Here is a 57671-nt window from a genome sequence, read left to right as displayed (position 1 = left end):
GGCAAACGCCGGCTCGGGCAAGACCCATGTGCTGGCCCAGCGCGTCATCCGGCTGCTGCTGCGCGGCACCGAGCCGTCGAAAATCCTGTGCCTGACCTACACGCGCGCGGCTGCCGCCAACATGTCGAACCGCGTCTTTTCCACGCTGTCGGAATGGACGGCGCTGGACGAGGCCGAGCTTGCGAAGCGGATCGAGGCCATGGACGGGCGGCGGCCCGATGCCGAGACCTTGCAGCGCGCGCGCCGCCTGTTCGCCGAGGCGCTGGAAACGCCGGGCGGGCTGAAGATCCAGACCATCCACGCCTTCTGCGAGGCGGTGCTGCACCAGTTCCCGCTCGAGGCGAACATCGTCGCCCATTTCCAGATGCTGGACACCCAGATGGAACAGGCGCTGGTGGCCGCGGCGCGGCGCGACATGATCGCCGGGGCGGTCGGAGGCGCGGGCGCGGAACTGACCGAAGCCTTCGCCACCGTGCTTGCGCGCGGCGGCGAGACGGGGCTCGACGCGCTGCTTTCCGAGATCGTGGGAAAACGCGAGCCACTTCGTGAATTTCTCGGCAAGATCGGCGGGACGGCGACCGGGTTCGAGCCGCTTTTCGAGGAATTCGGCTTCGGCCCCGATGACAGCGAGGCCGATATTGCCGGCTTTGTGTGGCCGTTGCCGGGATTCGGGCCAGACTACATGGCAAGGCTCGACGCGCTTTCCCTGCAACTGGGAGCCAACCGCGCGCGGGGCTCCCTCGTGGACGATGCGCTGATCGCCTTCGCGGAGCCCGACCCCATGCCGCGCCTTGCGGCCTTGCAGAAATCCTTCCTGAGCGGCAAGGGCGAAGCCTACAAGCCGGACTGGCTGTTTTCAAAGGCGCTGCTCGCCGCCATGCCGGATCTGGCGGAACGCTATCTTGCCGCCACCGAGGCCATCGCCGCCGCCTGCGACCGGCTGGCGCTCTACCGCATGGTGAAGGGCACCACCTCGGCGCTCACGATCGCCGACTGGCTGATCCGCCGCTACGAGGAACTGAAGCGGGCGCGCGGGCTGCTCGACTTCAACGACCTCATCACCCGTACCGTCAACCTGCTCAAGCGCCCGGAAGCCGGCGCGTGGGTGCAGTACAAGCTCGATCAGGGCATCGACCACATCCTGCTCGACGAGGCGCAGGACACCAGCCCCGAGCAATGGGACGTGGTGAAGAAGCTGGCCGAGGAGTTCTTCTCCGGCGAGAGCGCCCGCGACAATATCCTGCGCACCATCTTCGCCGTCGGTGACGAAAAACAGTCTATCTACTCCTTCCAGGGGGCCGCGCCGGACTCCTTCGCCGAAAGCAAGGTCGAGTTCGCCGGGCGCGTGCGCGCCGCCAGCCGTGAGTTCGCCGACCTCAAGCTGACCTTCTCCTTCCGCTCCAGCGAGGATGTGCTGCGCGCGGTGGACCGTGTCTTCGCCAACGCAGAGGTAAGGCGCGGCATCAGCCACGATCCCGAGCCGCTCGACCACAAGGCGATCCGCAACGACGCGCCGGGCTATGTCGAGGTCTGGCCGACGCTGGGCGCGGATCAGGTGGAAGAGCCGGACGACTGGACGCTGCCGGTCAACCACGCCAGCGCGCCCGCCGTGCGGGTGGCCGAGCATGTCGCCGCCACCATCAAGAACTGGCTGGACAGCGGCGAAATCCTCGAGGGCAAGGGCCGGCCGCTGCGTGCCGGCGACGTGCTGGTGCTGGTGCGCAAGCGCGACCGCTTCATCCATGCGCTGTCGAAGAGCCTGAAGGAAAAGGGCGTGCCGGTGGCCGGCGCGGACCGGCTGAGCCTGCCCGGCCACATCGCCGTGAAGGACCTTGCAGCACTTGGCCGCTTCCTCGTCCAGCCGCAGGACGACCTGTCGCTCGCCGCCGTGCTGCGCTCGCCGGTCTTCGACCTGCCCGAAGAACGCCTGTTCGACCTCGCGGCGGGGCGCGAGCGCAGCCAGCCGCTGATCCAGTCGCTGCGCCGCCACGCGGAAACGGACACGCAACTGGCCGGCATCGCCGACACGCTCGAACGCTGGGCGAGCGAGGCGGCCTTCAGGCCGGTGTTCGAGTTCTATGCCGCCCTTCTGGCGCGCGACGGCGTGCGCCGGAAGATGATCGCGCGGCTGGGGCCGGAAGCCGGCGACATACTGGACGAGTTCCTGAACTTCTGCCTCGCCGAGGAACGCACCGGCCTGCCCGGCCTCGATTCCTTCCTCTCCACGCTTGAAAATGCCGGCCCGGAGGTGAAGCGGGAGATGGACCAGACCCGGGACGAGGTGCGCATCATGACGGTGCATGCCTCCAAGGGTCTCGAAGCGCCGGTTGTGTTCCTTGTCGATGGCGGCACGCGCGCCTTCAGCGACCAGCACCTGCCGCGCCTGATGCCGTTCGAAAGCTCCGGCCAGCACTGGCGCGGCCGCGGCTATCTGTGGCGTTCCGATGCCGAAGTGGCCAACGCCGTCTCGCGCGGGGCAGCGGAAAAGGCCCGCGAACTGGCCGACGACGAATATCGCCGCCTGCTCTATGTCGCCATGACGCGCGCCGAGGACCGGCTGATCGTGGCCGGCTATCACGGCAAGCGCGAACCCGGCGACGGCACCTGGCACCGCATCGTCAGCCGCGCGCTGGCCGCCGCGCCGGAAACGCGGGAACTCGTGCATCCCGTCAGCGGCGAGACGGTGCATCGCTTCCACGCCACCGGCCTGCCGCCGCTGACATCCGCGCAGGCCGGCGCGGAACCCGTCAGCGACGATTTCGCGCCGCTGCCCGCCATGCTGTTCGACAGGCTGGACGAGGACGAGGAGCTGCCGCGCCCGCTTTCGCCCTCCGGCGCATCGGCGCTGATCGAGGAGGACAGCATGGAGCCGGCTGTCGACCCGCGCTCCCCGGTGCTGGAAGCGGAGGAGGAGCCCTCGCTGGCGATTGCGCGCGGGCTCGCCACCCACAAGCTGTTGCAGATGCTGCCGGGAATGGCCGCCGAAGACAGGCTTGCGGCGGCCCGGCGCTATCTGGCGCGCGCCGGCGCGGGCTGGAACGAGCGCGAGCGCGATCACGTGCTGTCCGCGGTCATGGGCGTGCTCGACGACCGGCGCTTCGCTCCCATCTTTGCGGCGGGTTCACGCGCCGAAGTGGCACTCATGGGCAGCCTGAAGGTGAAGGGAAAGCAACGCTCCGTCTCGGGCAAGATCGACCGGCTGGCAGTCACCCCGGACAGGGTGCTGATCGTCGACTACAAGACCAACCGCCCGCCGCCGGCCACGCTGGCGCAGGTTCCCGATGCCTATGTGTTGCAGCTTGGGCTTTACCGGGAATTGCTGAAGCCGCTCTATCCCGGCCGCGGGATCGTGGCGGCGCTGCTGTTCACCGAAGCCCCGCGCCTGATCGAGCTGACGGCAGAAGCGATGGACGCCGCCCTTGCCCGACTCACCCTGTCGTGACACAAGACCTGCTTGAATTTGGCCGGTCCTACCGCCACATATTGTTGAGCTGAACAACCGAAAGGGCTTTCGCATGGCAACCGTCAAGGTCGACAAGGACAATTTCCAGTCCGACGTGCTCGACGCAAAGGAACCGGTCGTGGTGGATTTCTGGGCCGAATGGTGCGGCCCCTGCAAGATGATCGGCCCGTCGCTGGAAGAGATTTCCAACGAGCTTGGCAGCAAGGTCAAGATCGCGAAGCTGAACATCGACGAGAACCCCGAGCTGGCCGCCCAGTTCGGCGTGCGTTCCATTCCCACGCTGATGGTCTTCAAGGACGGACAGGTGGCCGACACCAAGGTGGGCGCGGCTCCCAAGACCGCGCTGTCGCAGTGGATCAACGGCGCGCTCGCCTGATCGGGAGTGCATTTCCAAAAACGAAAGCCCGGCCATCGTGCCGGGCTTTTTGCTGCCTGAAGCGTGTCGCTAGATCATTTCATCGTTTCTCCGAATCGATGAAATGATCTAACTATTTGTTTATACTGCATTTGTGCGACGCCAAATGTTTCCATTTGGCTGCAAAATGCTCTATCTTTCAGGTTCGTTCCTTACGCCTCAGGTTCCTGTTCTTGCGCATGTCGCCCTGTCAGGTGGGCGGCGTGCCGTTCTCCGCAAGAACCGCCCCGGCCAGATAGAGCGAGCCGCCGATCAGGATGCGCGGCGGGACCTCGGCATCCTGCCATGTGTCGCGCAACAGCATCAACGCACTGGCAACCGAACTGACCGGCTCCGCCGACAGTCCGGCGGCTTCGGCGCGGGCCGCCAGCTCGTCATTGCCGACGCTGGCATCGCTGAAATCGACCGGCACGGTGTAGACGTGCTTCACCAGACCGTTGAAGGCATTGAAATAGCCGCCCTGATCCTTGGTGTTGATCATGCCCGCAATCAGGAAAAGAGGGCGCGGGTCCCTGTGCTCCAGCTCGGCCAGCGCTTCCGCGATGACCACCCCGGCGCCGGGATTGTGGCCGCCGTCGAGCCAGATGTCGGCGCCGGGCGGCGCAAGTTCCACCAGCCTGCCATGGGGCAGCTTCTGCATGCGACCCGGCCACACCGCCGTGACCATGGCGCGGTCCACGGCATGTTCGCGCGGCTCGAAGCCGGCGGCCTTGACCGTCGCGATGGCGGCTGCGGCATTGGCGATCTGGTGGCGGCCCGGCAGACGCGGCAGCGGCAGATCCATCAGCCCGCCCTGGTCCTGATAGACCATGCGGCCATGTTCCTCGAAGGCGAGGAAATCCTGCCCGTACACATAAGTCGGACAGCCGAGGCGGGTGGCCGTGTCGACCAGCACGTCGAGCGCGGATTCATAGGGCTGCGATCCGATCACCACCGGGCAGCCCGGCTTGATGATACCGGCCTTCTCGACGGCGATCAGTTCGACGCGGTCGCCGAGATAAGCCTCATGATCGAGCGAAACCGGCATGATGACCGAGGCCGCCGGGCGGGCGACGACGTTGGTGGCGTCGAAGCGTCCTCCAAGGCCCACTTCCATGACCACCACGTCGGCGGGATGCTCCGCAAAAAGCACGAAGCCGACAGCGGTGAGAATCTCGAACACCGTGATCTGCTGGCCGTCGTTGGCCCTGGCCACGCGCGCTATCGCCTCGGCCAGCGTGGCATCGTCGACCAGCCGGCCGCCGCCGTCCGCGGCAAGGCGATAGCGCTCGTGCCAGTTGACCAGATGCGGCGAGGTGTGGGTGTGAACCAGAAGGCCCTGCGCCTCCAGAATGGCGCGGCAGAAGGCGGCGCAGGAGCCCTTGCCATTGGTGCCGGCGATGTGGATCACCGGCGGCATCAGGTCCTGCGGATTGCCGAGCTTTTCGAGCAGACGCGACACGCGCTCCAGCGAAAGGTCGAAACCCTTCGGATGCAGCGTCATCAGGTGTTCGATTTCACGGTCGGCGGAGAGCGTGGTCATGCCGGGCTGCGATCAGGCCTGTGGCCGGGCTTCCGGCGCGGCGGCGACCGGCGGCGGCAAGACCTCCGCCTCCGGCTCCTCCTGCACTTCCGGCACCTTCAGCAGCAGCCTGAGCAGACGCGAAATCGTCTGCTTCATCTCCAGCCGCGACACGACCATGTCGACCATGCCGTGCTCCATAAGGTATTCGGCGCGCTGGAAGCCCTCGGGGAGCTTCTCGCGGATGGTCTGCTCGATGACGCGCGGGCCGGCGAAGCCGATCAGGGCTCCCGGCTCGGCGATGTGCACGTCGCCCAGCATCGCATAGGAAGCGGTGACGCCGCCGGTGGTCGGGTTGGTCAGCACCACGATATAGGGCAGCCCCGCCTCCTTGAGGCGGTCGACCGCGACAGTGGTGCGGGCAAGCTGCATGAGCGACAGGATGCCTTCCTGCATGCGCGCGCCGCCGGAGGCCGCGAACAGCACCAGCGGCTGGCGGCGCTGGCGCGCCGTGTCGAAAGCGGTGATGATCGCCTCGCCTGCGGCAAGGCCGAGCGAGCCGCCCATGAAGGCGAAGTCCTGCACGGTGGCGACGACGGGCAGACCGTCGACCTCGCCGGCGGCATTGACGATGGCGTCGTCCATGCCGGTTTTCGCGCGGGCGTCCTTGAGACGGTCCACATAGCGCTTCTCGTCGCGGAATTTCAGCGGGTCCTGTACCACTTTCGGGTTTTCCAGAACCTCGTACCTGCCGCCGTCGAAGAAGAACCTCAGACGCTCCTTCGCGGCGATCTTCATGTGATAGCCGGAGGACGGGATGACGAACTGGTTCTCTTCCAGATCCTTGTGGAAGACCATCTCGCCCGTCTCCGGATCCTTGATCCAGAGGTTCTCGGGCATCTCGCGCCGGCCGAGCATGGAATTGATCTTCGGGCGGACGTAGTTGGTGATCCAGTTCATCGTTCGGCTCCTGACCGCGACTTGATTCGGTTTGGGTTAGGGCAACTATTCGGCGGCAGCAAGGCGAGCCTGACGCACACCCTGCGCAAGACCGGAGACCAGCGTGGCGACGGCCTCGGCCGGATCGGCCGTGCGCCTGCCATCGGGCCCCAGCACATTGGCCACCGCGTTGACGATTGCCGTGCCGACCACCACGCCGTCGGCAGACGCGCCGATGGTGCGGGCCTGTTCGGCCGTCTTTACGCCGAAGCCGACGCAGACCGGCAGGTCGGTGTGCTGCTTGATGCGCCGGACCGCCTCGGCCACCTTGCCCGTATCCGCCAGCGCCGAGCCGGTGATGCCCGTCATCGACACGTAGTAGACGAAGCCCGAGGTGTTTTGCAGCACCTTGGGCAGGCGCTTGTCGTCGGTCGTCGGCGTGGCGAGGCGGATGAAGTTGATGCCCGCCCTGAGCGCCGGCACGCACAGTTCCTCGTCCATTTCCGGCGGCAGGTCGACAACGATCAGCCCGTCGATGCCGGACGCCTTCGCATCAGTGAGGAAGCGCTCGACGCCATAGATGTAGATGGGGTTATAGTAACCCATCAGAACGATGGGGGTCTCGTCGTCATCCTTGCGGAAGTCGGCCGCCATCTGCAACGTGCGCACGAGCGTCTGGCCGCCTTTCAGCGAGCGCAGGCCAGCCGCCTGGATGGCCGGGCCATCGGCCATCGGATCGGAAAACGGCATGCCGAGCTCGATGATGTCGGCCCCGGAGCGGCCAAGCGCCTTCATGATCGACAAGGAGGTGTCGTAGTCCGGGTCGCCGCCCATGAAATAGGTGACGAGCGCCGGGCGGCCCTCTGCCTTCAGCTTCCCCATGCGGCGGTCGATGCGGGTCTCGGTCATTTCAGATCTCCATACCCATCATGGAGGCCACGGTGTGCACGTCCTTGTCGCCGCGGCCGGACAGGTTGACGATTATGACCTCGTCCTTGCCCATCGACGGCGCGATCTTGACCGCATGGGCGATGGCATGGGCCGATTCGAGCGCCGGGATGATGCCTTCGGTGCGCGTGCAGAGCTGGAAAGCCTCCAGCGCCTCGTCGTCAAGGACCGGCACATAGTCGACGCGGCCGGTGTCGCGCAGCCATGAATGCTCCGGCCCGACGCCGGGATAGTCGAGACCGGCGGAGATCGAATGGCCATCGAGGATCTGGCCGTCCTCGTTCTGCAACAGGTAGGTGCGGTTGCCGTGCAGCACGCCCGGACGGCCGGCATTCATGGAAGCGCAATGCTCGATGCCGTCGAGGCCCCGACCGCCGGCCTCGATACCGACGATCCTGACGTCCTTGTCATCGAGGAAGGGGTGGAACAGGCCGATGGCGTTGGAGCCGCCACCGACGGCGGCGATGATGACATCCGGCAGGCGGCCTTCCTGTTCAAGAATCTGGGCGCGCGCCTCGGTGCCGATGGGCGACTGGAACTCGCGCACCATTTCCGGATAGGGGTGCGGGCCGGCGGCGGTGCCGATCAGGTAGTAGGTATCCTCGACATTGGTGACCCAGTCGCGGAGCGCTTCGTTCATGGCATCCTTGAGCGTGCCGTGACCGGCGCTCACCGGCTTCACCTCCGCGCCCAGCAGCTTCATGCGGAACACGTTCGGGCTTTGGCGCGCCACGTCGGTCGCCCCCATGTAGACCACGCAGGGCAGGCCGAAGCGCGCCGCCACGGTGGCGGAAGCGACACCGTGCTGGCCGGCGCCCGTTTCCGCGATGATGCGCGTCTTGCCCATGCGCTTGGCGAGCAGGATCTGGCCGAGGCAGTTGTTGATCTTGTGCGAGCCGGTGTGGTTCAGGTCCTCGCGCTTGAAGTAGATTTTCGCGCCGCCGAGATGCCTTGTCAGCCCTTCGGCGAAATAGAGCTTGGAGGGGCGGCCGGCATAGAAGGTGGAGAGCGCCTGAAGCTCCGCCCTGAAAGCCGGATCGGTTTTGGCCTCGTTCCACTTCTCCTCCAGATCGAGGATCAGCGGCATCAGCGTCTCGGCGACGAAGCGGCCGCCGAAAATGCCGAACATCCCCTGCTCGTCGGGGCCGGTGCGGAAGGAATTTGGCATGGCCGGCTTGTTCATCGCCGATCTCCTCGGGCAAGGGGCTGCGGTTCAGGCTGCACGGTCGTTGCGCGCGGCTGCAACCGCCTTGAAAAAAGCTTCGATGAGCGCAGCGTCCTTGACGCCCGGCGCGCTCTCGACCCCGGACGATATGTCGATGCCCGGCGGGTTCGCAAGCCGCAGCGCATCGCCGATATTGGCGGCGTCGAGCCCGCCCGAAAGCATGTAATCGACGCCAGCGTCAAGCCCGGCGAGAATGGTCCAGTCGAAACGCACGCCGTTTCCGCCGGGAAGCTCCGAACCGGCCGGCGGCCTTGCGTCGAAAAGAAAGCGGTCGGCGATGCCGCGATAAGGCGCGATGCGGGCAAGGTCCGCCGCTTCGTGGACTGCGAACGCCTTCATCACCGGCAGCGCATAGCGGGCCTTGACCTGCGCCACACGCTGGGGGCTTTCCGAACCGTGAAGCTGGAGCATGTCGGGCTGCATCGTGTGCACGATGGCATCCAGAAAAGTGTCGTCGGCATCGACGGTGACGGCGACACCCTTCGCCCTGCCATGGGCCTGTTCGCGCAGGGTCGCCGCTTGCTCCGGCGTCACGTTGCGCGGGCTTTTGGGAAAGAAGATGAAGCCGACATGGCTGGCCCCGCCTTCGATGGCGGCCGTCAGCGCTTCGGCGGTCTTCAGCCCGCATATCTTGATGTCGAGTGCCATGGCGCGGACTTGGCACGAAAAGCCGGCGGAGTCGAGACAAAGCCGCCCCGCACTGGCTGTTGACAAGGCAGGGGTCGCGCGATGCGCGGCCCGAACCCGGTCAGAGGCGCCCCGCCTCGATGATCTGTTTCAGGAAGGCGCGGGTGCGCTCTTCCTTCGGCTCGCCAAAAATCTGCTCCGGCGGCCCCTTCTCCAGGAGCTTGCCCTGTTCGAGGAACACCACCACGTCGGAGACCTCGCGGGCGAACTGCATCTCGTGCGTGGCGAGGATCATGGTCATGCCGTCGCGGGCCAGATCGCGAACGATGTTGAGCACCTCGGCCACCAGCTCGGGATCGAGGGCCGAGGTGATCTCGTCCAGAAGCAGCGCTTCCGGACGCATGGCGATGGCGCGCACGATGGCGACGCGCTGCTGCTGGCCGCCGGAAAGCTGGTCCGGATAGTAGCGGGCGCGATGGGCGAGATTGACCCTCTCCAGCAATTCGCGCGCACGCCTGAGCGCCGCATCCGGGTCCTCGCCCAGAAGGCGTACGGGACCGACGGCGATGTTGTCCTCGACCGTCATGTGCGGAAACAGGTTGAACGACTGGAAGACCATGCCGACCTTGCGGCGCAGCCGGTCCAGGTCGACGCCCGGTCCGGACACCACGTCGCCATCGACGGAAACGGTGCCGCTGTCGATAGTTTCCAGCGCGTTGATGCAGCGCAGCAGCGTCGATTTTCCCGAGCCGGAAGCGCCGATCAGCGTTACGACCTGATGCTTTTCCACATCGAGGTCGATGCCCTTCAGCACATGATGGTTCGAATAGCTCTTCTCTATGCCGGACAGTTCGATGAAAGCCATGGTCAAGCTCCCTTGCGGCGGTTCGCACCGCGCTCGAGCATCCAGTCGACGAAGCGCGTCTGGGGAATGGTGATGATGACGAACAGGATGGCCACCACCGTCACCGACGACAGGTTGAAGGTGCTGGAGGCGTAGAACTTCGCCTGGTTGAACGCGTCGAGCGTGCCGATGACGTTGACCAGCGAGGTATCCTTTTGCAGAGCGATGAATGTGCTCAGCATCGGCGGGATGACGAGGCGCATGGCCTGCGGCAGGATGAAGAAGCGCAGCGTCTGCAAATAGGAGAAGCCGAGCGAGCGGCTGGCCGCCCATTGCGAGGGATGGATCGAGGCGATGCCCGAACGGTACACCTCGGCCACATAGGCGCTGTAGGTCAGCGACAGGGCAAGGATGGCGAACCACTCCGCATTGAGCCCGCTCAAGACGGGCAGGTTGGTGAGCGGCAGGCCGAAGCCGATCAGATAGAGCACGATGATCGCCGGCACGGCGCGCATGAGATCGATATAGGCGACGGCCAGAAAGCGGACCGGTGCGCCGGCCTTGCCGGGGATCATGCGGGCGATGGCCAGAACGAGCCCGAACACCAGAACGATGACGCCCGAGATGAGGGCCAGCCTGATGTTGACGATGAAGGCACGGGCGATGTCGAGCGCGCTGCCCGCCATCAGGTCGCCGCGCAGGAATGTGCGCTGGATGTTGCCGTCATTGATGAGAACGAGCTGGACCAGCGCAAAACCGATCAGCACGGCGAAGGCGAGGCCGAAGGTGATGAAGCTGTGCTGGCGCGACTGGGCGGCGCTGGCGCGAGACGCCAGAATTTCATTCGCAGCGGCCTCGCGTCCGCTCTGGAACGAGCAGCGCAGACCATTGACCGCCGTCCACAGCGTCACGCCGCCCAGCGCCAGCCCGGCGGCCATGACCCAGGCGCCGAAGGCGGACAATTGCGGGCTGGTGATGCCGGCGCGAACGGCTTCGCCGACGACCGCGACGGCGACCAGCAAGGCTATAGCGAGCAGCGTGGCGAACACCGCCAGACCGCGGCTGCGCGGCGCAGGGCTCAGCGTGGTCATGCCATCTCCAATTTTCGTTTCGGGTTTTTCACGAACTGACGCTGCCGGGGCCCGGATCCGGCCTCGGGCAGCGTCGCAAGATCTCCCCTCGCCCGTGTGGCGAGGGAAGAGACGATCACTTCAGGGTCCAGACCGGAACGGATGCCGGATCGACCCCGAAGAGAGGCGCCAGATATCTGGCCGACAGGTCGGCCAGCGTGCCGTCTTCCCTGAACGCGGCAACCGCCTGATCGACAACGGCGGCATTGGCCGAGCCCTTCGGCAGAACGATGCCGTAGCCCTGATCCAGTTCGAACTGGCCGATGACTTCGATCATGCCATTGGTGCCGTTGGTGGCCGAGAGCACCAGCGTGGTGTCGGAAACGATGGCGTCCACCTGGCCGGCAATGAGCGCGGTGACCATGTCGGGCTGCGACTGGTAGAGCGACGGCTGCTGGTCGGGCTTCAGCGTGCCGATGACCCAGTCCGATCCCATGTTGCCCTGCAGGACGCCGATGCGCTTCGAACGGATGTTTTCCGCGCTCACGTCGGCGCCCTTCTTCACGGCGACGCCGAGATTGGACGAGAAATAGGGCTGGCTGAAATCGAAGACCTGCTTGCGGGCTTCGGTGATGGTGGTGCCGGCGATGCCGATGTCATAGTTGGAGGCGGTGCCGGAGATGTACTGGTCCCAGGCCATGTTGACGAGGCGCACCTTGTCCAGCCCGGCGCGGTGGGCGATCTCGGCCCCCATGCAATATTCGAAGCCGTCCTCGATCTTCTCGGGCGAGATGCCATTGTACCAGCCGGGATTCGGCAGCACCGTCGCCACGGTCAGCGTATCGGCGGCGATGGTTTCAAGGCTGATGCTGCCGCGCTCGCCCTTCGGCTCGCACTTGCCATATTCGGCCGCCTGAGCGCCCGCCGTCGCGGCCAGAGTGGACAGGAGGCCGGCGACGGCCAGCAATGCAAATGACTTCATGGAACGATTCTCCCTGATGTTGATTGTGCTGCGGTTATGCGCGCCTGCACTGGGCGAGGAATGCGCCCAGCAGCCGGTCGAAATCCTCACGGGACGCCCTGGGGTCCTCCGGGTGCCACTGGACGCCGACCGCCCAGTCGTCGCCGGCGCCTTCCAGCGCCTCGACGATGCCGTCGGCGGCCCTTGCCGCGACCTTCAGCCCCGCGCCCACCTTCGAAACCGCCTGATGGTGGCCGGAGCGCACAACGATCTCGATCGCTCCGTAAATCTCTTCCAGGCGCGTATCGGGCAGTATTTCGACCGGATGGGCGGTCATGACCGAATTGTCGGCCGTCAGATAATGCATCGTGCCGCCGCCGATCTCCTGCGTGAGATCGCCGCCCGCCGCGATGTTGAGAAGCTGCATGCCCCGGCAGATGCCGAGGAAAGGAAGATGCCTTTCCCGAGCGAGGCGCAGAAGCTCCAGCTCATAATCGTCTGCCGCGCGATGGACGCCATAGACCGTGTCGGAGGCAATGGACTGGCCATAGGTTTGCGGATCGGCATCGGCCCCGCCCAGCATCAGAAGCCCGTCCACGCCCTCCAGAGCCTCGCGCTGGGTCAGCACCGGCGCGGAAGCCTCGACAAAAGTCACGTCGACGCCCGCATCGCGCAGCCCCGCGAAGGCGGAATCGGAGAACTCCCGCAGGGTGCAGGCCAGATAGTCGCTTGCATAAGGCGAGGCGAGAGAGCCGGAAACAAGGATGCGAGGCTTTGCCGGCTTGTGTTCGGATACGGTTTGAGGCATTGCATTCCAACTGTTAATCACATAACATTTAACATCTATAGTTTATTGGTCAAATGAAATTTCTGACGCCCCTCTCTGCCGAAGGCAACAGCGCGCCGGACATGGTGTTCCGCCGGCTGCGGGAGGCCATCACCATGGGCGATCTGAGCCCCGGCGAACAGCTTCCGCCCGAGAACGAGCTGGCGAGAATGCTGGGGGTGGCCCCGATGACCGCGCGCATCGCGCTCGGCGCCATGCGCGACATGGGACTGCTGACCACGGTGCGCGGCCGCAATGGCGGCAACTTCGTCGCCACCGACGTTGGCGAGCGGCTGGCGGATGCCGCACGGCGTCTGAGGCTTACACGGGAGGAATTGCGGGATCTTACCGATTGGCGGCGCGCGATCTCCGGCGAGGCCTGCTACCTCGCGGCCGAACGCGGGAGCCCCGCCGATTTTGAACGTATCGTGCAGGCCGCAAGGGATTACGACGATCTGCTGCCGCGCTTTCCGGACATGCGTTTCGCCGATGCCCGTTTCCACACGATCATCGCCGAGGTTTCCGGCTCGGCGCGGCTGCTGAAGCAGGAAACCGAAATACAGGTCGAGGTGACGAACTTCATCCTTTCGGCCGTGAAGCCGGCGGCCGCCAAGAACCTGACGCCCTACAATCACGACCCCATCGTCAAGGCCATCCGCAACCGCCAGCCGGAGGCGGCGCGCAAGGCGATGCTGGAGCATGCCGAACAGACCTTCGCGTGGATAACGGTGGTGCTTTGACGGCACCGCAATCCATCGCCACGCAAACGAAAGAGCCGGAAGGCTGTGCTTTCCGGCCCTTCCGGTTGCAGGCCCGATCAGGCTACTTGGTGTAGATCGGCTCCGGCGGCAGCTCGTAGGCTACCGTCTCCGGCTGATAGCAGTGGTTTGCACCGCCCCCGAAATTGTAGCGCAGGCCGGCGCGCACTTCGTGCGTGTTGAAACCCTTGTCGAAGCCGGGGCCGGCACCGTTGCGCTCGAACATGCGACCGCCCTCGATGCGGCTGAACCGGTAGCCGGCATCCAGCATCAGCTTGTCGGTCAGGCAGTAGGAGGCGCCGGCCATCAGGGCGTAGGCAAAGCGCCAGCTCTTGCTGCCCTTGTGCGTGGCAAAGCCGACATTGGCGTCGTTCTCCAGATCTTCCCACCTGATGTGCGCGCCGCCGATACCGGCGCCGACATAAGGCGTCAGGCCGTTCCATGTGCCGAGATCGACATAGGCATTGGCAAGCAGCACAAGCGCCGACATCTTGGAACGGTCGACAGACTGGCAGGGAATGGTGGGGCTGCCGCAACCAGAGTTGCCGTCATCGGACGTGCTGCCCTTGAACTTGGTCCTGAACCAGTAGTCGAGGGTCAGGTCCGTACGAAAATGCCGGTTGAGCTGATAGCCGACGCCGGCGCCGATCGAGAACGCGCTCTTGAGCTCGGTGGTGTCGAAGCTCTTGGTGCCGCCGACGCCGGTCCAGACGTCAGGGTCGCCACAGCCGACAGGGCACGGCTCCGCGCCATAGGTGATGTATTCGGCGCCGCGGATCTTCGATTTGTGATAATCCAGATCTCCGCGGATATACCAGCCGCCAAAATCGCCGACTTCTTCGTAAGGCTGCTGGATGACGGGCGGCTCCTCGATCACGATCGGCCGCTCGGCGAGGTCCGCAGCAAGCACCGGGGAAGCACCGCCGGCAACGACAGCGGCCAGAGCCGCTTTCCTGAACAGGTTGGACATAGTTCACCCCTAATCCGGTCGCCGCGGCGCACCGGCACACATAAACCGCGACATGAATAATGAATGGCAAACGTTAAAACGGGCTTAACCCTGTCGATTAACCAAGACGGCCCGGAATGTGCCGGAAACCGGCCGCTTCAGGCGGATGGTGGTCGTCTGTCGTTCCGGGTCCGGGCAATTCGCCCCGCCTGTCGTTCGATCTGCGGGCCGCTCTCGACAACGTGTCGTGCTTTCAGACACGCCTGGCGTTAGACTATTCTTTAGACCGTGTGGCTAGGTTCCGCACAAAGCTAGCAGATTTCGAGCGGAGCCCGCCAATGCGATCGATCCCGACTCTGAAGCGGGTTCATGGAACGGGGGATATGGAACTATTGCCGGACTGCTCTGGCGGCCCTGCGCAGCCGGCGGTGCCAGCCGGCCGGCGCGCCATCCGTTTCGATATCCGATCCTACAGTTCGCCAGCCCAGATCGAACGTGAATGGCGCCATCTCGAAGCCATCGGGACCGGAACGGTTTTCCAAAGATACGACTGGATAGAGCCCTATACACGCCATGTGCTGCCGTTCAGGAATGCGCGGGCCGCGATCTTGCTCGGGCGCCTGAACGATCATCCTGCCTTCATTCTTCCGCTCGCCATAGTCAGGGTGGGGCCTGCAAGGGTCGCAACATGGATCGGCGGAAAGCACGCGGCCTACAATTTCGGTCTCTGGAGCCCTGAAGCGATAGCCCGCATGAAGACAGTGCCACGCGACGGGATCGTGCGGATGCTGGGAACCGCACTGCAGGATGTCGACTGCGCGGTTCTTGAGCGAATGCCGCCAGTCCATGACGGCGTCGCCCAGCCCCTCGCCGCGCTTGCAGGCGGCCCGTCCTCGGGGGAAGGCTATCCATTCGACCTGACGGGCGGCTTCGATGCCGTTCTGGCGCGAAGGAAAGGCAGCACGCGCAAAAAGCGCGTCCGTTCCAAGGAGCGGCGCATGAGCGAAGTCGGCGAGCTCAACTACAAAATGGTGCAGGGCATTGCCGAAGAACAAGAGGCGCTGGAGTTTTTCTTCGAGCAGAAGGCCCTGAGGCTGAGCGAGCAGGGCAAGCCCAACGGGTTCGACCGTCCGGGCGTGAAGGACTTCTACCGTGACCTTCTCGAACGCTCGCATGGCATGAGCGAGCCAGTGCTCGAAATTGCATCGCTTGCGGTTGGTGGCAAGATCAGGGCCGTCACCGGGTCGGGAATCCGTCGCGGCCGTGTCAACAGCTATTTCACGGCTTTTGCCCTCGATGATCTTGCGCAGCACAGCCCCGGCAACATATTGACCTTTCGCCATATCGAGGATTGCTGCAAACGGGGCATGGCGGCCTACGACCTCGGTATCGGTCACGAAGACTACAAGACGCACTGGTGCCAGGAAATCCTTCCCCTCGACGACCGCTATGCCGCCTTCACGCCGCTCGGAACGGCCATCGTGGCTTTGACGCGGATACGCGAAAGCGCGAAGAACCGCATCCGCCGCAACAGGACGCTGTGGAACCAGCTGAAGGCAGCGCGCTCCTATGTGTGCCGCCGGCTGTTCGCATGAGATGGAAATGAACGAGCTGTCGCTGGCGGCTGCCGGCACGGAAAGCAAAGCCGAACCCGCCAGCGAAACGCTGGACGGGGTTCGTATGCTATTCGTCGCCCCGGACGATTACCCGGCTTTCCGGGTCGACCTCGTCGAACTGTTTTCCAACCATCTGGTTGCCCGCGGCCTCGCCATCGACTGGAACCTGCGTCCGTGTGAGGACATGCCGGCGCAGATCGTGGAGCATGGCCGCGAGCGCTTCCACATCGCGCGGCGCGCCGCGTCCGAAAAATTCGGCGGGCTGCGCTACAAGCTGGCCGAAAGCTGGCTGCGGCTGAAGCTGGCCTGGCGTGCGGCGCGCGGCGATTTCGACCTCGTGCAGGTGCGCGACCAGCCCCTGTGGGTCATCACGTTTGCGCTGGCCAGCAAGATGTCCCGCACACCCTGCGTGTTCTGGATGAGCTACCCCGTGCTTGAGGGGCGGCTGCGTATCGCCGTGGAGAACCTCGTCCCGATGAGCCGCCCTGCCCGGCTGTTGCGCATCGTCTACGCGCTGCTCGGCAGCTTCCTGTTCTATCGTGCCGGCCTGCCGCTCTGCGACCACATCATGGTGCAATCCGGACGGATGCGCGAACGTGTCGGTTTTCGCGGCATACCGCTGGAAAAGATGACCCCCGTACCGATGGGAGTTTCGACCGGACGCTACAATTCCGCCTCTGTGGCCACGGTCGACGACCCAAGGCTCACAGGTAAAAAGAGCATGGCGTATATGAGCGCGGACGTCATGAGCCTGACCACGCACCTGACATTCGAGGCGCTCGCCGAACTTCTCGACCAGGGCTACGACGCCGTCCTCGTCATCATCGGCGCGGTTCCCGACTTCGAGTGGGATACGCTCAGCGGCAAGCTGCAAGAACTCGGCATTGCCGACCGCGTCATCTTCACCGGACGGCTGCCGCTGGCCGAGGCGCTGGGCTGGGTCAGGAGGGTGGATGTGTGCCTGTCGCCGTTCATGATGGACCCGGCCCATCAGGTCGCAACCCCGACCAAGCTGGTGGAGTATCTGGCCATGGGGCGCCCGGTGGTGGGAACCGTCCACTACGACCAGAACGAGGTGATCCTGGGAAGCGGCGCCGGCATCGTCACGGCCTTTTCCGGCAAGGCGATGGGCGAAGGCGTCGCCCGGTTGTTCGACGACCGGCAGAAGGCCGAGGCCATGGGCGCCAGGGGTTCGGAATGGATCAGGGCCAATCGCGACTACGCACATCTGGCCGATACGGTGGAGAAGGTCTATCTCGACCTTCTGGCGAGGCGGGGAAAGGCGCGCCGGCCGGCATAGCCCGCTTCGGAAACGCCCGTTCAGCCGGACATGGCCAGGGCCGAAACCAGTTCCCGGTCGAGTTGTTCCTCGTTCCCGTCGCGGTAGATTCCCATCTGATAGCTGTTGAGGTCCCATATCGACCAGCCGAAGCCGAGGGATGCCGCCACATGCGTCACATCCGACATCCAGCGCCGGCGATAGACCTCCGCGGCACCCACAAGCCTGTCGGAACGCCGTGTCACGCCGAACTCGCCCATGACGATGCGCTCACGGGCAATGTCATGGCGGTCCGCCCATTTCGCGACGATGGCGAAGTCGTCTTCCACGCGCCCGCGATTCCAGCCATCGGCAAGAAAGCGCCCGAGTATGGATTGCGCGTGTTCCCTTGCCGCCGCTTTGGCCGCCGCATCGAGCGGCGCGGCGGCGATGCGCGCTTCCAGAGCGGTCTCGATCTCCTCCGCCGGAATGGCGTCATAGGGATAGGGAAGATCCGATACATAAGGCGAGGTCGGCGCATCCGGGGTGCCGAAATCCACCCCCTGATGCGTGAAGCTGAGCGGCATGTAATAGTGATAGGAATACAGAACGTTGCTGTCGGCATAGGGCGACGGATCGAGATCGTTCAGGCCGCTGATGCCGCCATAATGCGCGCCCGTGAGCATGAGCGGCAGGTCGGGCGCGGCCCGCCTTGCCGCATCGTGCAGGGACAGCTGCGCCGCACCCCATACCATAACCTGCGTGCGATGAGCGGCGTTGTTCATGAGCGGCTCGTTCATCAGTTCCAGCACCACGCGCCCGGTCCGCACATTGGAAAGCATGGCGGCCAGCCTGACGATCATCGCCCTGTACTCGCCAAACAGCGGGCTCTCCAGATCCTCGAGGATGGACTGGGGCGAATAGAGCGGCACCTGCTCCACCGGATGGCAATCGACAAGCACGTCGAGGCCGAGCCCATGCAGCCGCCCTATATTGGCGAGCAGCTTCTGTTCCAGCGCGGTGCGGTCGGAGCCCTGCAACTGCATGAACGGCCCCACGTCCAGCGAGAGGCGGATGAAATCGAAGCCCGCCGCAGCGAATTCGCGCGCAAGAGCTTCGGGAAAGGCATTGCGCGGCGTCTCGAACGGGCGTGGAACATAACGGGTGGCGCTTCCCTCCTGAAGGATGCCCCAGTTCATCATGTTGTGGATTCCCGCACCGCGATGGAGGAGCCGTCTGGTCGTCTGCGCAGCGGCGTCACGAGGCAGGACGGCAAGAGCGCCGGCGGACAGGGACAGGAACTGGCGGCGGTTCAGGCTCATGGGGCAAGCCTCCGATGCTTACGCGACGATGCACGCAAGGGTAGAACAGGAAGCGCGTGAAGGCGAGCCCCGCGCTTTGCGACATTGCCGACAAGGTTGGCGCCCGAAATGGAGGCAGCGACATTAATCGTAATGCAACCGCCGCCTGCTAAGGCTTTCGCATGTTGAGACGGCTGGGATGGTATGCGCGGCGCCTCGCCGTCATGGAACGCGGCGAGATCCGCCATCGGATTCACGAACAGATAGCAAGACGTGCCGCACGGCGCGAAAACGGCGGCTGGGTGCAATTTGCGATGCCCGGTGCGCGGCCTGTGCCGCTGCCGCTTTTCGCCCCCCTGCTCACGGGCGATCTTTCCGCTCCGGTCGCAGCGCAGCTCGCCATCGCGGCCGAGGCGTTCCGTTCGGGCAAACTCAGGCTGCTGAACCGCGACTGGCCGCAGACCATCCTCGACGGAGCAGGCAGCGTTGCACCGGAAGTCTGGACCCTCGACCCGGTCAGCGGCACGAGTTGGCCCGGTGCGGACGTATCGGCCTTCGATATCGATTTCCGCTTCGAGGGCGGCCATCGCGACGTCAAATATGTCGCGGAAGCCAACCGTCTGCATTTCCTGGCCGCCCCGGCAATTCATGCCCGCCACACGGAGGATGCGACGCTGGCGCATGCCGTGCTCGGCTCCCTGTTCTCATGGATGCGGGCCAATCCACCGGGGCGGGGCGTCAACTGGTATTCCGGCATAGAGGCCGGCTACAGACTTGCCTCGCTCGCCTCCATCGTCACGGCGCTCGATCCGTGGATCGACGGCGCTGCCGGCGAGAAACTGGCGTCTTTCGTCGCCGCGCACGGCACATGGCTGGCGCGGTTTCCTTCGCTCTTTTCTTCCGCGAACAACCATCTCGTCGCCGAGGCAATGGGGCTGGTGCTGGCCGCGCGCCTGCTGCCCGACCACCCGCACGCGACGGGCTGGCTGACGCAGGGCCGGGGCCATCTCGATGGCAGGACATGCGCCCTGTTTCATGAGGACGGCGTGGGACAGGAGCAGTCGCCTGCCTATGCCGCCTTCACGCTGGAGATGTTGCTGATCGGCTTCGCGGCCATCGGTGCAGACGCGCCCTCCCCGGCTGCGCGGGAGCGGCTGGGCAAGGCAGCCGCAGCGCTGAACGCCTTCCTCGACGACGAGGGCCATGTCCCCCTGATCGGCGACGACGACCAGAGCCGCGTGCTTCTGGCCCATGGCAGCGCGGAACCGCGTTATGCAGCCTCCATTTGCGCCGCGACTGCCGGATTTCTCCAGCGCCCGGAACTTGCCCCCGCCATTCGCGACCCGCATTGGCGCGACATCGTATTCGCCGCGCCGCCACCCGGCCCGGCACCTTCCGACGGCACGACGACCTTTCCGCAGGGCGGCTACACGATCCGGCGTGGCGACATCGCCGGCCGCCGGGTCCATTTCACCTTCGATCACGGACCGCTGGGGTTCGGCGCCCTGGCCGCGCACGGCCACGCCGATGCGCTTTCGGTATGGCTGTCGCTGGACGGCCGCCCGGTCCTCGTCGATGCCGGCACCTATCTCTATCATTCCGAAGGCGAGAACCGCCGCCGCTTCCGCGTGACCGCGGTCCACAACACGCTGACCATCTCCGGCGCCAGCCAGAGCGAACCTTCCGGCCCCTTCAACTGGATGCCGCGCCGGGCGCGGGCCAGGCTGGAAAAGGGGGCGGACAGCGTGCCGCTCGACGTGTCGGGCTCGCATGACGGCTATCGGAAGCGCTTCGGCGTCATCCATCGCCGCGACATCGCAGAGACCGCATACGGCTTCGACATCACCGACAGGCTTACCGGCGCAACGCCTGACGGCGAGGTGGAAATCGTTTTCCTGCTGGCTCCCGATCTCGTCGTGACGGCCCATGACGGGCGCGTGACGGCACGCCGGGACGGACGGGCCGAAATCACGCTCGCCGCCCCCGAAGGGGCCTGCGTCGAAATCATACGCGGGGACGACATATCGGGCCGCGGCTTCCACTCACCGGGCTTCGGCGTGCTGGAGGAGGCGGCGACGGTGCTGTTCAGGGCGCCTGCAAATGCCATGCGCTGGCGCAGTTCGATCGTGCTCAACCCCGTAACGTGACCTTTACCTGTCGGGGGTTAGACCGGTTCGGGCAGGGATCGGACGGATTACCGCCGGCGTAACGACAACAAGGCAAAGCGGTCAGACAACCATGAAAATATCCATTTTCGGACTGGGATATGTGGGCACCGTATGCGCGGCCTGCATGGCCGAGCGCGGCCATGAGGTGATCGGCTGCGATGTCAGCGAATCCAAGGTCGCCCTCATCAATGCCGGCCAGAGCCCGATCATCGAAAAGGACATCGGCGAGCTGGTCGCGGCCAAGGTCGCCGCCGGCAGCCTGCGCGCGACGGCCTCGACCGAAGAGGCGATCATGGGCAGCGACCTGTCGCTGCTTTGCGTCGGCACGCCGTCGCGGCCCAACGGCTCGCTCGACCTGTCGGCCGTCGAGGCGGTGGCGCGGCAGATCGGCGCGGTGCTCGCCACCAAGGACAGCTACCATTCCGTCGTCATCCGCTCCACAGTCCTGCCGGGAACGCTGGCCGACCTCGTGGTGCCGGCGCTGGAAGAAGCTTCCGGCAAGAAGCTCGGCGTCGCCTTCGGCGTTGCCTCCAACCCCGAGTTCATGCGCGAAGGCTCGGCCGTCGCCGACTTCAACAATCCCGCCAAGACCGTGATCGGCGCCGAGGACGAGACCACCCGCAAACGGCTGCTCGAGCTCTATGACGGCCTGCCGGGACAGACCATCGTGACCGAGCCGCGGCTGGCGGAGCTGGTGAAGTACACCGACAACACCTGGCACGCGCTGAAAGTGGCCTTCGGCAACGAGATCGGCAATGTGTGCAAGGCAGCCGGCGTCGACAGCCACGAGCTGATGAAGGTGTTCTTCGCGGACACCAAGCTCAACATCTCCAGCGCCTATCTGCTGCCGGGATTCGCCTTCGGCGGCTCCTGCCTGCCCAAGGACGTGCGGGCCATCAACGCCTATGCGGTCCAGCATGACGTGGAAGCGCCGCTGCTGAAATCGCTGATGCCTTCCAACAAGCAGCAGATCGAACGCGCCCTGCAATGGGTTCTCGGCCACGGCAAGCGCAATGTCGGCTTCCTCGGCTTCTCCTTCAAGGCCGGCACGGACGACCTGCGCGAAAGCCCGTATCTGGAACTGATCGAGCGCCTGCTCGGCAAGGGCTGCGACATCCGCATATTCGACCAGAACGTGTCGCTGGCGAAACTGGTCGGCGCCAACAGGGCCTATCTGATGAACGCCATCCCCCATGTCACCCAGCTGATGGTGCCGTCGGTCGATGACGTGGTGAAGCACGCCGACATTCTGGTGGCGACAAGCCGCTCGCCCGAATATGAGGCGGTGGTGGAAAAGATGCGGCCCGATCAGGTGCTGCTGGACATGGCGCGCCTTCCCAACATCGAGCGCGTTGCGGGGACCTATGACGGCATCAACTGGTAGGCGCGTCCTCATCATCGTCGAGAACCTGCCGGTGCCTTTCGACCGGCGCGTCTGGTCGGAGGCCACCACGCTGGTCAGGGCCGGCTATCAGGTTTCGGTGATCTGCCCGAAAGGCAAAGGCTCGACCGCTTCCTGCGAGGTGATCGACGGCGTGCATATCTACCGCCATTCGCTGCCGCTCGATGCCGAGGGCGTGCTGGGCTATGCGCTGGAATACAGCGCCGCCCTGTTCTGGGAATTCCTGCTTTCGCTCAAGGTGGCGTGGCAGCGGGGCTTCGACGTCATCCATGCCTGCAACCCCCCGGACACCATCTTCCTGATCGGCGGCTTCTACCGGCTGTTCGGCAAGAAATTCCTGTTCGACCACCACGACATCAATCCCGAGCTCTACGAGGCAAAGTTCGGCCGCCGCGATTTCGGCTGGAAGCTGATGGTGTGGCTGGAACGCCTGTCGTTCCGCACCGCCAGCCGCTCGCTTGCCACCAACGAAAGCTATCGGGAAATCGCCATCACGCGCGGCGGCATGGACCCGGACAAGGTGCATATCGTGCGCTCCGGCCCCAATCTCGATCGCGTGCGCGAGGTGGAACCCGACCCGAAATGGCGCAACGGCCGCCGCTTCGTCGTCGGTTATGTCGGCGTCATCGGCAAGCAGGAAGGGCTCGATCTTCTGCTGGAATCGGTCAGCCATCTGGTCAATGTGCGCAAGCGCGACGATATCCAGTTCGTCATCTGCGGCGGCGGACCCGAACTGGAAGCGATCAGGGCCGAAAGCGCGGCAATGGGGCTTGGCGACTATGTGACCTTCACGGGACGCTGCCCGGACGAGACGCTGTTCTCGGCGCTCTCCACCTCCGACGTCTGCGTCAACCCCGACCGGCCGACGGCGATGAACGACAAGTCGACCATGAACAAGATCATGGAGTACATGGCGCTCGGAAAACCGATCGTGCAATATGACCTGCGCGAAGGCCGGTTCTCCGCGCAGGAAGCCTCGCTCTACGCCACATGCACCGATCCGGCCGATTTCGGCGACAAGATCGCCGAGTTGCTGGACGATCCCGAACGCCGCGCGGCCATGGGGGATTTCGGACGCGAGCGCGTGCGCAACGAGCTGGCATGGAACTACGAGGCGCCGAAGCTGCTGGCCGCCTATGAGGCGCTGTTCACGGCACGCGGAAAATAGGGGCGACGGCTCATGTGCGGCATCTTCGGATTTCATGCCAGGGCGCGCCTGTCGCTCGATGCCGAACTGGACGCAGCCACGGATCTTCTGGCCCATCGCGGGCCGGACGGGCGCGGCACCTTTGCCGCGCGCAGCCCGGATGGCGAATGGCAGGTCGGGCTTGGTCACCGCCGCCTGTCGATCCTCGACATCGAGGGCAGCCCGCAGCCGATGCACGCGCACGATGGCCGCTACACCATCGTCTACAATGGCGAGATCTATAACTATATCGAGCTGCGCGCCGAGCTTGCGGAACGCGGCCACCGCTTCGCCACGCAGGGCGATACCGAAGTGCTGATCGAGGCGTGGCGGGCCTGGGGAGAGGATTGCCTCCCCCGCTTCAACGGCATGTTCGCCTTCCTTTTGTGGGACAACCGGACCGGCCGCCTGATCGCGGCGCGCGATCCGTTCGGCAAGAAGCCGCTGTTCGTCGCAAGGGCGGAAGGCGCGCATGTCTTCGCTTCGGAAATCGAGCCGCTGCGCAAATTTCCGGGTGTCGACGACCGGCTGGACCAGGATTCGCTGCGGGAATATCTGAGCTACCGCTACGTGCCGGGACCGGCGACCTTCTTCAGGGGCATCGCCAAGGTGCCGCCCGGCACCTTCTTGGCGCTGGACGGCGACACGGTTTCCCAGACCCGCTATTTCACGACGCCGTTCTCGCGAACCACACCCGACATCGACGATTTCGACGAGGCGCTGCGCCTGTTCTCGGACCGGCTCGACGCGGCGGTGCAATTGCGGCTGCGCTCCGACGCGCCGTTTGGCGCCTATCTGTCGGGCGGGCTCGATTCCTCGATGATCGTGGCCCTGATGAGCCGGCACATGGACAAGCCGGTCTCGACCTTCTCGGTCGGGTTCGACGTGCCCGGCTCCTCCGAGCTGCCCTATGCGAAGCAGGTCGCCGATGCCTTCGGCACCGACCACCATGAGCTTGCCGTGGGCATGAACGAGTTCACCTCCGTTTGGGAGGAGGCGGTGCTGCGGCGCGGCGCGCCGGTGGCCGAGCCCTCCGACCTGCCGGTGCTGCTGCTGTCGAAAATGGCCAGCCGCAGTGTCAAGATGGTGCTGACCGGGGAAGGCGCCGACGAGCTGCTGGGCGGTTATCCCAAGCACCGCGCCGAACCGTGGGTTGCGCTCTACCAGCGGCTGGTGCCGGGCGTCCTGCACGACACCGTCATCGCTCCCGGCGCGCGCGCCCTGCCCTATGCGCTGCGCCGCGTGAAGACCGTTGCGGGGGTCGCCGGCATTCGCGGCCATCAGGCCCGCATGGCCGCCTGGTTCGGTGGCGGCGATGCCGAACTGGCCGAGGCGCTCTATGCGGGCACGCCCGCTTCACGCGAACTCGACCCCCTGCCCTTCGCGGCTGACGGAGCCGCCAGCGCCCTGAAGCGCATGCTGCATTTCGACCAGACCTCGTGGCTGCCCGACAACCTGCTGGAACGCGGCGACCGCATGATGATGGCCGGCTCCATCGAGGGGCGCATGCCGTTCATGGATGTGGGACTTGCCGAACTCGTCGCCCGCTTCCCGGACGCCTTCCTGACCGGCGCGCCGAAGGGAAAGCGCGTGCTGCGCACGCTGGCCGCCCGCATGCTGCCGGAGGCCATCGTAAAGCGAAGGAAAGTCGGCTTCCGGGTGCCGGTGGAGCAATGGTTCAGGACCGGCATGGCCGACCAGACGCGCGACCTCCTGCAATCGGGCGATGCAACGGTCAGGCAGGTCTGCAACGCCGGCGAGATCGACCGGCTGATGAGCGAGCATCTGGGCGGCAGGCACAACCACGAAAAGCTGCTGTGGGCGCTTGCCAATCTTGAGCAGTTCTTCCGCATTTTCCGCCCGGCGACGGGCTAGATCGCCGTGCGTCCACCCGGACGCACAAAGGACGATCCGGATTGTTGATGGAGCATTGGCATCACCAAAACCCGAATCGCTTCCGTAACGATCCCTGATCGCCAACGCGATCAGGCAAGGCTTCATGCCTGCCGGCAGGATGCCTCGCCATCACACGGCCGATTCGGAGCTGCAACGTCCGCCCACCTGCGTGGCAATGCAGCGAAAGCTCACTGCCTGACGGCAAGCGCCTTGCGGTAGACTTTCGCCAGCCCGCCGACCATCGATTCGAGCCCGAAATGACCCTTGTAAATCCGGCGTGAGGCGGCGCGGAAGGTTTCCAGAAGGGCCTTGTCGCCGATCACCCTGCCCAGCGCCCGCGCAATCCCCTCCGGGTCATCGGGCCCGATGAACAGGCCGTTCTCGCCCTCGCGCAGCACGTCCGGCACGGAGCCAACAGGTGTTGCAACAAGCGCCGCGCCCGCGCAGGCGCCTTCCAGCAGACAGACCGGCAACACCTCGTTGCGCGAGGGCAGCACGACGATGTCGGCCTGTCGGTACAGCGGCAGGATGGCGTCGCGCGCGATCCAGCCGGTGAACTCCACGCGTCCCGAAAGGCCGAGCGTTTCGGCGCGCTCGCGAAAGCCGGCCACATCGCCTGTACCCGCGAATGTCATGCGCCAGCCGGGCAGGTCGTCCGGCAAAAGGGCGAGCGCCTGCAGCAATGCAGCGGCCCCTTTCGCATCGGTCAGATTGCCGGCGAACAGCAGGCGCACCGGCGTACCATCTTCGCGCGGCCGGGGCGCGTCGGGCGCGAAATCGGCAACCCCGTTGGCGACGACATCGAAGCGCCCGGCCGGCATGGCGTAGAAGCCGGCGACAAACCCGCGCCAGTAATCGCCCAGAACGATGATGGCCGAGGCCCGCTCCAGAACGCGCCTCAGCACGGGCACCCAGCCCGGCTGCCTCTCACCCGGTTTCGGGAACGCAGAGCCGTGGAAATGCACGACCGTTGCCACGCCGAACAGGCGCGCGACGCCCTGCATCATCCATTTGCGCCACGCCGATGCATTGGTGGCCGCGTTCAGATGGACGATGTCGTAGCGCTGCGTCGCCACCATCCAGACATAGGACAGGAAGGCGAGCGGAAAATGGAGGACCCATCCTGCCCCCGACGCATCGCCCCGCGAGGCGAGGAAGTCCATTTCCAGACCGAGCTCGGGATGCGCGTGCAGTTCCTCATCGACATGGGAAAAGAGCGTCTCGATACCGCCACGCCCTTTCAGGCCACGCGGCACGATACACAGCACGCGCAAGGGGCGAGGTGCCGTCATCGGGCCCGGCGTCCCTTGCCGCGCCGCACGGGAACGATGCAGTCGAGCGCCTCAAGCTGCCCTGTGGCGGTGAGGGTATGCACTTTCGGATAGGTCGATTTTTCCGGCGACAGGATTGGAACCGGCGTTGTCAGGCGCACCGTCGTCTCGTTCAGTTCGACGAGATCGGCCAGGCCGAGCGCGCCGCCATATCCGTTCGTACCGTCCTGCAAGGGCAGCACGATACGATCGCCCACACGGACGAAATGCCCGCCCGGCCTTGCCGACGTCCGGTCGACCGTCACCGGGTTGGCGGGATGAGGCACCCACGGTCCCTGCAGATCGGGCGCATGGAAAACCACGAGCGTGTCGGAGGCGCTGCCATAGCCGTAGCGTTCGGTGGCGAACAGCCACAGGCGGCCTTCATGTTCCAGCAAGGTCGCATCGAAAAGCTCCCGGTCCGGGATCAGAACCGCATGCCGGACCCAGCGCCCGGGGAAGGATTCCGCGCGGTAGAGGATCAGATTGCCCCCCGAACCGCCTTCCGGCAGCATCCAGATTTCGCCGTCATGTGCAAACACCTGCGGATAGGACAGATGGTGCGGTTCATCCAGAACGCAGCGCGGCACTGTCGCCGTTCCGTTGGCGAACACTTCGGCAACGGAAATCACCGCCTTGTCGGAATCGTAGGGACAATCCTCCACGAAGATGAAATGCCTGCCCTCCCATTCGAAGGGAAACGGATCGGCATAGAAGCGCCTGCCGTCGTCGGGCAAGGCGATCCAGGGCTCGCCGGCAAGCAGGCCGGTATCGACAACCCTCGCGCCCTTATGGAACCGGTAGCTCACGTCCCAGCGGTGGACGCGGCAGACAAGGCGCTGGATCGTGCCCTTGATCTGGCGCGGGACCATTGACAGCAGCCAGGCGCCAGTCAGCTGCCCGCCGGTCGGGCGCTCCAGCGCGCCAGCCGCAGCACGGCGCGCGGGCGCCCCGCCATCTGGATAGCGATGAGCCGCGGCGACCATCAGCGTCACCATGCCGGCCAAAACATCGTCCATGCCGCGCAGCAGCGAAAGACGGCTGTCGACCATGGGCTTTCCATGGGCCACGGAATGCTGACCGTCGAGGACAATGTCGACATCCGGCAATTGCCCGCGCAGCAGCAGCAACGCCGCCCCCGCAGGCGAGGAAAAGCCCGAGAAGACAGGCTTCAGAACCGGGGAGGCAACGGCCGCATCGCCGCCAGCCAGATCGAGCCGCAACGCCACGTCCTTCCGCGCAGGCGACAGCTGTGCCCCTGGCACCAGGTCGAGGAGGCCATTGATGCGAATCCGGAGAGCCTTGCGCTCGAAGCGAAGCAGCCGGTCCAGCGCCAGCCATCCCGCGTCCTGTGCGCCGGCACCCACCAGCGCGACATCGTGACCGAGTGCCCGCAACCGGTCGGCCACGACGACGTGCATGCGACGCACCGCGTTTTCGGGGACCAGAACATCGATCACGCTCATGGAAAAACCATCACAAACTGCCTGCATGACGTGACGGCCCCGGAGCGGCTGGCCGGAGACGCGCCTGACCACAGTAATGGTCACGAAATGCTAAGTTCGGCTTAAGGCGGCCGCAGGCGGGCGCAGCCTCTCGCGATCTGCCAGGCGGCCGATCGGACGATCAGGACGGTGTCTGCGCGGGAACCGATGAGGCGTCCTTCCCTTGCCCGCCTGAAGCCGGAGACCTATGGCGTCGGCGGAAATACGGATCGACCCACCTGTCGATCAACACCGCATAGAAAACAGAGACGACGAAAGAGAAGAAAAACAGGATGAGCGGCTTGTCCGATACGGCGCTCCATTGAGTGGCCACCAGCCTTATGACGATGAGGTGGATAAGGTAGATGGAGTAGGACCAGACGCCAATTCTGCCGATCCACGTCCAGTTCAATGGCCGGAACACGACATTGTCGTGAAAACGGACCGCGTAATAGAACAGCGGATAAAGAGCCACGCCCTGGAGCGAGTAGCGGAACGTCTCCCTGAAATTCTCGTTTCGATACACGAAGGTAAAGGCCACGAGACACAGGGCCCCCGCAACAAGCATCCATTGCCTCACCGACATGCGGCCGCGCTCGGCAAGCCCGTCCATCGGGTTGCTCCAGAGGGCCAGCAGAGCACCATAGAGGATGGAGTCTATGCGCGTATCCGTGCCGAAATAGGTGCGCGCCGGATGGAAGCCGGGCTGGTGGGAAAGATATATCCGCCAAAGAAGAACAGCGACGCATACAAATGCAAAGACATATCCGATCTCCCGGCGGCGCAGGCCGAAGCCCGTAAGAGCCAGCAGGACAACCGGATAGAATATATAGAAGTGCTCCTCGACGGCGAGAGACCACAGTATGACTGTCCCGTCGGGAATCTTGCCGCCGAAATCAACAAATATCGCGTAGTAATTCGCAAAGTAGAAAATCTGCGAAAGCACCCCGTACAGCGTGATTCCACCCGGCAGAACATTGATGAAAACCAGAAGATAGGCGATCGCCAATGTGAGAAAAAGCGGCGGGAAAAGCCGGAAGAACCGCCGTATGTAGAAATTCCCGATGCCGATCGAGCCCGTATGCTCATACTCGTTGAGCAGCAGGCTCGTGATCAGGTAGCCGCTGAGGAAAAAGAACACCGTGACGCCGAAGCCGCCCGGAATGATTTCTCCGTAACCGGCATGAGCCAGCATCACGATCAGCACCGATACGGCGCGAATCCCATTCAGGGATGGAATCGTCTGAAAAGGGAGGGTCATCTGCGGGCTCATGGCGGGAACTTTCCTGAAAGCGCGGATAAACGAGACCACGTCATGATTGACATTGCGGCGGAAGCCGGACGCCGCCCGCTCCCGCAACTGGCGGACCGCGGCCGATGCGGGACAGCACATCGTTGACGCCGGCGGTCCCGCGGCCCGAAGAAACGGCTTGCCTGCCCTTGCCGATAAGCGCCAGTATAATGACGGCGGGAACGCTCATCATGTTGGTCTTGCCGCTGATACCGACGGTGGTGGAAAGAATGAGGAAGATATAGGCAAGGGGCAGGATAACACCGCGCCCGGCCGCGCGCAGCATGTCGACGAACCAGCCGGCTATGCCGAACCACAGCATGGCCGTCATCACCACCCCATAGCGCAATGCATGACCGGCCCAGGAATTCTCGATGCCTTCGACAAGACCGCCGAGCCTCGTCTGCGTTTCAAGGCTGATGAGGCGATAACCCAGCAGCAGGTTGCGCAAGCTGATGTCCTCAAACAGCTTGAAAAGTTCAAGCCGGCTTCGCGCACTCCCCTTGTCGTTGATGAAACGATTGAGGAAATTGTCGAAGACACCCAACTCATAGAGGGTGAACAAGGCCAGGAAAGCAAGCGGCAACAGCAGCAACACCACGACCAGCATCCGTGTGCTGATTGCGTCACCCCTGAGAAACATCAGGAATTGCAGCCCCACGACCGTCGCCACCGTCGCATAAACTATCAGGAACGAAACACGGGAGCCGATGAAGGGCATGGCCGCCATGCATAGCAGAATGACCGGCACCCGCCAGCGGGTTCCAAGGCCGCGCACATCCCTGACGGTCGTCAGGACGATGGTGTAGACGCCGGTCGCCAGAGCTCCTCCGAGCGGATGCCCCAGCAATGCGGTTGCCCGATATTCCCATTCCTGTTCCGTGTCATTCAGGACGAAGGGAAAAAGGCGCCAGCCGGACAGCCCCTCGACCAGCGACAGGCAGCAATTGACGACCATCAGGATGTGAACGGTGCGCGCGATATTAAGGCGGGAATGGTCCCCGACATCGGCGAACAGCATGTAAATTATGGCCGCGACCATGATGGCGTCGATCAGAAACGAGGCCGGCTGGTCCCCCTTGAAGCGGGAGATGAATATCCACAGCAGGATGCAGGCAACGAGCAGGAAGGTGGACCCGAGGCAACGCGCCATCAGATCGAACATGTACGCAACAGGGTTGGGGTTGGCGATCACCGCCAGTCCCAGCGCCATGACAAACAGATAGGTTGCGGGATGGATCTTCGTAACGATCGAGCCGCCGGGCGAATTGTAGGGTATGCCGAAAAATTCCAGAGCGAAGCCGGACAGCGAAAACATCGCCACAACGCCGAGGAAAAGGAGCAGGTCCACGAGCCCGCGCCCTTGGGGATGCGCAACTCCCGATGCCGAATGATCCGGCAAGCTGCCGCCTGGTGCCAGTTTCGCCCTCATCCCCGTTCCGCCTGTGGAGCGTCCACCTTAAAGGTTGTCTGATTTAGTACCTTGGACCTTTCGAAACCATGAAGCGTGTCAGGCTCTGCCGCGAAACCGGCATGCCGGCCCGCGCATGGAACTCGCCGGCAGGGCAGGAAGGCCGGCGCCGGGACGGCGCGTTCACAGCCGGGCGCGGATTCAACCCCTGGTCACTATCCCCGACAGAAGGCTCTTTTAGCGAACTGTAAGAAATTTTCATGAAATTGCAGCCTGGATTTAAGGGATTGCGTGTATTGAAATGGCAGGATTGGCATTTCAATACCATCCGCAGCACCGACAACGATATTCGGGACGGCGTCAACAGCCTGCAACCGGGCGGAGGGAAAACGTGAAGAAACTCTATTCGGTCCAGTATCTTCGCGCCTGCGCCGCGTTGCTGGTTCTGTTCGCGCACGCCTTTTCCTATCAGATAGGCGCGGATGCCCCCGTTATCGTGACCGCGGGCCGGCTGGGGGTGATCCTCTTCTTCGTCATCAGCGGCTTCATAATGGTCTACATTTCAGGGAACGGACCTTTTTCCGCTCCAGCATTTCTGAAACGCAGGGCGATCCGGATCATCCCTCTCTACTGGATATTCACAAGCCTGGCGGCGCTTCTGGCTGCCCTCCTGCCCAGCCTCTTCCAGACGACCGTCTTCACATGGCCCCATTACCTCCAGTCGCTCGCTTTCATCGTTCATGAGGCACCCGGCGGAGGCGGAGGCAGCCCGCTTCTCTCTCTTGGATGGACCCTCAACTACGAGGTCTATTTCTATATCGTGTTCGCGGCGCTTGCGTTCCTCTCCGTGACATCGCGCGTGTCTGTGCTGACTGCATTTTTCGTTGCAATGTGGCTGGCAGGTCTGATCGCCGCCCCCGCCAACCCGGTTGCCGAATTCTATCTGGGCGCTTCTCCGCTGGCCTTCGTTATTGGCACATGGATAGGCCGGCGCCATCTCGATAATGGCTTCGCATACGACACCAGCAAAACTGCGCTGCTCTGCCTGATGGCAGGCGCGGGCGCAGCGATTGCATTCGTGGATGACGGCACGCGGTTCATGGGGCAGATCAGCTTCGCCGGACAGGTCATGTGGGCAGCCAGCCTGCTTGTGCTTGGTCTGGTTCTGGAGCCCAGACTCAAGCACTGGAACCTTCTCGAGCAGCTCGGCGACGCCTCCTACGCGCTTTACCTGTCGCATATCTTTGTGATCGGCGCAGTCGCCTATCTCGCCAGGCGCATCGTCGGCTATGAGCATCCTGCAACGGTGCTGCTTGTATCCGTTGTCAGCATCGTGGCTGCCTGCATCGCCAGTCTGGTGATTCACAAGCTCATCGAAAAGCCGCTCCTGCGCATCCTGAACGGCAAGAAAAAGCTCAAATACAGCCCGGTTCCTTATGCCGCAGGCGGCAAGTGAGAAAACGCCGGGCCATTACGCTTTCCAATCGACGAAGCGCCGCCTAGCGGCTGCCTCATAAATTGCTGCTACTGGCCTGTGAGGGGCGGCTGACAGGCGGACAAGAGGATTCATGCGGCCACTGAAGAAACTGCTCAACCGGTCGGCCGATATCCGGACATTCGGCTTCGGGCTCATCTGGTCGACGCTCGGCACTGTGGCCGTGCGGCTGACGCCGCTGATCACCACGGTGCTGATCTCGCACTGGTTCGGCATCGAATCCGTCGGCAAGTTCGCCGTCACCTACGGGACGCTGATGTCGGCCAGCATGCTGGCGGCCACCGGCGTCAGCCTCATGGCCACCCGCAACATCGCCGCCTTCGCCCACAGCGAGCCGGAAACTGCCGGGCGTCTTGCCGGCATGGCCGTGCTGCTTGCCGGCGGCACGGGTATAGCGCTGGCGCTTGCCATATATCTGTTCTCGAACGAGATCGCGGGACGCATCCTGAAGCAGCCCGAGCTTGCCTTCTATCTGCGTGTGATTTCGCCGGTCATCGTCGTCAGCGCCCTCAACAGCGTGCAGACGGCCATACTGAGCGGCGTGCAGGAATTCAGAACCATCGCGCGCCTCAACATGATCATGGGCGTGCTGATGATCGCCTCGGTTCCGGCCGGCCTCCATCTTTACGGGCTGACGGGCGGCTTTGCGGCGCTCGGCCTTGCCTATCTTGCAGGTTGCATGATCACCACACCCGCGATGCTGCGCGCATTGCGCTCACGCGGCATCCGCTTCTCCTTCAGCGGCTCGCTGTCGCAATGGCCGATGATCACCCGCTACGCCATACCGGCGCTGCTCGCCAGCCTCCTCTACGAGCCGGTGAACTGGATCTGCACGACGATCATCGTCAACAGGCCCGACGGGCTCGAGCAGGTCGGCCTCTACTTCATCGCCATGCAGCTGGAGACGCTGCTTTTGTTCGCACCGCAGATCGTTGTGCAGGTGCTTATCCCGATGCTCTCTTCCGGCTTCGGCGAAAAGGACAGCCGCCGCGTGCGCAACATGCTGGCGATGGGCATCGGCACCAACCTTGCCATCGCCATCGGCTTCGTTGCCGTGATGATGCTGTTCGGCGACTGGTTCCTGCTCCTGTTCAAGCTCGACCCGTCACGCGACTGGCCGATCTTCATGATCGTGGTCCTTGCCGCGGCCATGATCGCCTGCGCCCTGCCGCTCGGGCAGGTTCCCGTCTCCTCCGGCCATATGTGGACCGGGCTTTCGATCACAGGCGGCTGGGCGATGACGTTCATCATCGGCACATGGCTGCTTCAGGATCAGGGCGCGAAAGGCATCGTCATCGCCCGTGTCACGGCCTGGCTTTTTTCGTTCATTGCTTACATTGCGTTCACTGCGTTTGCCATTGGCAAGCTGAGGAACAGGACAAGCTGATACGACAGGGGCAAAAAGGCGACTGCGCGTATGAATTTTGTAAAGACAAGCCACTATGAGTGTCGAAGGCTTGGAAGCGAACAAACCCGTAAGGCAGGGGGGACCGGCTTTTGAAACGTGATCTTGTATTCGATTTCGGACTGCACAAGGGCGAGGATACGGCCTTCTATCTGGAGAAGGGTTTCCGGGTCGTCGCCTTCGAAGCAAATCCGGAACTGGCGCAGGCATGCCGCGCCCGGTTCGCCGCCGAGATCGCGACAGGAAAGCTCACCATCATGGAAGGCGCCGTGGCCCCTGCCTCCGCAGGCGATACGGTGACATTCTTCATCAATGAACGCTCGGTATGGGGCACGATCGACAAGGATTGGGTCGAACGCAACGAAAAGATCGGCGCCGCCTCGAAGAAGATCACGGCGCAACGCATCGATGTGGAGGAGGTTATCCGCAACTTCGGCATGCCCTTATACATGAAGATCGATATCGAGGGCGCCGATCAGCATGTGCTGGAGGTGCTGGCCAGCTTTCCGGACAAGCCGAAATACATCTCGATCGAATCCTCGAAAGACGACTTCGGCGACGTGGTCGGTGAATGCGACCGGTTGCGCGCGCTGGGCTACAGCCGTTTCAAGGCTGTCCAGCAGGAATACATCCCCGGCATGCAGGGGCGGTTCCACCGCGTGAACGGCGAACCTTTCCCGTACACATTCCCCGCAGATTCTTCCGGCCCGTTCGGAGATGAGATCAGACAGCCATGGCTCGGCTACGAAGAGGTTCTGGACGAATATCGCGCCATCTTCCGGAAGTACCGCCTGATGGGCAGCGGATCGGTCCTGCTTCGCATCCCCGGTGTACACCGGCTGCTCTGGCACTTTGGAAGACTGACCAACGCCGGCCTGCCGGGATGGTATGATACCCATGCCGCTCTTGACGGAGAATGAGGATTCGATGAGGCGTACACTTTCCCAGTAAATTCACGCTCGGTTGCAGGCAGACAATTTCTGGACCAACAAATATATGTCGATCCATATTAATTATGGTGCCCATCATCAGCGCGCCGGGAAATTCATCCATTGCGCCGAGCGTCGCTTCTGACCAGCAAGTCACGTATGATGCACCGCTCACGGCAGCGCGGTCAGTAACCCTTCCCGCGCTGGGGCGCAAAGGAGATTGCGTCAGAGTTACCCGCCTGGCAGATGCGACATGGGCCTTCATTGTTTCCATAAACTATGGAACGGGAGGTAGCCTGACAGCAACGCTCTCGACACCAACAAGCGTCGCCAGCGCATGGCGAATTGCCCAAGTTCACGCCACCTTGTCGAAATGGTTGTCCTGTCCGGCCGCGACGAGCGAGACGGCCACCGCTCCGTCGTTGGACAGCGCCTGCGCCATGCGCTGTTCCTGCGGGTCGGCCTTGCCGCCGCGAACGACGAGCGCCGCCTTGCGCGTCATTTCGGCGGCGATGCGGGCAGCGAGGCCATGCTCGGTTTCCAGTTCGCCGATGTTGACGACGACATCGTCATATTCGGCCGCAACCGCCTCCAGCACGTTGCACACGGCGTCCCGCGAGAGCCTCGACTGCGCAGGCGAGCGGCCGGCGTTGAGCCTGTGCAGGCCGCTGTCATGATCCGCCTTCACCGCACCGAAGGCCGACACCTCGCCCAGCGCGATCTCGGCCAGCCCCGGATCGTTTTCCGGCGCATCGGCGGCAAGGTCGACGAATATGGCGCTGCGGCCGCGCGAAATGGAGCCGTGCACAAGGTCGAGAGCGCCCCGCCTCGCCATTTCGGGCCTGCCGAGTGTCGTTACCAGCATCAGGCCGTCAACGACCGTGTCGGCCCCCCGGTGCGGCACCAGCGGCGCGGCCTGAGGACCGCGCCCCAGAAGGCCGGTAAAGAAATCGCGCAGGATCGCAGCGAGAATGCCGATGAAAAGGCCCATCACCACGGATGCGATCAGCATCGGGATCTTTGGAGGGAAGGAAGGGGCAACCGGCACAGCCGCTTCGGCAATGACGCGCGCCGTGCGCGCGGTGATGCCTTCCTGCTGGGCCGTCTCCTGCGCCCGCACGAGGAAGGACTCATAGACCAGCCGGATCGACTGCGCCTCGCGCTCCAGTTCGCGCAGCCGGATCAGGTTCTCGTTGGTGGTGAAGGAATCCTCGCGCGCCGCCTGCAAGGCGGCATTGATGCTGTTCAGCGCATCGATGGCGATCCTGTTGTCGTCGCGCGCGGCTGCCACAAGCCGCTCGCTTTCCTCGCGTATCGCGGTCTCGGCCTGCGCCACCTCCTGCAAGGCGGCGCTAACGCGCGGATGACGCGGGCCCAGCACATTCTGCAGATCGGCCAGCCGCTGGCGGGCATCGGCCAGGCGCGTGCGCAAGGCCCCCATCGCGCTGCCGGCATCGGCCGTCGTGGCGCCGACATAGCCGCGGGTGCGCAGCCCTTCTTCGAGAACCTGCAACCGGGCGGTGGTTTCATTGACGCGGGCCAGCGCCTCGGACTGGCGCGCGCTGAGATCGGTCAGCCTGCGGTCGCCAAGAAGCTGTCCCTCCGTCTGCGATATGTTGTGCTCGCGCTTGAAGGTCTCGACCTTCTCTTCCGCCTCGTTGAGCTGCGCCTGCAATTCGGAAAGGCGGCTGCGGATGGCAGCGCTGACATCGCGGGCGGAATTGGCCGAGGACGCGATCTGGTCTGCGACATAGGCCTGCGCGATCGCATTGGCGAGCCGCGCCGACTTGGCAGCCTCCTGCGCGGTGGCGCTGATCTCGATGACATAGGTGTTTTCGCGGCGGGAAACCTCGATGGCCTGCGCGAGGCTCCCCAGCGCCGTATCGAAAGCAAGGCGCGGGTCGCTCTGGTCTCCGGCAAATTCGGGATCGGCGGCCAGATCGAGATCGCGGACGACACGCCCCAGCACCGTCTCGGATGCGATGACCTCGATCTGGCTGTCGACCAGCGCCATGTCGCCACCGAGGCCCTGCTGGACGATTTCATTCTGCACGATGCGCTGCTCGCGCGGATCGATGAGGATGCGGGAGGTCGCGCTGTAGCGCGGAACGATCGTCGACAGCGCGAACCAGGCAATTGCCGGCAAGGCGACAAGGCAGACGAGAATCGTCCACCGGCGCCGCCACAGCGTCTGGCCGAGGCCATAGAGATCGATCGTGGAATCGATCCGGCGGCCCGGCGTCGTGTTGCGATCAGGCCCGTTGCCTGAGAGGGTTGCCATGCGCAGGAGCTCCGAAAAGCGATCACGGCACTTTGCCGGATGGTAAACAAGTGATGCGCAAACAGGCTTAAAATCAGGTTAAGCCTGCATTTGCCGCGCTTGCGGTCGTCAGCCGCGTGCCGAGTTCATGGTCTGAAGGCGGCGCTCCCATGCAAGGGCATCGGCCACGATGAGATCGAGATCGTCGCGCTGCGGCATCCAGCCCAGTTCGTGACGCGCAAGGTCCGAATTGGCGACCACCGAAGCGGCGTCGCCGGGACGGCGCGGGCCGTTGCGCACATCGAAGTCGCCGCCATGCACCCGGCGCACCGCCTCGATGACCTCGAAGACCGAATAGCCGTGGCCGTAACCGCAATTCGCGACGATGCTGTCGCCGCCGGCCCGCAACCGTTGCAGGGCGAGCCGGTGCGCCCGCACGAGATCGCTGACATGGATGTAATCGCGCACGCATGTGCCGTCGGCCGTCTGGTAATCGGTGCCGAAGACCTGCATGAAAGGCCGCTTGCCCAGCGCCGTCTCGCAGGCAACCTTGATGAGATGGGTGGCGCCGGGCGTCGACTGGCCGGTGCGCCCGTTCGGATCGGCGCCGGCGACGTTGAAATAGCGCAGGGCCGTATAGCGCAGGTCGTGCGCATCGGCCGCATCCCGCAGCATCCATTCGCTCATCAGCTTGGAACGTCCATAGGGCGATTCCGGCTCCAGCCGCGCATTCTCCTCCACCGGCTCGATGCCGGCACCGCCATAGACGGCAGCCGTGGACGAGAAGATGAAGTTGCGGACCTGTGCCTGTACGGCCGTTTCGATCAGCGTGCGGGTCTTGCAGGTGTTGTTGCGGTAGTAGGCAAGGGGATCGGCAACCGATTCCGGCACCACGATCGAGCCCGCGAAATGGATGACGGCATCGACCGCGTGCTCACGGATCAGTCCGCCGACCAGATCCGTGTCGGCTATGTCGCCCTTGACGAGCAAAGCCTCGGGCGCGACCGCCCAGTCGAATCCCTTGGAGAGGTTGTCGACCACGACGACACGTTCCCCTGCATCCAGCAGTTCCCATACCATATGGCTGCCGATGTAACCCGCGCCTCCCGTCACCAGAACCGTCACGCCACCCCCCTGCCCCTGTGTTTCAATCCTGTGTGCATAGTTGCCTGGACACGGCCGGGAAAGCCTGTAGAGCTTGCCGCAACTGCCGCCATTCCTGTGGACTTCCCGCAAATGTCCCGTTGTTATCGGCGGGAACTGTTACATCTCCGTTTACCCGATTTTGAGGGCTGCATCTTTATTGAATAACAAAGGCTCGGTTTGGGGAACCAATGTTAAGGTCCAGAATCCATCATGCGATTTCAGGAGGAGTGCAAATGCGACATGAACGCCACTGTAGCGTCATGTCGATCGGGATGAGGACCGCTGAACCGAAGTGGTGCGCCGGAGGCCGGGCTTGAGCGCAATCCGTACCTTCGAGGAGCGCGATCTCCAGATCGTAACCGACATGATGTATCGTATTCTGCGGGGCGGCAGGGGCAGTGCGCCGGCTTCCCTGCATGGCTACATGCGCAGCTTCTATCTGGAAGCACCGGATTACGAGGGCGAACTGCGTTCGCTCGTTCACGTCAACGATGCCGGCAACGTAACCGGCTTCATAGGCGCCCATGCCTTGCCGATGATCCATCAGGGCCGCCATCTGCTGGCCGCGGTCAGCAGTTCCTTCATGGTGGAGGAAGGCAGCCGCGACCCGATGGCCGGTGCGCGCCTGATGAGGGCCTTTCACAATGGCCCCCATGACCTGGCGTTTACGGAAACCGCAAACCAGACATCGACCCATATGTGGAACCGGCTGCATGCGGTTGCGTTGCCGCAATACAGTCTCGACTGGCTTCAGGTTATCCGGCCATCTTCCTTTGTGACCAGCCTGGCGCGCAAGCGCATAGGCATTGCGGGACTTGTCAGCCCGATTGCCGCGGCCGTGGATACATTCTACCGGAAACGTCTTCATGCCGGAGAGATCAGGTGGGCGGCGACGCCATTGGCCGGCATGAGCCCGCCGACGCTGCGGGTGAATGAAATCGGTCAGGACGGTTTCATCGCCTTGCTCGATCCGCTGACGGCCCATTTCCCGCTCAGGCCCAGATGGCAGGAGATGCCGCTCCGGCACATGCTGGGCGACGCTGCGCAAAAGCCGGATCAGGGCGAGCTGAAGCTGGCCAGCGTGACGACCGCGAGCGGCGCCCTGGTGGGAGGCTTCGCATACTATCCGCAGAAGGGCTCCATAGCTCGCGTCATGCAGGTCGTGGCCCGTCCGGGACAGGAAGGCGCGGTGATCGACTGCCTGACCGATCATGCCGCTTCCTGCGGCGTCGCGGCCCTGCGCGGACGCAGCCAGCCGGCGCTGATGACCGCGATGCTGACACGGCGCATCGCGTTTCTTCCCGCGACGAACACCATCGTCCACTCGCGCGACCCGGTGCTCCTCGAAGCCATGCTCGGCGGCCAGGCGTTTCTCAACGGGCTTGCCGGCGAGGAATGGAGCCGTCTCATCGGCGGCCGCTTCGACTGAGGCGAAAGCAACGGGCCCGTCCGGAAATGCCGGCCGGACGCACCGTGCGGGCAGGAACGCAGGAACTGACAAAAACCTGATTATTGAACACAGGCTTTCGGGGGAGTGTGCGTGTTCCGCTCTCGTTCGGGGTCGTCAGCGGGACGCGGGTTCCTGTGGCGCCGGCCGGGGGTCGCCGATCGACCGGCATGGCGTCATGCCCACTGTCCGGGGACAAGAATGACAGGACGTGTCAACAACTGGCTGGCTAACCTGTTCCGCTGGCATCATCGGGACCTGTTACGTTATGCCTCCCGCCTCGTCGGCGATCGCGACGGGGGCGAAGAGGTTGTGCAGGACACCCGGCTTCGCCTGGCCGGCCGCACGGCGCAGATCGGGTATCCGAATGCCTAAAGCGTGTCGCGATCTTTCAGATTCGCTCCTTACGCTTTAAGCCCCTGTTTTACGCATGTCGTTATCCCGAAACCGATGCAACACCCCAGTTGCGCGGGGAAGACGGCGCGTGTTGCCGAGTTGTTCTCGCGGCATGTCACTGACGTCTTCATCTTGCGCGGCGTGCTACTCGACTCCGACGCCGAACTCGGCTGAGGAGGCGATCAGCCATCGTGCGAAGTCGGGGGCCGTGCTGCGTGGGATGAGAAGCAGATAGCACGGCGTGTCTTCTACACAGACGATCTGGATGCCTATATGGCCTGCCGCCGTCGATCTCGTGTCGTCGCGCGCAAAGACGCGAGGATGCAGATCGATCGGCAGTATTTTCGACAACGCCGCGCGAACACGACTGCCTTCGAGATGAAGCGAAACCAGCGCGCCGCTCTGGTCGATCACCGCAGCATCGCGGCCGACAATTGCCCGCAGCCGCTCCTCTGTCCCCGACTCAGCGCCGGCCAGGACCAGCCAGCGCGCCGGTCCCTGCCAGAGAACCCTGATACCATCCTTCTGCGAGCACCGCCCTGGCCCCGGCAGCGCGATTCCCAAAGCCTCGTGCAGACGACGCTCAAGGGCAGCGGCAGATCGGGGACCCGATGCAATCAGGGTTGCAGACCGGTCCCTCACCAGACGGATCGTGACTCCGGGGGCGGTGGAATTAGCCTGGCTCCCCGGAGGATCGAAACCGTCATCGAGTGGAGAGCGCGACAGCAAGGGTTGAACGACGGGGTGCAGATCAGCCATGAAGACGCTCACCTGTGGGATCGTAGAACTGCGGACTGCAAATTTCGACGAGACTTTCGGTGCCGCGCAGTGGATCGCATGCCCTGACGATCTCTCCGGTCCTGTTGTTCCCCGACGCCAGCAGGCCGAGCGCAATCCAGCGCCCAAGCATGGGCGAGAAGGCGCTGGAGGTCACATATCCTTCGTCGTTTTCCAGATTTGCCGCCCGGCCTGACGCGACAAGGTGCGCGCCAGCACGCACCTGACTTCCGTGGTCGAGTGGGAGCAGCCCCACGAGGGTCGGGCGTTCGGGATCGCGCAGGGCGGGGCGTTGCGCCAGGATACGCCCGACATAATCCTTTTTGGCAGACATCATCTTGCCCAGGCCAAGATCGGCGGCCGTGGTGTGGCCGTTAAGCTCACCGCCGGCGACATGGCCCTTTTCGATGCGCATGATCGCCAGCGCTTCGGTTCCGTACAGGCAGACGCCGAAGGCTTCACCTTGCCTCATCAGTTCGCGCAGCAGCGAATCCCCATATTGAGCGGGAATCGCGATCTCGTAGGCAAGTTCACCCGAGAACGATACGCGAGCCAGCCGGGCGGTGACACCTGCGACCGTGACCTGGGCCGCCGACATGAACGGAAAGGCCTCGTTGGCGATGTCGTGCTGCCGGTCGACCACGCGCCGCAGCAATTCGCGCGATAGCGGGCCCGCGACTGAAAACTGAGCCCACTGTTCCGTAACCGACGTCAGTTGCACATCCAGCTCCGGCCACACGCACTGGTGATGAAATTCCATATGCTGCATCACGACGGGCGCATTGGCCGTTGTTGTCGACATGACGAAATGAGTGTCGCTGAAGCACATGGTCACGCCGTCATCCAGCACGAAGCCATCTTCGCGCAGCATCAGCCCGTAGCGGGCCCGTCCCGGCTTCAGACCGGCGAAATTGTTGCAGTAGATGCGCTCGATGAAGGCTCGGGCATCAGGACCCTGAATGTCGATCTTGCCGAGGGTTGAAACATCGCAGATGCCGGCACCGCCACGCACGGTACGGACCTCACGCTCGGCGCTTTGCAGCCAGGTCTCGCCGGGGCGCGGATAATACTGGGCGCGCAGCCAGGCGCCGGCCTCCACGAACACGGCCCCCTGTTCGGTTTCGAATGGATGAGCCGGGGACAATCTGCGCGGATGAAAGTCCATGCCGCGTGCGTGGCCGGCAAGCGCGCCGATGGCGACCGGAGTGTAAGGCGGCCGGAAGGTGGTCGTTCCCCGAGACGCTATGTCCGTGCCGGTGATTTCCGCCAGGATGCCCAGCGCCGCCACGTTCGAAGTCTTGCCCTGGTCCGTCGCCATGCCCAGCGCCGTATAGCGCTTCGCATGTTCCGCAGCGCCGAAGCCCTCGCGCACCGAAAGATCGATGTCGTCGGTCGTCACGTCGCTCTGAAAGTCGATGAAGGCTTTGCCACGCGCGCCCGGAACCCGCCACAGCGGACGGACGGGCTGATGGCACTGCCCGTCGCCGCTTCCATGACCGCGCCAGGATGGCAACCGGCCGCTGAAGCCGCAATCGTGGGCGGCAGCTAGACCGGTTGCCGCTCCCGAAGCGAGACATGCGTTGAGATCGGCATTGCCCGTGGCCGCTCCCGCGACCGTCATGCCTGGCGGAAGCGAACCGGGAAGGAAGGCTGCGGCAGCTTCGTCCCATCTGGGCCGGCCGGAAAGATGGGAGGTCAGATGAATTGTCGGGTTCCACCCCCCGGACATGGCGAGCAGATCGCAGGAGATCCGCTCCCTCTGTCTATCCGAGGTAAGGATCTCGACAGACCGCAGCCCGTGCCCGCCGTAAGCCTGCGTGACCATGGCTCCCGCATGCATGACCACGCCATGTCTCGCCGCCGCCACAGAGACCGCCGCAGAGCTGCCGTCGCGGCTGTCCACCACCGCAGCGACGTCAACGCCGGCGGCCGCCAGGTCGTCAAGCGTCCCCGCAGCGCCGTCATTGTTGGCGAAGATGACCGCACGCCGGCCGGGCGCCACTCCATAGCGGTTGATATAGGTGCGGACGCTGCCTGCCAGCATCACTCCCGGCCTGTCGTTATTGCCGAAGGCTATGGGTCTTTCGATCGCGCCCGCGGCAAGGATGGAACGCCGTGCGACAATGCGCCAGAAGCGCAGTCGCGGCTGGTGGGGAAGTGGTTCCGGCAGGTGATCGCTCACCCGCTGCACCGCGCCAAAGACGCCGCCGTCATACACGCCGGTGACGGAAGTCCGGCCCATCACCGAGACCTCGGGCATGGCGGCCAGTTCCCCGGCCATTGTTCTGGTCCAGTCGACACCGCTCCCGCCATCGATGTCGGCCTTGTCGCCCAGTAATCCTCCACCGAGGACGAAATCCTCATCACACAGGATGACGCGCGCTCCGGTTCTGCCGGCAGCGACGGCGGCAGCGATTCCGGCAGGCCCACCGCCGATGACAAGCACATCGCAGAATGCCGTGGCTTTTTCATATGTATCGGGATCGTGGGCTGGCGCGGTGCGGCCCAGCCCGGCCGCGCGCCGGATCATCGGCTCGTAGATGCGTTCCCAGAAGGAGGCGGGCCACATGAAAGTCTTGTAGTAGAAGCCGGCGGCGATAAAGGAGGAGACCCAGGAATTGACCGAGAGCAGGTCGCATCTGAGCGAGGGCCAGCGGTTCTGGCTGGTGGCGACCAGTCCGTCATAGAGTTCCAGTACAGTGGCGCGGCTGTTGGGTTCGCGCCGCGACCCGCTGCGATGCTCGACCAGCGCGTTCGGCTCTTCGACACCGGCCGAAAGGATGCCGCGCGGCCGGTGATATTTGAAGGAACGGCCGACCAGCCGGACGCCGTTGGCAAGCAGGGCCGAGGCCAGCGTGTCGCCGGCGAAGCCGGTGATCGCGCGTCCGTCGAAGGAAAAATTGAGCGGTGCCGCACGATCGACGAGGCCGCCGGTGGCAAGCCGGAATGGCTGCGTTTCAGTCATCATCGGGCCACCCGCCGCGAAGCTGCGATCACGCTCTCGATCGCGTGTGTGCGAACGTCTCTTTGCACGACGAGCCAGGCCCGGCAGCCATGCAGATGCTGCCAGAATTCCTGGTGCGATCCGGCCGGATTGTCGCGTAGATGAAGATATTCGACGAAGCGCTCAAGAGCGTCCGGCCCGTTTGCATCCGGTCGTCTCACGGTGGCGTCGCCACGATAGGAATACTCCTCGACGCCGCGTTCTCCGCAGTAGGGGCAATGAATGCGCATCGGTCCTCAGTGAAGGTTGGGCTGCGCCCCGGCACCTTTTTCGTCGATGACGTGACCGCTGGCGAAGCGGTCCAGGCGAAAGGGGGCGTTCAGCTCGTGTGGCTGGTTGCGGGCGATGGTCCATGCGAAGCACCAGCCCGAGGCCGGCGTTGCCTTGAAGCCGCCATAGCACCAGCCGGCGTTGAGGTAGATGCCCTCGACGGGCGTAAGGCCGATGATGGGGCTGCCGTCCATCGACATGTCCATCAGCCCGCCCCATTGGCGAAGCACGCGCAGGCGTCCAAGGCCGGGCATGAGCGCCATTGCCGATTCCATGACAGCCTCGACGGTCGGCAGATTGCCGCGTTGCGCATAGGAGTTGTAGCCGTCGATATCGCCGCCAAAGACCAGGCCGCCCCGATTGGACTGACTGATATAGAAATGTCCGGCGCCGAAGGTCACGACCATGTCGACCAGCGGTTTCACGCTCTCGGTCACGAAAGCCTGCATGACATGGCTCTCGATGGGCAGGCGCAGTCCGGCCATCGTGGCCACCTGCGAAGAGTTCCCGGCGCAGCAGAGCGCGACTTTTCCTGCCCGTATGAAACCGCGGTTCGTTTCGACGCCGGCCACCCTTCCCCGCTCGATGCGGATGCCGGTCACCTCGCAGTTCTGGATGATGTCGACGCCGCGCCGGTCGGCACCGCGCGCATACCCCCAGGCGACCGCATCGTGCCGGACCGTTCCGCCCCGCGGCTGCAACAGTCCGCCGCGGATCGGGAAGCGGGCATTGTCGAAATCGAGATAAGGCAGGAGCCTTCTGACTTCGGCCTCGTCCAGCAAGCCGGCGTCGATATCGTTCAGCCGCATCGCGTTGCCGCGCCGCGCGAATGCGTCGCGCTGGCCGTCGGAATGGAACAGGTTCAGCACGCCGCGCTGGCTGACCATGACGTTGTAGTTGAGGTCCTGCTCAAGACCTTCCCACAGTTTCAGCGACCATTCATAAAATCGCGCATTGGCCGGATGAAGGTAGTTCGATCGGATGATCGTCGTGTTGCGGCCGACATTGCCGGAACCGATATAGGACTTCTCCAGAACCGCGATATTGGAGATGCCGTGCTCTTTCGCCAGATAATAGGCCGTAGCCAGGCCATGGCCGCCGCCGCCGACGATTACGACGTCATATTGCGGCCTGGGTTCGGCATCGCGCCAGGCCCGCGTCCAGCCTTTCTGACCACGAAGCCCTTGGGAAAGAACCGAAATGATGGAGTAGCGCACCGTTTCAACCTGCAGCCGGATATCGGTTTCGGATGTAGACTATGCTGAAATGGTGCCAGTGCGGATTGACCGCAAACGACGCTCGTATGACTTAAAGCGTCGCGGTCGAGGATCTGTCGCGTGTGCGCTCCTGCGTCGGAGGATGGCCGAAATGGCTGCGGTAGGCGCGGGAGAAGTGGCTAGCACTGGTGAAACCGCAAGACAGAGCCACCTCAAGCACCGACATCGTCGTCTGCTGCAAAAGATTGCGCGAGCGCTCCAGCCGCAATTTCAGGTAGTAGCTGGCGAGAGTGGTGTTGGCATGCGACTGGAACAGGCGCTCCAGTTGCCGGACCGAAAGACCCGCCATCCTTGCCAGTTCACGGCGCGAGGCCGGCTCCTCCAGCCGCTGCTCCATCGTGGAGATTACCTTGAGCAGTTTCCCATGCCTGATCCCTGTCCGCTGCACGATGTCCATACGCTGTGGGGCATCGCCGGGCCTGACGCTGGTGTGGAGAAACCAGTCTGACATGGTGGCCGCAAGATGCGGATCGTGCCACGTCTTCATCAGGTAGTGCAGAAGATCGAGCGGTGAGATGCCGCCCGAACATGTAAAACGATCGCGATCCACCTCGAAAAGCTTGCCGGTAATGTCGAGATCGGAAAATTCTTCGACGATGCCGGCGATATGATCCCAGTGGATCGTGCAACGGTAGCCGTCGAGCAGGCCCGCGCGCGCCAGCACATAGGCTCCCCCGGAAATCCCTCCCAGCACAACCCCCTGCCGCGCCAGGGTCCGCAGCCAGGCGAAGGTGGGCGCATGGTGAAAGTTCTCAACACCCGAGCCGGCGCAGACCATGACGACGTCCAGATCGTATGTTTCCCCGACCCGGAATTCGGGAACGATGGTGACGCCGTTGGACGCCTTGATGGGCTGGCCGTCCGGCGTCAGGTGAACCCAGGTGAACAATTCTTGCCGCGCGACGATATTGGCCGCCCGCAACGGCTCGATCGCTGCGGCGTAAGGCAGCAATGCGAACGACGGAACAAGCAGGTACCCGACGCGCATTGCGAGCCCCCGATGTTCGCCCGCCCATGAAAGATTGTGGTGGGGGCTGGTTGCGCGGCGTTCCTGTGCTTGCATCAATACGGTCGCCTATCGTCATGGAAGCGTCGCATAAAGACAAGCACATGGTCACCCATTTGTCACGCTCAGAATGGGAGAACGGTTACCCGCCCCGCGCCGGGGAAGCAGGCCCCATGGGGCTGGAAACCTCGGGGTGCAGCACTGCAAGAATGCCAGATAAGAACTCCCCTGGAAGGTTGGCCGGGTGTGGCCGCAACCAGAGTGGTGAACTGGAGGAACAATGAAAAAATTCTATCTTTCTGCTTGCACCAGTGTGTTGATGCTTTTTACTGCCGCGTCGGCAGGGGCTGCCGAACTGCGTGTCGCCTACAAGGCGGATCCGGCATCGCTGGATAGCAGCGCCAACTGGGATGCCAACACGATCCGCTTCGTGCTGAATTTCTATGATCCGCTGCTGGACTATGACGGCAAGGACTTCATTCCTGTCCTGGCCGAAAGCTGGGAGCAGGTCGAGCCGACCAGATGGCGATTCCAGTTGAGGAAAGGCGTCAAGTTCCATGACGGCCGCGATTTCGGCGCTGAAGACGCCATGTTCTCCATCATGCGGGCGACCGTACCGAGTTCACGCGCAAAGAGCGTGGTTCGCGGAGTGACGGGCGTCGAGAAGATCGACGATCATACATTTGACGTCATCACGGATATTCCGCGTCCCTTCCTGATCAACATGTTCGACAGGCTGCCGATGCTGTCAAAGTCCTGGGCGGAGGAAAACAACGCCCTGGCGCCGGCCGATGTTGGCAAGGAACAGTCCAACGCCGCGCTGGTGGAGGAGAACGGCACCGGGCCTTTCATTCTGGAGCGCCGCGATCCGGGTCGCCAGACCACCGCCGTGCGCAACCCGGACTATTGGAATGCAGCCAATGTGAAGAGCAATATCGATCGCGTCACATTGGTGCCGATCTCTTCGGATGCCTCGCGCGTCGCCGCGCTGTTGTCGGGTGAGGTCGATCTGATCGTTCCCGCGCCAATGCAGGACGTCGCGCGGCTTGAAGCCGGCAGCGACACCACTGTGTGGAAGGGCCAGGAAGCGCGCGGCGTGTTCCTTGGCTTCGACGCCACGAGCGACAATCTCGGCAAGGACGTCAGCAGAGGCCCCAACCCCTTCAAGGATGTAAGGGTGCGCACGGCCGTTTATCAGGCCATCGATGCCGATGCGATCAATCGTGTGGTGATGCGAGGCAACGGTTCGGTCGCGAACATGATCGTGCCGCCCGGCGTCATCGGCTATGACCCGAACCGCCCACGCCTGCCCTACGACCTGGCGAAGGCCAGGGAACTGCTCGCCGAAGCCGGCTATCCGGATGGGTTCAAGGCGCCGATGGAATGCTCGAACGACCGTGACATCGGCGATGCGGCAACCTGCGAGGCGGTGGCCGCCATGCTGGCCCGCGCCGGTATTCAGATCGACCTGCAATCGCGGCCGTCCACCCAGTTCCTGAGCGCGCTGCTTGGCGGCGGTGCCAGCTTCTACCGCTTCAGCTGGGGCAATAATGGATGGGCGGCATCCAACACGATGAGCGACCTGGCAGGGTGCAAACCCGAAGGCCAGCGCGGATTTGCGATCAGCGGTTATTGCAATCCCGAACTTGACGAGCTCGTGAAGCAGATCAACTCGGAGTCGGATGTTGTCGTCCGCGACGAGCTGACGAAGAAGGCATGGGATATTCTGGATGCCGAGCGGCTTTTCGTCCCGCTGCACTATCCGCCCATCTTCTTTGCCTCGACAAAGGCCGTCGGCGATGTCGAGGTGAATTCCGACGGCTCGCTTCGCTGGGCCGGTGTTCGCAAGGCCGATTGAGAACGGGCTTCGGAGCGCCCGCGCAAAGGGCGCTCCTGCTCATGAGGCATGGCGTGAACAGGCTGCCCTCGAGACAAACTGAAAAGGACAAGGAATGATGTCGGTTAGCGAACTTGCCAGGAAATGGGGCGTATCCGAGAAAGCAGCCAGGCTCCACAGCGAATCCTTTGTGTGGGAGTGCTGCATCTCGTGGATTTCCATGGAGATCATGCATTCCGACCGGCAGAAGAAGAAAGAGTGCCTTCCGCGCTACCTGGCATCAGGCGCCAATTATGTGAGCCTGACCGCAGCGGGCGACAGTGGCGGCCTGGTCTCCACCGCAGTCCATTATCTGGCCGGTGAGCGGCGCTTCATCAAGGAGACAATGGCTGATACATGCATCCTCGTGGAGCGCTTCGAGGACATCGAGCGTGCGCGCAAGGAAGGCAAGCTCGCAGTTGGCTTCCATTTCCAGGGCTGCAATCCCATGCATGGCGGCTTGCGCGAAGAGCCGGGCGATCTCAACCTCGTGCAGTTCTATTACGATCTTGGGGTGAAGCAGGCGCTTCTGGCCCATAACCGCCGCAACATTTCCGCCGATGGATGCCATGAGGACGGCGACGCCGGGCTCAGCACCTTCGGCCAGAAGCTGGTGAAGGAGATGTCGCGCGTCGGCATGATGCTGGATTGCACGCATACGGGCGAGCGCTCGACCATGGAAGCGATGGAGATCTATGGCCAGCCCGTGATCTTTTCTCACTCGAATCCGAAGCGCATGTTCAACCATCCACGCAACATCACCGATGCGCAGATCAAAGCCTGTGCGGAGACCGGCGGCGTCATAGGCGTTTGCGGCTGGGGGCCGATCGTCAATGCAAGCAACGACGCTTCCCCTGAAGAGGTGATGAAACACATCGACTATATGGTGCAGCTCGTCGGCCCGGAGCACGTCGGCATTGGTCTGGATTATGTATATCAGCCGGAGCTGACGACCCAGCGCATGCAACGCCAGCCGGAGTATTACGCACCGACGAAGAACATGGGCAGTTACGGCTACGATGTCGCGCTCATGGACTTCATGCCGCCGGAAGACCTGCCGATGTTGACCGAACTGATGCTGAAGAAAGGCTATTCCGACGACGCCATCCGAGGCATTCTGGGCGGCAACTTTCTGCGTGTTGCAAAACAGGTATGGAAATGAGCCACACACTTTCCCCCGCCCTGTCTTGCGGCGACCAGGCATTCCGCGATTTCGCGGCGGCTTGCCAGGCAGCTGTCGATGCCGATGGCGACGTTCAGGGCGAAATCGCCCGGCTGACGGGCGATTTCGCGGCAAGCTGGCGAATGCCCGACCTGCGCTACATGCAGTTGCAGCCGGATGCGGACTATGCTTCATACCTGCTCTATCTTTCTCCCGCCTCCGATCTCTCCATCGTGCTCGACATTTTCATGGCCGGGCAGGCGGCGGTGACGCACAATCATCTGAGCTGGGGTGTCTTCACCTGCCTTGAGGGGACGGAACTGGAGCGCTATTACGACGCGCCTGCCGATCTGTCGTCGGCACCCGTGGAAAAGGGCAGCAGGTTACGCCCGCCGGGGATCGTGACGCTTGCCGCTCCCGAGATCAACGCCTTCCATCAGGTCGAATGTGCCGAAGGCGACAGATCGGTCAGTCTGCATCTCTACGGCTCCGATATCGGCCGGATCGAGCGGCATCAATGGGATGGGACGGAAGGCCGCTATCGCAGCTTCGTCGGCGGCTATTCGAACGACGTGCTCGGACTGCCGGTCTATCTTTCCACTGCGGATGTGGCCGCGCGTCCCTGACGAGCAGCAAAGGACCGCCGACCATGTTGGGCATGTTGCTGAGGCGTATGGTTGAATCGCTGATCGTCCTGTTTGCGGTTGCCTTTATCGCCTTTTCTCTTTTCAGTTTCATAGGCGATCCGGTCAACAACATGCTCGGACAGGAAGCGACGGAAGCCGAGCGGCTCGATATGCGCGAGCGGCTGGGCCTCAACGATTCCGTCATCGTTCAGTTCACCCGCTTCATCGGACGGGCGGTCCAGGGCGAGTTCGGTGTGTCGTACCGACAGTCGCGGCCGGTGATCGACCTGATCGCAGAGAGCCTCCCGGCCACACTGGAACTCAGCTTCTTCGCGATGGTGCTGGCAGTCGGGCTTGGTATTCCGATTGGCATCCAGACGGCGATCAACCGCGACAGCCTGGTTTCAAAGGCGCTGATGACGGGGTCGCTCATCGGAATCTCGCTGCCGACCTTCCTTGCCGGCATCCTGCTGATCATGATTTTTTCCGTGAAGCTGGGCTGGCTTCCTTCTTTCGGTCGCGGGCAGGTGGTGCAGCTGGGATGGTGGGGAACCGGCCTTCGGACATGGTCCGGCATCAAGGCGCTCATCCTGCCCACGATCACGCTGGCCATCTTCCAGATGACCCTCATCGTGCGTCTGGTGCGCTCGGAGATGCTGGAGGTTTTGCAGGCCGATTTCATCAAGTTCGCCCGTGCCCGGGGCCTGAGGGAAAGGCTGGTTCAATTCGGCTACGCCCTGCCCAACACGCTGGTGCCTGTCATCACCATCGTTGGCCTGCAACTCGGTTCGGTCATCGCTTTCGCGATCGTTACCGAAACCGTGTTCCAGTGGCCTGGCATGGGTCTTTTGTTCATTCAGTCCGTCACCTTCGCCGACGTGCCGGTGATGGCTGCCTATCTGATCCTGATCGCGCTGATCTTCGTGGTCATCAACCTGCTTGTGGACATGCTATATTATGTGATCGATCCCCGGTTGCGCAGCATGGGGGGTCTCTGACATGTCGATATTGAGACGCTTCGCAAATTCCGACCTCGGATACAGCTTCCTTCACTCGAGGGTAGTGGTTGCCGCCGCGATTGTTGTGGCCGTTGTCGTGGTCGCCGCCGTCGGCGCGGACGCGCTTGCCCCGCACAACCCATTTGATCTGGCTTCGCTGGAACTGTTCGATGCATTGACGCCGCCGGCGTGGGAAGCCGGCGGCCAGTGGATCTATCCCCTTGGCACAGACGATCAGGGGCGTGACGTGCTTTCCGCCATCATGTACGGGACGCGGGTCTCGCTGATGGTGGGATTCGCCTCGGTTGCGCTTTCCATGGCGATCGGAATTCCGCTCGGCATGATCAGCGGCTATTTTGGCGGCATGCTCGATTCCGTCATCATGCGGTTTGCCGAGATCCAGCTGACATTCCCTGCGATCCTGATAGCTCTGCTGATCGACGGTATTGTGCGCACGGCCCTGCCCCGTGACATTCACAGCGACATTGCGGTGTTCGTGCTGATCGCGGCAATCGGCTTCTCCAACTGGGTCCAGTACGCACGCACCGTACGCGGCATGACGCTGGTCGAGAGGAGCAAGGAATATGTGCAGGCCGCACAGGTAACCGGCGTGCATCCGCTGCTGATCATGCTGCGGCACATATTGCCGAACGTCGCCAGCCCGGTTCTGGTCATCGCCACGATCGGCCTGGCTCTTGCGATCGTCACGGAAGCCACGCTGTCCTTCCTCGGCGTCGGGGTCCCGCCAACCCAGCCGTCGCTCGGCACGCTGATCAGGATCGGCAACGATTTCCTGTTCAGCGGCGAGTGGTGGATCGCAACATTCCCAAGTGTGACCCTCGTGGCTCTCGTCATCTCCGTGAACCTGCTCGGCGATTGGCTGCGCGACGTCCTCAATCCGAGGCTGAACTGATGATGCAAGAGGCGGCAGCCCACAAAACTGCGTCCGAGGCAGCGCCCTTGCTCGATGTACGGGACATGACAGTCCAGTTTTTCAGCAGGCATGGCACTTTGACCGCCCTTGACAACGTTTCCTTCGCCATCCGTCCTGGCGAGGTGCTCGGCATCGTAGGGGAATCCGGTGCAGGAAAGTCGCTGACGGGCGCTTCCATCGTGGGCCTGCTTCCCGATTCCGGCCGCGTGACGGCTGGCGAGATCAGACTCGGCGAACAGCGTATCGACAATCTGGACCGGACCCGGATGCGGCGCATACGCGGCCGCGAGATCGGGCTCATTTTCCAGGATCCGCAGACCAGCCTGAACCCGCTGCTGACCGTCGGCAAGCAACTGGTCCAGACCATCACATCCCATCTCGACATGAGCGCCGCGGCTGCCCGCCAGCGCGGCATCGAACTGCTGCGCGATGTGGGCATACCGGCGCCTGAGCGGCGCATAGACAGCTATCCGCATCAATTTTCCGGCGGCATGCGCCAGCGGGTGGTGATTGCGCTGGCGCTGTGCGCCGACCCCAGGCTGGTGATCGCCGACGAGCCCACCACTGCACTGGACGTCTCCATTCAGGCACAGGTGCTGGCCCTGTTGCAGGACCTCGTGCGCAAGCGCGGCCTGGCCATCATGCTGATCACGCACGATATGGGGGTTATCGCAGAAGTCGCCGACCGTATCGCCGTGATGTATGCCGGCCGCATCGTCGAGATCGGCCCGGTTCGGCAGGTCATCGACTCCCCGTCCCATCCCTATACGGCGGGTCTCATGAGCGCCATTCCGAAGCTGGGCGACAGGGCGCGCCGCCTTGTGCAGATCGACGGCAACATGCCGCGGCTCGACGCCGTACCGTCCGGATGCGCCTTCAATCCGCGCTGTCCACGCGTGATGGACATATGCCGGGTTGAACGCCCGCAACTGCGCCCGGCGCGAGCAGGCCATGCGGCATGTCATCTCTATCCGGCCTTGCCGCAGGCAGAAACATGATGGTGGCCCAAACCCAGCGGCCGGACCGGGCCGCCTCCACTCCTCAACTGGTGGTGAAGGACCTGCGAAAGCAGTTCGATCTCACCAGATCCGTTGCCGGGCGACTGCTGGGCCACCAACAGTATCTGAAAGCCATAGACGGTCTCGATATAGAGATCGCTCGGGGGACGACATTCAGTCTTGTTGGCGAATCGGGCTGCGGCAAATCGACGGTCGCGCGATGTATCGTGGGCATCTACAAGCCGACCTCGGGGCAGGTTCTTTTCGACGGTGTCGACATCGCCCAGATGCGCGGCCGCAAGGTCATGCTGCCTGTACGACGCCGGATGCAGATGATCTTCCAGGATCCCTATGCGAGTCTGAATCCGCGCTGGCGGGTGTCGCAGATCATCGCCGAGCCGATCCGCACCCATGGTCTCCTGCCCGATCGTCAGGCGGTGCAGAAGCGGGTCGATGAATTGCTCGTCCAGGTCGGCCTCGCTCCCGGCGACGGCCGTAAATATCCGCACGAGTTCTCGGGAGGCCAACGGCAACGGATATCGATCGCAAGGGCGCTGGCCAGCAGCCCGGACCTCATAGTGTGCGACGAGCCGACCTCGGCCCTGGACGTTTCGGTGCAGGCGCAGATCCTCAATTTGCTGCGTGACCTGCAAGAGGAGCTGGGTCTCACCTATCTGCTGATCAGCCACAACCTGGCGGTGGTGGCCCACATGTCAACCAGGCTGGGTGTCATGTATCTCGGCCGGCTGGTGGAAACCGGCGACTCGCAATTGCTGTTCGGGCAACCTCTGCATCCCTACACCCGTATGCTGCTTTCGGCGGTGCCCGATGTGGGAGGCGCAGCGGTGAAGCGGGTTGCGATCGCAGGCGACGTGCCGAACCCGATCAGTCCTCCGTCGGGCTGTTCATTCCACCCCCGCTGCCCTTTCGTGCAGGACAAATGCCGCATGGTGCCGCCGGTGCCGTCAATGGTGCAAGGGCGACTTGTCGCATGCCACGTATTGGCGGAGCATGGCGAGCTTCCGGCCTGAGCTGGCTCGCGCTACGGGATAGGGGATGTGACGACAAAGCGGGCGCCACTCCCGGCCGGCGTTCCCCGGCGTAGGCTTGCGCCAAGAAAATTGCGCAATCTTGCACAGCAGCGGAGCTCCAATCCCAGGCTGCATTGACGATTTAACTGTCGAGCCAGATTGTTAGGTTGTGTGGACGGATTTGACCAATATGGATCCTGCTGCGAGAGCAAACGATGGACGCGAAATTTCGTTTCGTTTTCTCGCAGCGTAGCGCGACCCGCTTGAAGCGCTTGAGCTTGCCGGCGGTCTGTTCGATGCGGGCGCGACCCTTGTAGCCGGCCTTCACAAGGAAGCGGGCGCTGTCCTTCTTGTAGGCCTTCTGTGGAATGACCGGGATGATGGTGCGTGACCGCGCCGCCTGCCGGTTGGCCTTGCTGGCGTAGCCCTTGACGGCGGCGGCCGCCCTCGGATCGGCGCCGAGGCCAAGATTGAGCAGGATCGGGAAGGGCGGTGCGTCCCCCTTTTCGCCTCCGGTCAGGTCGAAGACGATCGGATGACCGTCAAAGTCCGTCTTCAGGTGGATTTTGGTTGAGAAGCCACCGCGCGACCGACCGGGCGCCTGCCCCTTCTGCCCCCTTTGGCGCCGGCTGCCCAGACATGGGCACACACGATGGTGCTGTCGAACATCTGCACCGGATGCGCCGACGACGACAGCCCGGCGAGGTGATCGAAGCAGACCTCGAACACGCCTGACTTGCTCAGCCGCTCTAAAAGTGTTCGGGTATCAGCAGTTGGGGGTTGGTGTCATCATAGAGTGCGGCGACCAGATTTTTGCGGGCCGGATCGTCGGGATCGACGAAACTGACCCGATCCCCGGTGACAAACCAGCCCTCGGCATCGAAGGCCTCGGCGGTCAGTGCGGGGTTGCGGAAATAGCCCGGCGAGACATTCGGGCCGCGGGCGCGCAGCTCGTAGCCGCCGACAACCGGCAGCAGCAGCACCTCGGACCCCGGGATCGGCAGGCCGATCAGGCCGGGGCGCTGTTTGTACCAGTGCAGCGCGGTGTGCATCGGGGCCAGTTCCGTCATGCCGTAGCAGGAAATCATTGGCAGCCGGACCCCGCGCACCTGCTGCCCCCAACCCGCCAGCGCATCCCACACCGGCCCCGGCATCGCGGCGGCGGAATAGGCCAGACAGTCGAGGTCGGCAAAGAACGCCGCACGCAAGGCCGGATCGCGCTCCAGATGGAAAGCCAGCATCGCATAGCCCTGCGGCACGTTGAAATGGATCGTCGGCGAGACCGATTTCAGCGCGTGCAGCGTCGGCGCGAAGGCCTCTTCCGTGGTAGGCTTTCCGCTGTTGATATAATAGCTGCCGCCATTCAGCAGCGCAGCATGGTAGTTGGAATTCGCCCCCCCCCCACAATGATGCCAGGGCTGCCAGTCCACCACCACGGGCGGGCGTTCGGCCAGAAAGGCCAGCAACTGCCGCTGCGCCACCGCATCCGAGCACATCATTCGGTGAGTGACGATCGCGGCTTTCGGCCCGCCGGTCGAGCCGGAAGTGAACAATATCTTGGCCGGTGCGTCGGGATCGACAGCGGCAAAGGCCGCATCGACCCGCGCCGGCTCGGGGTCCTCCAGCAGGGTCTCGAACGGCGTGGCATCACGCCCCGTCGCCTGGCCGCGGACCGCCACCACCTCGACCCCGGCGGGCACCAGGGTCAGGGCATCGCCGAACTCCGCGGCGCACTCGACCATGACCGGCCCGGGCATCAACACGTCCAGACAGGCGCTCAGCTGGTGCCGGGCCTCCGGAAGGCGCGAATAGGTCGGCGAGAGCGGCGCCACCGGAGTGCCCACCTGCATCGCCGCGAGCGTCAGCAGCGCATGGTCGCCCTCAACCTTTTGCGGCTTGTCGAAAGCCAGGTCGCCCCTCTGGCGCATTAGCTGCCGGGAGATGATGGAGACTATCATGACCAAGCACTATCCCGACCTCATGCTGTATATTGGCGGCGCCTGGCGCAAGACTCCCGACACGCTGCCGGTGCTCAACCCCGCCGATGAAACCGTTATCGGCGCGGTGCCGGTCGCTACGCGCGCCGATCTCGACGAGGCGCTCGACGCCGCCGCAAAGGGTTTCAGCGTGTGGCGCCGGGTTTCGCCGGCGAAGCGCCGAGGTGATCCTCAAGGCCGCCCGGCTCATGCGCGAACGCATCGACGAGATCGCCCATGACATCACGTGGAGCACGGCAAGCCGCTGGCGCAGGCGCGTCTTGAAGTTATCAGAGGCTGCGAGTTTTTCGAATGGGATGCGGCCGAGGGCCAGCGTACCTATGGCCGCGTCATTCCGAGCGAGCCGGGATTCAAATACGTCGTGCATCATGAGCCGATCGGCACGGTCGCAGCCTTCTCGCCCTGGAATTTCCCGATGAGCCAGCCGTCGCGCAGGATCGCCGGCGCGCTCGCGGCGGGATGCTCGATCATCATGAAGGCGGCGGAGGAAACGCCGGCCAGCGCCTTCCACATCGCGCGCGCCTTCCATGATGCGGGCCTACCGGCCGGCGTCTCAATCTGGTCTTCGGCGTGCCGGCGGATATTTCGGGCTATCTCATTCCGCACAGCCAGGTCCGGATGGTGGCATTCACCGGTTCGACAGCGGTCGGCAAGCATTTGACCGGGCTTGCGGCGCGGCACATGAAGCCGGTGCTGATGGAACTCGGCGGGCATGCGCCGGTCATCGTCTGCGACGACGTCGATCCCGTTGCCGCAGCCATCACCTCGGCGGTGCGCAAGGCGCGTAATGCCGGGCAGGTCTGCACCTCGCCGACACGCTTCTTCGTGCAGGAGCGTGTCTATGAAGCCTTCACCAGGGCGTTCGCCGGAAAGGCCGGGGCCATCGCGGTCGGCAACGGGCTGGATGCAGCAACCCAGATGGGGCCGCTGGCCAACCATCGCCGCATCGAGGCGATGGAGACGCTGGTGGCCGACGCCCGCGCCAGGGGCGCCCGCGTGCTGGCCGGCGGTGAACGGCTCGGCAATCGCGGCTATTTCTTCCCGGTCACGGTGATGGTCGATCTGCCGGACGATGCCCGCGCCATGCGCGAGGAACCGTTCGGCGGCGTCAAGGAAAGCGGCTACGGCCGCGAAGGATTGGCTCACTACACCGTCATCAAGAACGTGTCGCACCGCATGACGATCGCCTGATGCGGCGACGTTCCGGCCGAGGCGGCCGATGCCCGGCAAGGTATCGGCCTTCGCGACAGGGACTGTTCCCGCAGGCGCGCTTAGGCCCGTTCTGCGAACAGTCGTCTTGTATGAAGTTTCGCAACCGCCTCGCGCTTTACCACGGCCGGCGTCTCGTGACGGACCATGCGGATGCTTCAGGGTCCTCGTCACAGGCGCGGAGGCCGCCGCCGTCTTCCGCCAGAGCGGTGGATGCGAGGCAGGGTGGAGAGGGGCACGGCAGGCGGTGGGCTCTGCTATGGCTGCAAGGTTCTCAAAAAGCTGGATGCAAACGGCGAGCCTATCCGGGGCGATCGGGAGGTCATTCCCGAGGAAGCCGAAGTCGTTCGCCGCATCTTTCGGGAGTTTGCATCGGGCAAGAGTCCCGAGGCCACTGCCGCCGACCTGAACACGGAGAGCATTCCTGGTCCGCTCGGGCGTGCATGGTGACAAATTTACACCGTCAAAGCCCAGGATCAGACATCTTATGTGTCTCAGTCCTGCTAGATTAGCCCCATCGCGGCTCCCGGCCAGGAGCTGCGATGGGTGGGCTACAGCGTTTAACATCTTGTGGCCTGA

At 63.8% G+C, this 57671-nt stretch carries 47 protein-coding genes and 1 pseudogene (1 of these 48 running past the window's edge); 24 read left to right on the top strand and 24 right to left on the bottom strand.

What is annotated here, in order from left to right; translation table 11 throughout:
- Both addA and trxA read left to right on the top strand, forming a co-directional pair.
- Positions 1–3442, top strand: the 3' portion of a protein-coding gene (gene addA, locus DES43_RS15505; RefSeq protein ID WP_035024942.1) for a double-strand break repair helicase AddA. 77 nt of this gene lie to the left of the window's left edge; the window shows 3442 of its 3519 coding nt (coding positions 78–3519); its start codon lies beyond the left edge, outside the window; the stop codon is at positions 3440–3442.
- A 73-nt stretch (positions 3443–3515) separates the two neighbouring features.
- Positions 3516–3839, top strand: coding sequence for a thioredoxin (trxA, locus tag DES43_RS15500; protein WP_035024945.1), 324 nt, complete (start codon positions 3516–3518; stop codon positions 3837–3839).
- 229 nt (positions 3840–4068) lie between these two features.
- Here the strand turns inward: trxA and DES43_RS15495 are convergent, their stop codons facing one another.
- The 9 genes from DES43_RS15495 to DES43_RS15455 form a co-directional block, all read right to left on the bottom strand.
- Positions 4069–5400, bottom strand: a complete 1332-nt coding sequence (locus DES43_RS15495; protein ID WP_035024948.1) for a bifunctional folylpolyglutamate synthase/dihydrofolate synthase — start codon at positions 5398–5400, stop codon at positions 4069–4071.
- Between the two features lie 12 nt (positions 5401–5412).
- On the bottom strand, positions 5413–6339 hold the full coding sequence (accD, locus tag DES43_RS15490; RefSeq protein ID WP_035024949.1) for an acetyl-CoA carboxylase, carboxyltransferase subunit beta: 927 nt from the start codon (positions 6337–6339) through the stop codon (positions 5413–5415).
- A gap of 45 nt (positions 6340–6384) precedes the next feature.
- Positions 6385–7227 carry a tryptophan synthase subunit alpha gene (gene trpA / locus DES43_RS15485; RefSeq protein ID WP_035024951.1) on the bottom strand — a complete coding sequence of 281 codons (843 nt, stop codon included), beginning with the start codon at positions 7225–7227 and terminating at the stop codon, positions 6385–6387.
- A 1-nt stretch (position 7228) separates the two neighbouring features.
- Positions 7229–8449, bottom strand: coding sequence for a tryptophan synthase subunit beta (gene trpB, locus DES43_RS15480; RefSeq protein WP_035024954.1), 1221 nt, complete (start codon positions 8447–8449; stop codon positions 7229–7231).
- A gap of 30 nt (positions 8450–8479) precedes the next feature.
- Positions 8480–9139: a phosphoribosylanthranilate isomerase gene (locus tag DES43_RS15475; protein ID WP_035024956.1), complete on the bottom strand. Its 660-nt coding sequence runs from the start codon at positions 9137–9139 to the stop codon at positions 8480–8482.
- 100 nt (positions 9140–9239) lie between these two features.
- Entirely contained in the window at positions 9240–9983 is a 744-nt protein-coding gene (locus tag DES43_RS15470; RefSeq protein WP_035024958.1) for an amino acid ABC transporter ATP-binding protein, read from the bottom strand.
- A 2-nt stretch (positions 9984–9985) separates the two neighbouring features.
- A complete protein-coding gene (locus DES43_RS15465) occupies positions 9986–11053 on the bottom strand; it encodes an amino acid ABC transporter permease (RefSeq protein WP_035024960.1) in 1068 nt (355 codons plus the stop codon).
- Between the two features lie 115 nt (positions 11054–11168).
- Positions 11169–12014 carry an ABC transporter substrate-binding protein gene (locus tag DES43_RS15460; protein WP_133675784.1) on the bottom strand — a complete coding sequence of 282 codons (846 nt, stop codon included), beginning with the start codon at positions 12012–12014 and terminating at the stop codon, positions 11169–11171.
- Between the two features lie 34 nt (positions 12015–12048).
- Positions 12049–12801, bottom strand: a complete 753-nt coding sequence (locus DES43_RS15455; RefSeq protein ID WP_051520460.1) for a gamma-glutamyl-gamma-aminobutyrate hydrolase family protein — start codon at positions 12799–12801, stop codon at positions 12049–12051.
- A gap of 53 nt (positions 12802–12854) precedes the next feature.
- Here DES43_RS15455 and DES43_RS15450 point away from each other — a divergent pair, with 53 nt between their 5' ends.
- A complete protein-coding gene (locus DES43_RS15450) occupies positions 12855–13559 on the top strand; it encodes a FadR/GntR family transcriptional regulator (RefSeq protein WP_035024965.1) in 705 nt (234 codons plus the stop codon).
- Positions 13560–13641: 82 nt separating this feature from the next.
- Here DES43_RS15450 and DES43_RS15445 read toward each other — a convergent pair whose 3' ends face one another.
- On the bottom strand, positions 13642–14547 hold the full coding sequence (locus DES43_RS15445) for an outer membrane protein (protein ID WP_035024968.1): 906 nt from the start codon (positions 14545–14547) through the stop codon (positions 13642–13644).
- 362 nt (positions 14548–14909) lie between these two features.
- Here DES43_RS15445 and DES43_RS15440 point away from each other — a divergent pair, with 362 nt between their 5' ends.
- A complete protein-coding gene (locus tag DES43_RS15440) occupies positions 14910–16121 on the top strand; it encodes a GNAT family N-acetyltransferase (protein WP_035024970.1) in 1212 nt (403 codons plus the stop codon).
- 7 nt (positions 16122–16128) lie between these two features.
- A complete protein-coding gene (locus DES43_RS15435; RefSeq protein WP_166647764.1) occupies positions 16129–17442 on the top strand; it encodes a glycosyltransferase in 1314 nt (437 codons plus the stop codon).
- 20 nt (positions 17443–17462) lie between these two features.
- Here the strand turns inward: DES43_RS15435 and DES43_RS15430 are convergent, their stop codons facing one another.
- Positions 17463–18722, bottom strand: a complete 1260-nt coding sequence (locus tag DES43_RS15430; protein ID WP_035024976.1) for a glycoside hydrolase family 5 protein — start codon at positions 18720–18722, stop codon at positions 17463–17465.
- Between the two features lie 161 nt (positions 18723–18883).
- Between DES43_RS15430 and DES43_RS15425 the strand changes: the two genes are divergently transcribed.
- The 4 genes from DES43_RS15425 (at position 18884) to asnB (ending at position 25332) form a co-directional block, all read left to right on the top strand.
- Complete coding sequence (locus tag DES43_RS15425; protein WP_063608075.1) at positions 18884–20848, top strand: heparinase II/III family protein; 1965 nt, start codon at positions 18884–18886, stop codon at positions 20846–20848.
- A 91-nt stretch (positions 20849–20939) separates the two neighbouring features.
- Positions 20940–22253, top strand: a complete 1314-nt coding sequence (locus tag DES43_RS15420) for a UDP-glucose dehydrogenase family protein (RefSeq protein ID WP_035024977.1) — start codon at positions 20940–20942, stop codon at positions 22251–22253.
- A complete protein-coding gene (locus DES43_RS15415; protein ID WP_035024979.1) occupies positions 22234–23439 on the top strand; it encodes a glycosyltransferase family 4 protein in 1206 nt (401 codons plus the stop codon). The genes DES43_RS15420 and DES43_RS15415 overlap by 20 nt, the downstream gene beginning before the upstream one ends.
- A 12-nt stretch (positions 23440–23451) precedes the next feature.
- The gene (gene asnB / locus DES43_RS15410; protein ID WP_035024980.1) at positions 23452–25332 is read left to right on the top strand and encodes an asparagine synthase (glutamine-hydrolyzing); all 1881 of its coding nucleotides are present in this window, start codon (positions 23452–23454) and stop codon (positions 25330–25332) included.
- A 209-nt stretch (positions 25333–25541) separates the two neighbouring features.
- Here asnB and DES43_RS15405 read toward each other — a convergent pair whose 3' ends face one another.
- The 4 genes from DES43_RS15405 to DES43_RS15390 all read right to left on the bottom strand — a co-directional run bounded on the left by DES43_RS15405 (position 25542) and on the right by DES43_RS15390 (position 30789).
- Positions 25542–26645, bottom strand: a complete 1104-nt coding sequence (locus tag DES43_RS15405; protein ID WP_084496427.1) for a glycosyltransferase family 4 protein — start codon at positions 26643–26645, stop codon at positions 25542–25544.
- Positions 26642–28129 (bottom strand): glucosamine inositolphosphorylceramide transferase family protein, encoded by a 1488-nt coding sequence (locus DES43_RS15400; RefSeq protein WP_035024981.1) that lies wholly within the window; start codon positions 28127–28129, stop codon positions 26642–26644. The genes DES43_RS15405 and DES43_RS15400 overlap by 4 nt, the downstream gene beginning before the upstream one ends.
- A gap of 160 nt (positions 28130–28289) precedes the next feature.
- Positions 28290–29420 carry an acyltransferase family protein gene (locus tag DES43_RS15395; RefSeq protein WP_051520463.1) on the bottom strand — a complete coding sequence of 377 codons (1131 nt, stop codon included), beginning with the start codon at positions 29418–29420 and terminating at the stop codon, positions 28290–28292.
- A gap of 40 nt (positions 29421–29460) precedes the next feature.
- Positions 29461–30789, bottom strand: coding sequence for a VpsF family polysaccharide biosynthesis protein (locus tag DES43_RS15390; protein WP_133675782.1), 1329 nt, complete (start codon positions 30787–30789; stop codon positions 29461–29463).
- A gap of 320 nt (positions 30790–31109) precedes the next feature.
- On the opposite strand from DES43_RS15390, the gene DES43_RS23195 reads away from it, so the two are divergent.
- The 4 genes from DES43_RS23195 (at position 31110) to DES43_RS15375 (ending at position 34669) form a co-directional block, all read left to right on the top strand.
- On the top strand, positions 31110–31244 hold the full coding sequence (locus tag DES43_RS23195; RefSeq protein ID WP_280940155.1) for a hypothetical protein: 135 nt from the start codon (positions 31110–31112) through the stop codon (positions 31242–31244).
- On the top strand, positions 31241–32305 hold the full coding sequence (locus tag DES43_RS15385; RefSeq protein ID WP_035024983.1) for an acyltransferase family protein: 1065 nt from the start codon (positions 31241–31243) through the stop codon (positions 32303–32305). Before DES43_RS23195 ends, DES43_RS15385 begins: the two co-directional genes overlap by 4 nt.
- A 112-nt stretch (positions 32306–32417) precedes the next feature.
- Positions 32418–33731 carry an oligosaccharide flippase family protein gene (locus tag DES43_RS15380; protein WP_035024985.1) on the top strand — a complete coding sequence of 438 codons (1314 nt, stop codon included), beginning with the start codon at positions 32418–32420 and terminating at the stop codon, positions 33729–33731.
- A gap of 110 nt (positions 33732–33841) precedes the next feature.
- Entirely contained in the window at positions 33842–34669 is an 828-nt protein-coding gene (locus DES43_RS15375; protein ID WP_051520464.1) for an FkbM family methyltransferase, read from the top strand.
- A gap of 364 nt (positions 34670–35033) precedes the next feature.
- Here the strand turns inward: DES43_RS15375 and DES43_RS15370 are convergent, their stop codons facing one another.
- Both DES43_RS15370 and galE read right to left on the bottom strand, forming a co-directional pair.
- On the bottom strand, positions 35034–36959 hold the full coding sequence (locus DES43_RS15370) for a GumC family protein (protein WP_035024987.1): 1926 nt from the start codon (positions 36957–36959) through the stop codon (positions 35034–35036).
- Positions 36960–37067: 108 nt separating this feature from the next.
- The gene (gene galE, locus DES43_RS15365; protein WP_035024988.1) at positions 37068–38063 is read right to left on the bottom strand and encodes a UDP-glucose 4-epimerase GalE; all 996 of its coding nucleotides are present in this window, start codon (positions 38061–38063) and stop codon (positions 37068–37070) included.
- A gap of 334 nt (positions 38064–38397) precedes the next feature.
- On the opposite strand from galE, the gene DES43_RS15360 reads away from it, so the two are divergent.
- Both DES43_RS15360 and DES43_RS15355 read left to right on the top strand, forming a co-directional pair.
- Positions 38398–39513 carry a hypothetical protein gene (locus DES43_RS15360; RefSeq protein WP_035024990.1) on the top strand — a complete coding sequence of 372 codons (1116 nt, stop codon included), beginning with the start codon at positions 38398–38400 and terminating at the stop codon, positions 39511–39513.
- 219 nt (positions 39514–39732) lie between these two features.
- Complete coding sequence (locus DES43_RS15355; protein WP_035025095.1) at positions 39733–39906, top strand: sigma factor; 174 nt, start codon at positions 39733–39735, stop codon at positions 39904–39906.
- A 165-nt stretch (positions 39907–40071) separates the two neighbouring features.
- Here DES43_RS15355 and DES43_RS15350 read toward each other — a convergent pair whose 3' ends face one another.
- The 5 genes from DES43_RS15350 to DES43_RS15330 form a co-directional block, all read right to left on the bottom strand.
- Positions 40072–40686, bottom strand: coding sequence for a sarcosine oxidase subunit gamma (locus DES43_RS15350; RefSeq protein WP_133675780.1), 615 nt, complete (start codon positions 40684–40686; stop codon positions 40072–40074).
- Entirely contained in the window at positions 40679–43672 is a 2994-nt protein-coding gene (locus DES43_RS15345; protein WP_035024994.1) for a sarcosine oxidase subunit alpha family protein, read from the bottom strand. The genes DES43_RS15350 and DES43_RS15345 overlap by 8 nt, the downstream gene beginning before the upstream one ends.
- Positions 43669–43938: a sarcosine oxidase subunit delta gene (locus DES43_RS15340; protein WP_035024995.1), complete on the bottom strand. Its 270-nt coding sequence runs from the start codon at positions 43936–43938 to the stop codon at positions 43669–43671. The genes DES43_RS15345 and DES43_RS15340 overlap by 4 nt, the downstream gene beginning before the upstream one ends.
- Positions 43939–43944: 6 nt before the next feature.
- On the bottom strand, positions 43945–45195 hold the full coding sequence (locus tag DES43_RS15335; RefSeq protein ID WP_035024996.1) for a sarcosine oxidase subunit beta family protein: 1251 nt from the start codon (positions 45193–45195) through the stop codon (positions 43945–43947).
- Positions 45196–45286: 91 nt separating this feature from the next.
- Entirely contained in the window at positions 45287–46243 is a 957-nt protein-coding gene (locus tag DES43_RS15330) for a GlxA family transcriptional regulator (protein ID WP_035025097.1), read from the bottom strand.
- Between the two features lie 337 nt (positions 46244–46580).
- Between DES43_RS15330 and DES43_RS15325 the strand changes: the two genes are divergently transcribed.
- The 7 genes from DES43_RS15325 (at position 46581) to DES43_RS15295 (ending at position 53886) form a co-directional block, all read left to right on the top strand.
- Complete coding sequence (locus DES43_RS15325; RefSeq protein WP_051520465.1) at positions 46581–48119, top strand: ABC transporter substrate-binding protein; 1539 nt, start codon at positions 46581–46583, stop codon at positions 48117–48119.
- Positions 48120–48213: 94 nt separating this feature from the next.
- Positions 48214–49299 (top strand): dipeptidase, encoded by a 1086-nt coding sequence (locus DES43_RS15320; RefSeq protein WP_051520466.1) that lies wholly within the window; start codon positions 48214–48216, stop codon positions 49297–49299.
- Positions 49296–49925, top strand: a complete 630-nt coding sequence (locus tag DES43_RS15315; RefSeq protein WP_133675778.1) for a cysteine dioxygenase family protein — start codon at positions 49296–49298, stop codon at positions 49923–49925. The genes DES43_RS15320 and DES43_RS15315 overlap by 4 nt, the downstream gene beginning before the upstream one ends.
- 23 nt (positions 49926–49948) lie before the next feature.
- Complete coding sequence (locus tag DES43_RS15310) at positions 49949–50923, top strand: ABC transporter permease (RefSeq protein WP_035024997.1); 975 nt, start codon at positions 49949–49951, stop codon at positions 50921–50923.
- A gap of 1 nt (position 50924) precedes the next feature.
- Positions 50925–51836 (top strand): ABC transporter permease, encoded by a 912-nt coding sequence (locus DES43_RS15305; RefSeq protein ID WP_035024998.1) that lies wholly within the window; start codon positions 50925–50927, stop codon positions 51834–51836.
- A 2-nt stretch (positions 51837–51838) separates the two neighbouring features.
- Entirely contained in the window at positions 51839–52855 is a 1017-nt protein-coding gene (locus DES43_RS15300) for an ABC transporter ATP-binding protein (RefSeq protein WP_051520468.1), read from the top strand.
- On the top strand, positions 52852–53886 hold the full coding sequence (locus tag DES43_RS15295; RefSeq protein WP_051520469.1) for an ABC transporter ATP-binding protein: 1035 nt from the start codon (positions 52852–52854) through the stop codon (positions 53884–53886). Before DES43_RS15300 ends, DES43_RS15295 begins: the two co-directional genes overlap by 4 nt.
- A gap of 142 nt (positions 53887–54028) precedes the next feature.
- Here the strand turns inward: DES43_RS15295 and DES43_RS15290 are convergent, their stop codons facing one another.
- Positions 54029–54535, bottom strand: coding sequence for an IS5/IS1182 family transposase (locus tag DES43_RS15290; RefSeq protein WP_063608076.1), 507 nt, complete (start codon positions 54533–54535; stop codon positions 54029–54031).
- 100 nt (positions 54536–54635) lie between these two features.
- Complete coding sequence (locus DES43_RS15285) at positions 54636–55844, bottom strand: AMP-binding protein (protein ID WP_051611522.1); 1209 nt, start codon at positions 55842–55844, stop codon at positions 54636–54638.
- On the opposite strand from DES43_RS15285, the pseudogene DES43_RS15280 reads away from it, so the two are divergent.
- Together DES43_RS15280 and DES43_RS15275 are read left to right on the top strand one after the other, a co-directional pair.
- Positions 55828–57074 (top strand): annotated as a pseudogene (locus DES43_RS15280) (aldehyde dehydrogenase family protein). The gene DES43_RS15285 and the pseudogene DES43_RS15280 overlap by 17 nt on opposite strands.
- Positions 57075–57239: 165 nt before the next feature.
- Positions 57240–57542, top strand: a complete 303-nt coding sequence (locus DES43_RS15275; RefSeq protein ID WP_084496433.1) for a recombinase family protein — start codon at positions 57240–57242, stop codon at positions 57540–57542.
- Positions 57543–57671 lie beyond the last annotated feature (129 nt).

Source organism: Aquamicrobium defluvii, from assembly GCF_004363725.1.
Taxonomy (GTDB): Bacteria; Pseudomonadota; Alphaproteobacteria; order Rhizobiales; family Rhizobiaceae; genus Mesorhizobium; species Mesorhizobium defluvii.
Note: the sequence above shows the minus strand (reverse complement) of the source record. Positions and strands in the feature narration are given on the sequence as shown.

Coding starts and splice junctions, on each gene's coding strand:
- trxA (WP_035024945.1), top strand. CDS start 3,516: ATGGCAACCGTCAAGGTCGACAAGGACAATTTCCAGTCCGACGTGCTC.
- DES43_RS15300 (WP_051520468.1), top strand. CDS start 51,839: ATGCAAGAGGCGGCAGCCCACAAAACTGCGTCCGAGGCAGCGCCCTTG.
- DES43_RS23195 (WP_280940155.1), top strand. CDS start 31,110: ATGAAATTGCAGCCTGGATTTAAGGGATTGCGTGTATTGAAATGGCAG.
- DES43_RS15400 (WP_035024981.1), bottom strand. CDS start 28,129: ATGAGCGTGATCGATGTTCTGGTCCCCGAAAACGCGGTGCGTCGCATG.
- DES43_RS15450 (WP_035024965.1), top strand. CDS start 12,855: ATGAAATTTCTGACGCCCCTCTCTGCCGAAGGCAACAGCGCGCCGGAC.
- DES43_RS15310 (WP_035024997.1), top strand. CDS start 49,949: ATGTTGGGCATGTTGCTGAGGCGTATGGTTGAATCGCTGATCGTCCTG.
- trpB (WP_035024954.1), bottom strand. CDS start 8,449: ATGAACAAGCCGGCCATGCCAAATTCCTTCCGCACCGGCCCCGACGAG.
- DES43_RS15380 (WP_035024985.1), top strand. CDS start 32,418: ATGCGGCCACTGAAGAAACTGCTCAACCGGTCGGCCGATATCCGGACA.
- DES43_RS15470 (WP_035024958.1), bottom strand. CDS start 9,983: ATGGCTTTCATCGAACTGTCCGGCATAGAGAAGAGCTATTCGAACCAT.
- DES43_RS15345 (WP_035024994.1), bottom strand. CDS start 43,672: ATGATGACTGAAACGCAGCCATTCCGGCTTGCCACCGGCGGCCTCGTC.
- DES43_RS15445 (WP_035024968.1), bottom strand. CDS start 14,547: ATGTCCAACCTGTTCAGGAAAGCGGCTCTGGCCGCTGTCGTTGCCGGC.
- DES43_RS15460 (WP_133675784.1), bottom strand. CDS start 12,014: ATGAAGTCATTTGCATTGCTGGCCGTCGCCGGCCTCCTGTCCACTCTG.
- DES43_RS15320 (WP_051520466.1), top strand. CDS start 48,214: ATGATGTCGGTTAGCGAACTTGCCAGGAAATGGGGCGTATCCGAGAAA.
- DES43_RS15435 (WP_166647764.1), top strand. CDS start 16,129: ATGAACGAGCTGTCGCTGGCGGCTGCCGGCACGGAAAGCAAAGCCGAA.
- DES43_RS15295 (WP_051520469.1), top strand. CDS start 52,852: ATGATGGTGGCCCAAACCCAGCGGCCGGACCGGGCCGCCTCCACTCCT.
- DES43_RS15395 (WP_051520463.1), bottom strand. CDS start 29,420: ATGAGCCCGCAGATGACCCTCCCTTTTCAGACGATTCCATCCCTGAAT.
- DES43_RS15440 (WP_035024970.1), top strand. CDS start 14,910: ATGGAACTATTGCCGGACTGCTCTGGCGGCCCTGCGCAGCCGGCGGTG.
- DES43_RS15355 (WP_035025095.1), top strand. CDS start 39,733: ATGACAGGACGTGTCAACAACTGGCTGGCTAACCTGTTCCGCTGGCAT.
- DES43_RS15475 (WP_035024956.1), bottom strand. CDS start 9,139: ATGGCACTCGACATCAAGATATGCGGGCTGAAGACCGCCGAAGCGCTG.
- DES43_RS15350 (WP_133675780.1), bottom strand. CDS start 40,686: ATGGCTGATCTGCACCCCGTCGTTCAACCCTTGCTGTCGCGCTCTCCA.
- DES43_RS15405 (WP_084496427.1), bottom strand. CDS start 26,645: ATGACGGCACCTCGCCCCTTGCGCGTGCTGTGTATCGTGCCGCGTGGC.
- DES43_RS15285 (WP_051611522.1), bottom strand. CDS start 55,844: ATGATAGTCTCCATCATCTCCCGGCAGCTAATGCGCCAGAGGGGCGAC.
- DES43_RS15330 (WP_035025097.1), bottom strand. CDS start 46,243: ATGCGCGTCGGGTACCTGCTTGTTCCGTCGTTCGCATTGCTGCCTTAC.
- DES43_RS15425 (WP_063608075.1), top strand. CDS start 18,884: ATGTTGAGACGGCTGGGATGGTATGCGCGGCGCCTCGCCGTCATGGAA.
- DES43_RS15275 (WP_084496433.1), top strand. CDS start 57,240: ATGCGGATGCTTCAGGGTCCTCGTCACAGGCGCGGAGGCCGCCGCCGT.
- DES43_RS15370 (WP_035024987.1), bottom strand. CDS start 36,959: ATGGCAACCCTCTCAGGCAACGGGCCTGATCGCAACACGACGCCGGGC.
- DES43_RS15430 (WP_035024976.1), bottom strand. CDS start 18,722: ATGAGCCTGAACCGCCGCCAGTTCCTGTCCCTGTCCGCCGGCGCTCTT.
- DES43_RS15315 (WP_133675778.1), top strand. CDS start 49,296: ATGAGCCACACACTTTCCCCCGCCCTGTCTTGCGGCGACCAGGCATTC.
- DES43_RS15420 (WP_035024977.1), top strand. CDS start 20,940: ATGAAAATATCCATTTTCGGACTGGGATATGTGGGCACCGTATGCGCG.
- DES43_RS15305 (WP_035024998.1), top strand. CDS start 50,925: ATGTCGATATTGAGACGCTTCGCAAATTCCGACCTCGGATACAGCTTC.
- DES43_RS15495 (WP_035024948.1), bottom strand. CDS start 5,400: ATGACCACGCTCTCCGCCGACCGTGAAATCGAACACCTGATGACGCTG.
- trpA (WP_035024951.1), bottom strand. CDS start 7,227: ATGACCGAGACCCGCATCGACCGCCGCATGGGGAAGCTGAAGGCAGAG.
- DES43_RS15455 (WP_051520460.1), bottom strand. CDS start 12,801: ATGCCTCAAACCGTATCCGAACACAAGCCGGCAAAGCCTCGCATCCTT.
- DES43_RS15415 (WP_035024979.1), top strand. CDS start 22,234: ATGACGGCATCAACTGGTAGGCGCGTCCTCATCATCGTCGAGAACCTG.
- DES43_RS15325 (WP_051520465.1), top strand. CDS start 46,581: ATGCTTTTTACTGCCGCGTCGGCAGGGGCTGCCGAACTGCGTGTCGCC.
- accD (WP_035024949.1), bottom strand. CDS start 6,339: ATGAACTGGATCACCAACTACGTCCGCCCGAAGATCAATTCCATGCTC.
- DES43_RS15340 (WP_035024995.1), bottom strand. CDS start 43,938: ATGCGCATTCATTGCCCCTACTGCGGAGAACGCGGCGTCGAGGAGTAT.
- DES43_RS15465 (WP_035024960.1), bottom strand. CDS start 11,053: ATGACCACGCTGAGCCCTGCGCCGCGCAGCCGCGGTCTGGCGGTGTTC.
- asnB (WP_035024980.1), top strand. CDS start 23,452: ATGTGCGGCATCTTCGGATTTCATGCCAGGGCGCGCCTGTCGCTCGAT.